At 53.8% G+C, this 57,671-nt stretch carries 51 protein-coding genes, 6 tRNA genes and 2 rRNA genes (2 of these 59 cut by a window edge); 39 read left to right on the top strand and 20 right to left on the bottom strand.

Annotated features, from left to right (window positions below; translation table 11 throughout):
• The 4 genes from HVX64_RS23100 to HVX64_RS23085 all read left to right on the top strand — a co-directional run.
• Positions 1–338: ribosomal RNA gene (locus HVX64_RS23100) — 23S ribosomal RNA — on the top strand (it extends 2,568 nt beyond the left edge of the window).
• A gap of 70 nt (positions 339–408) precedes the next feature.
• Positions 409–524: ribosomal RNA gene (gene rrf, locus HVX64_RS23095) — 5S ribosomal RNA — on the top strand.
• Positions 525–578: 54 nt separating this feature from the next.
• Positions 579–655, top strand: a tRNA-Asp gene (locus tag HVX64_RS23090).
• Between the two features lie 8 nt (positions 656–663).
• A tRNA-Trp gene (locus HVX64_RS23085) sits at positions 664–739 on the top strand.
• A gap of 104 nt (positions 740–843) precedes the next feature.
• Here HVX64_RS23085 and hdfR read toward each other — a convergent pair.
• On the bottom strand, positions 844–1,677 hold the full coding sequence (gene hdfR, locus HVX64_RS23080; RefSeq protein ID WP_042998770.1) for an HTH-type transcriptional regulator HdfR: 834 nt from the start codon (positions 1,675–1,677) through the stop codon (positions 844–846).
• A gap of 118 nt (positions 1,678–1,795) precedes the next feature.
• On the opposite strand from hdfR, the gene maoP reads away from it, so the two are divergent.
• On the top strand, positions 1,796–2,134 hold the full coding sequence (gene maoP / locus HVX64_RS23075) for a macrodomain Ori organization protein MaoP (RefSeq protein ID WP_042326051.1): 339 nt from the start codon (positions 1,796–1,798) through the stop codon (positions 2,132–2,134).
• Between the two features lie 26 nt (positions 2,135–2,160).
• Here maoP and HVX64_RS23070 read toward each other — a convergent pair whose 3' ends face one another.
• Positions 2,161–3,681, bottom strand: a complete 1,521-nt coding sequence (locus tag HVX64_RS23070) for a YifB family Mg chelatase-like AAA ATPase (RefSeq protein WP_044258253.1) — start codon at positions 3,679–3,681, stop codon at positions 2,161–2,163.
• A gap of 351 nt (positions 3,682–4,032) precedes the next feature.
• Between HVX64_RS23070 and ilvL the strand changes: the two genes are divergently transcribed.
• The 7 genes from ilvL to ilvA all read left to right on the top strand — a co-directional run bounded on the left by ilvL (position 4,033) and on the right by ilvA (position 10,584).
• Positions 4,033–4,131 carry an ilv operon leader peptide gene (gene ilvL, locus HVX64_RS23065; protein ID WP_001311244.1) on the top strand — a complete coding sequence of 33 codons (99 nt, stop codon included), beginning with the start codon at positions 4,033–4,035 and terminating at the stop codon, positions 4,129–4,131.
• A gap of 86 nt (positions 4,132–4,217) precedes the next feature.
• Positions 4,218–4,268: a peptide IlvX gene (gene ilvX, locus HVX64_RS24025; RefSeq protein ID WP_193762813.1), complete on the top strand. Its 51-nt coding sequence runs from the start codon at positions 4,218–4,220 to the stop codon at positions 4,266–4,268.
• A gap of 2 nt (positions 4,269–4,270) precedes the next feature.
• Positions 4,271–5,917, top strand: coding sequence for an acetolactate synthase 2 catalytic subunit (gene ilvG / locus HVX64_RS23060; RefSeq protein WP_044258256.1), 1,647 nt, complete (start codon positions 4,271–4,273; stop codon positions 5,915–5,917).
• On the top strand, positions 5,914–6,177 hold the full coding sequence (gene ilvM / locus HVX64_RS23055; protein WP_042326055.1) for an acetolactate synthase 2 small subunit: 264 nt from the start codon (positions 5,914–5,916) through the stop codon (positions 6,175–6,177). The genes ilvG and ilvM overlap by 4 nt, the downstream gene beginning before the upstream one ends.
• Before the next feature lie 18 nt (positions 6,178–6,195).
• Entirely contained in the window at positions 6,196–7,125 is a 930-nt protein-coding gene (ilvE, locus tag HVX64_RS23050; protein WP_042998773.1) for a branched-chain-amino-acid transaminase, read from the top strand.
• 61 nt (positions 7,126–7,186) lie between these two features.
• Positions 7,187–9,037, top strand: coding sequence for a dihydroxy-acid dehydratase (ilvD, locus tag HVX64_RS23045; protein ID WP_042998774.1), 1,851 nt, complete (start codon positions 7,187–7,189; stop codon positions 9,035–9,037).
• A gap of 2 nt (positions 9,038–9,039) precedes the next feature.
• Entirely contained in the window at positions 9,040–10,584 is a 1,545-nt protein-coding gene (gene ilvA, locus HVX64_RS23040; RefSeq protein WP_043001785.1) for a threonine ammonia-lyase, biosynthetic, read from the top strand.
• A gap of 54 nt (positions 10,585–10,638) precedes the next feature.
• Here the strand turns inward: ilvA and HVX64_RS23035 are convergent, their stop codons facing one another.
• The 7 genes from HVX64_RS23035 to ilvY all read right to left on the bottom strand — a co-directional run bounded on the left by HVX64_RS23035 (position 10,639) and on the right by ilvY (position 18,910).
• Complete coding sequence (locus HVX64_RS23035; RefSeq protein WP_044258259.1) at positions 10,639–12,360, bottom strand: hypothetical protein; 1,722 nt, start codon at positions 12,358–12,360, stop codon at positions 10,639–10,641.
• A complete protein-coding gene (locus HVX64_RS23030; protein ID WP_044258261.1) occupies positions 12,341–13,495 on the bottom strand; it encodes a glycosyltransferase family 4 protein in 1,155 nt (384 codons plus the stop codon). Before HVX64_RS23030 ends, HVX64_RS23035 begins: the two co-directional genes overlap by 20 nt.
• A gap of 95 nt (positions 13,496–13,590) precedes the next feature.
• On the bottom strand, positions 13,591–13,983 hold the full coding sequence (locus tag HVX64_RS23025) for a GtrA family protein (RefSeq protein ID WP_044258263.1): 393 nt from the start codon (positions 13,981–13,983) through the stop codon (positions 13,591–13,593).
• A complete protein-coding gene (locus HVX64_RS23020; protein ID WP_181825198.1) occupies positions 13,980–14,669 on the bottom strand; it encodes a methyltransferase domain-containing protein in 690 nt (229 codons plus the stop codon). Before HVX64_RS23020 ends, HVX64_RS23025 begins: the two co-directional genes overlap by 4 nt.
• Complete coding sequence (locus HVX64_RS23015; RefSeq protein ID WP_082010097.1) at positions 14,666–15,955, bottom strand: glycosyltransferase family 2 protein; 1,290 nt, start codon at positions 15,953–15,955, stop codon at positions 14,666–14,668. Before HVX64_RS23015 ends, HVX64_RS23020 begins: the two co-directional genes overlap by 4 nt.
• 726 nt (positions 15,956–16,681) lie before the next feature.
• On the bottom strand, positions 16,682–17,875 hold the full coding sequence (gene fabV, locus HVX64_RS23010; RefSeq protein ID WP_042998779.1) for an enoyl-ACP reductase FabV: 1,194 nt from the start codon (positions 17,873–17,875) through the stop codon (positions 16,682–16,684).
• A gap of 132 nt (positions 17,876–18,007) precedes the next feature.
• Positions 18,008–18,910: an HTH-type transcriptional activator IlvY gene (gene ilvY / locus HVX64_RS23005; RefSeq protein WP_042998780.1), complete on the bottom strand. Its 903-nt coding sequence runs from the start codon at positions 18,908–18,910 to the stop codon at positions 18,008–18,010.
• A gap of 158 nt (positions 18,911–19,068) precedes the next feature.
• Between ilvY and ilvC the strand changes: the two genes are divergently transcribed.
• Positions 19,069–20,544 carry a ketol-acid reductoisomerase gene (gene ilvC, locus HVX64_RS23000; RefSeq protein WP_044258267.1) on the top strand — a complete coding sequence of 492 codons (1,476 nt, stop codon included), beginning with the start codon at positions 19,069–19,071 and terminating at the stop codon, positions 20,542–20,544.
• A gap of 122 nt (positions 20,545–20,666) precedes the next feature.
• Here the strand turns inward: ilvC and ppiC are convergent, their stop codons facing one another.
• From ppiC to HVX64_RS22980, 4 genes are all read right to left on the bottom strand, one after another.
• Positions 20,667–20,948 (bottom strand): peptidylprolyl isomerase PpiC, encoded by a 282-nt coding sequence (ppiC, locus tag HVX64_RS22995; RefSeq protein WP_001140251.1) that lies wholly within the window; start codon positions 20,946–20,948, stop codon positions 20,667–20,669.
• 101 nt (positions 20,949–21,049) lie between these two features.
• Positions 21,050–22,195 (bottom strand): glycerate kinase, encoded by a 1,146-nt coding sequence (locus HVX64_RS22990; protein WP_044258269.1) that lies wholly within the window; start codon positions 22,193–22,195, stop codon positions 21,050–21,052.
• A gap of 7 nt (positions 22,196–22,202) precedes the next feature.
• Positions 22,203–23,471, bottom strand: coding sequence for an SLC13 family permease (locus tag HVX64_RS22985; protein WP_042998783.1), 1,269 nt, complete (start codon positions 23,469–23,471; stop codon positions 22,203–22,205).
• Between the two features lie 119 nt (positions 23,472–23,590).
• Positions 23,591–24,730, bottom strand: a complete 1,140-nt coding sequence (locus HVX64_RS22980; protein ID WP_044258273.1) for a sugar diacid recognition domain-containing protein — start codon at positions 24,728–24,730, stop codon at positions 23,591–23,593.
• Between the two features lie 381 nt (positions 24,731–25,111).
• Here HVX64_RS22980 and rep point away from each other — a divergent pair, with 381 nt between their 5' ends.
• Positions 25,112–27,136, top strand: a complete 2,025-nt coding sequence (gene rep, locus HVX64_RS22975) for a DNA helicase Rep (protein WP_044258274.1) — start codon at positions 25,112–25,114, stop codon at positions 27,134–27,136.
• Between the two features lie 44 nt (positions 27,137–27,180).
• On the opposite strand, the gene gppA is transcribed toward rep, so the two are convergent.
• The gene (gene gppA, locus HVX64_RS22970; protein WP_044258276.1) at positions 27,181–28,665 is read right to left on the bottom strand and encodes a guanosine-5'-triphosphate,3'-diphosphate diphosphatase; all 1,485 of its coding nucleotides are present in this window, start codon (positions 28,663–28,665) and stop codon (positions 27,181–27,183) included.
• A gap of 135 nt (positions 28,666–28,800) precedes the next feature.
• The gene (gene rhlB / locus HVX64_RS22965; protein ID WP_042998787.1) at positions 28,801–30,069 is read right to left on the bottom strand and encodes an ATP-dependent RNA helicase RhlB; all 1,269 of its coding nucleotides are present in this window, start codon (positions 30,067–30,069) and stop codon (positions 28,801–28,803) included.
• A gap of 239 nt (positions 30,070–30,308) precedes the next feature.
• Between rhlB and trxA the strand changes: the two genes are divergently transcribed.
• From trxA to HVX64_RS22865, 20 genes are all read left to right on the top strand, one after another.
• Positions 30,309–30,638 (top strand): thioredoxin TrxA, encoded by a 330-nt coding sequence (gene trxA, locus HVX64_RS22960; protein WP_001280776.1) that lies wholly within the window; start codon positions 30,309–30,311, stop codon positions 30,636–30,638.
• Between the two features lie 133 nt (positions 30,639–30,771).
• Positions 30,772–30,891: a rho operon leader peptide gene (locus HVX64_RS22955; protein WP_071887707.1), complete on the top strand. Its 120-nt coding sequence runs from the start codon at positions 30,772–30,774 to the stop codon at positions 30,889–30,891.
• 87 nt (positions 30,892–30,978) lie between these two features.
• Positions 30,979–32,238: a transcription termination factor Rho gene (gene rho / locus HVX64_RS22950; protein WP_002437993.1), complete on the top strand. Its 1,260-nt coding sequence runs from the start codon at positions 30,979–30,981 to the stop codon at positions 32,236–32,238.
• Between the two features lie 238 nt (positions 32,239–32,476).
• On the top strand, positions 32,477–33,580 hold the full coding sequence (gene wecA / locus HVX64_RS22945) for a UDP-N-acetylglucosamine--undecaprenyl-phosphate N-acetylglucosaminephosphotransferase (RefSeq protein WP_042998788.1): 1,104 nt from the start codon (positions 32,477–32,479) through the stop codon (positions 33,578–33,580).
• A gap of 11 nt (positions 33,581–33,591) precedes the next feature.
• Positions 33,592–34,638 carry an ECA polysaccharide chain length modulation protein gene (gene wzzE / locus HVX64_RS22940; protein WP_042998789.1) on the top strand — a complete coding sequence of 349 codons (1,047 nt, stop codon included), beginning with the start codon at positions 33,592–33,594 and terminating at the stop codon, positions 34,636–34,638.
• Between the two features lie 55 nt (positions 34,639–34,693).
• Positions 34,694–35,824: a UDP-N-acetylglucosamine 2-epimerase (non-hydrolyzing) gene (gene wecB, locus HVX64_RS22935; RefSeq protein ID WP_042998790.1), complete on the top strand. Its 1,131-nt coding sequence runs from the start codon at positions 34,694–34,696 to the stop codon at positions 35,822–35,824.
• Positions 35,821–37,083, top strand: a complete 1,263-nt coding sequence (gene wecC / locus HVX64_RS22930; RefSeq protein ID WP_044258280.1) for a UDP-N-acetyl-D-mannosamine dehydrogenase — start codon at positions 35,821–35,823, stop codon at positions 37,081–37,083. Before wecB ends, wecC begins: the two co-directional genes overlap by 4 nt.
• On the top strand, positions 37,083–38,150 hold the full coding sequence (gene rffG, locus HVX64_RS22925) for a dTDP-glucose 4,6-dehydratase (protein ID WP_044258282.1): 1,068 nt from the start codon (positions 37,083–37,085) through the stop codon (positions 38,148–38,150). Before wecC ends, rffG begins: the two co-directional genes overlap by 1 nt.
• A gap of 19 nt (positions 38,151–38,169) precedes the next feature.
• The gene (gene rfbA / locus HVX64_RS22920) at positions 38,170–39,051 is read left to right on the top strand and encodes a glucose-1-phosphate thymidylyltransferase RfbA (protein ID WP_042998793.1); all 882 of its coding nucleotides are present in this window, start codon (positions 38,170–38,172) and stop codon (positions 39,049–39,051) included.
• A complete protein-coding gene (rffC, locus tag HVX64_RS22915; protein ID WP_181825450.1) occupies positions 39,029–39,706 on the top strand; it encodes a dTDP-4-amino-4,6-dideoxy-D-galactose acyltransferase in 678 nt (225 codons plus the stop codon). Before rfbA ends, rffC begins: the two co-directional genes overlap by 23 nt.
• Before the next feature lie 4 nt (positions 39,707–39,710).
• On the top strand, positions 39,711–40,841 hold the full coding sequence (gene rffA, locus HVX64_RS22910; protein ID WP_044258283.1) for a dTDP-4-amino-4,6-dideoxygalactose transaminase: 1,131 nt from the start codon (positions 39,711–39,713) through the stop codon (positions 40,839–40,841).
• 1 nt (position 40,842) lies between these two features.
• The gene (wzxE, locus tag HVX64_RS22905) at positions 40,843–42,093 is read left to right on the top strand and encodes a lipid III flippase WzxE (RefSeq protein ID WP_044258285.1); all 1,251 of its coding nucleotides are present in this window, start codon (positions 40,843–40,845) and stop codon (positions 42,091–42,093) included.
• Positions 42,090–43,169 carry a TDP-N-acetylfucosamine:lipid II N-acetylfucosaminyltransferase gene (locus HVX64_RS22900; RefSeq protein ID WP_044258286.1) on the top strand — a complete coding sequence of 360 codons (1,080 nt, stop codon included), beginning with the start codon at positions 42,090–42,092 and terminating at the stop codon, positions 43,167–43,169. The genes wzxE and HVX64_RS22900 overlap by 4 nt, the downstream gene beginning before the upstream one ends.
• Positions 43,166–44,518: an ECA oligosaccharide polymerase gene (gene wzyE, locus HVX64_RS22895; RefSeq protein WP_044258288.1), complete on the top strand. Its 1,353-nt coding sequence runs from the start codon at positions 43,166–43,168 to the stop codon at positions 44,516–44,518. The genes HVX64_RS22900 and wzyE overlap by 4 nt, the downstream gene beginning before the upstream one ends.
• Positions 44,519–44,520: 2 nt before the next feature.
• The gene (wecG, locus tag HVX64_RS22890; protein ID WP_044258290.1) at positions 44,521–45,261 is read left to right on the top strand and encodes a lipopolysaccharide N-acetylmannosaminouronosyltransferase; all 741 of its coding nucleotides are present in this window, start codon (positions 44,521–44,523) and stop codon (positions 45,259–45,261) included.
• A gap of 203 nt (positions 45,262–45,464) precedes the next feature.
• Positions 45,465–46,850 carry an amino acid permease gene (locus HVX64_RS22885; protein WP_042998800.1) on the top strand — a complete coding sequence of 462 codons (1,386 nt, stop codon included), beginning with the start codon at positions 45,465–45,467 and terminating at the stop codon, positions 46,848–46,850.
• A gap of 102 nt (positions 46,851–46,952) precedes the next feature.
• Positions 46,953–47,029, top strand: a tRNA-Arg gene (locus HVX64_RS22880).
• A gap of 57 nt (positions 47,030–47,086) precedes the next feature.
• Positions 47,087–47,162 (top strand) — tRNA-His (locus tag HVX64_RS22875).
• Between the two features lie 19 nt (positions 47,163–47,181).
• Positions 47,182–47,268 (top strand) — tRNA-Leu (locus HVX64_RS22870).
• Between the two features lie 41 nt (positions 47,269–47,309).
• Positions 47,310–47,386, top strand: a tRNA-Pro gene (locus tag HVX64_RS22865).
• Between the two features lie 683 nt (positions 47,387–48,069).
• Here HVX64_RS22865 and hemY read toward each other — a convergent pair.
• Genes hemY through hemC form a run of 4 tightly spaced genes read right to left on the bottom strand, consistent with a single transcriptional unit; the run spans position 48,070 to position 52,159 of the window.
• Entirely contained in the window at positions 48,070–49,266 is a 1,197-nt protein-coding gene (hemY, locus tag HVX64_RS22860) for a protoheme IX biogenesis protein HemY (RefSeq protein WP_044258291.1), read from the bottom strand.
• Between the two features lie 2 nt (positions 49,267–49,268).
• A complete protein-coding gene (gene hemX, locus HVX64_RS22855; protein ID WP_044258292.1) occupies positions 49,269–50,459 on the bottom strand; it encodes a uroporphyrinogen-III C-methyltransferase in 1,191 nt (396 codons plus the stop codon).
• Positions 50,460–50,480: 21 nt separating this feature from the next.
• Positions 50,481–51,221, bottom strand: coding sequence for a uroporphyrinogen-III synthase (gene hemD, locus HVX64_RS22850; protein WP_044258294.1), 741 nt, complete (start codon positions 51,219–51,221; stop codon positions 50,481–50,483).
• Positions 51,218–52,159 carry a hydroxymethylbilane synthase gene (gene hemC / locus HVX64_RS22845; RefSeq protein WP_042998804.1) on the bottom strand — a complete coding sequence of 314 codons (942 nt, stop codon included), beginning with the start codon at positions 52,157–52,159 and terminating at the stop codon, positions 51,218–51,220. Before hemC ends, hemD begins: the two co-directional genes overlap by 4 nt.
• Before the next feature lie 390 nt (positions 52,160–52,549).
• On the opposite strand from hemC, the gene cyaA reads away from it, so the two are divergent.
• Positions 52,550–55,096 (top strand): class I adenylate cyclase, encoded by a 2,547-nt coding sequence (cyaA, locus tag HVX64_RS22840; protein WP_042998805.1) that lies wholly within the window; start codon positions 52,550–52,552, stop codon positions 55,094–55,096.
• Between the two features lie 33 nt (positions 55,097–55,129).
• On the opposite strand, the gene cyaY is transcribed toward cyaA, so the two are convergent.
• Positions 55,130–55,450: an iron donor protein CyaY gene (gene cyaY / locus HVX64_RS22835; protein WP_042998806.1), complete on the bottom strand. Its 321-nt coding sequence runs from the start codon at positions 55,448–55,450 to the stop codon at positions 55,130–55,132.
• 138 nt (positions 55,451–55,588) lie between these two features.
• Here cyaY and HVX64_RS22830 point away from each other — a divergent pair, with 138 nt between their 5' ends.
• The 4 genes in view from HVX64_RS22830 to xerC are tightly spaced (at most 36 nt apart) and all read left to right on the top strand, a layout consistent with a single transcriptional unit that may run on beyond the window.
• A complete protein-coding gene (locus HVX64_RS22830) occupies positions 55,589–55,792 on the top strand; it encodes a lipoprotein (protein WP_042326113.1) in 204 nt (67 codons plus the stop codon).
• Between the two features lie 36 nt (positions 55,793–55,828).
• The gene (gene dapF / locus HVX64_RS22825) at positions 55,829–56,653 is read left to right on the top strand and encodes a diaminopimelate epimerase (protein ID WP_044258296.1); all 825 of its coding nucleotides are present in this window, start codon (positions 55,829–55,831) and stop codon (positions 56,651–56,653) included.
• Positions 56,650–57,357, top strand: coding sequence for a DUF484 domain-containing protein (locus tag HVX64_RS22820; RefSeq protein WP_042998808.1), 708 nt, complete (start codon positions 56,650–56,652; stop codon positions 57,355–57,357). Before dapF ends, HVX64_RS22820 begins: the two co-directional genes overlap by 4 nt.
• On the top strand, positions 57,354–57,671 hold the start of the coding sequence (xerC, locus tag HVX64_RS22815; protein ID WP_181825197.1) for a tyrosine recombinase XerC. Its footprint extends 579 nt past the window's final position; 318 of the gene's 897 nt are visible here — the first part of the coding sequence; it begins with the start codon at positions 57,354–57,356; the stop codon falls past the right edge of the window. The genes HVX64_RS22820 and xerC overlap by 4 nt, the downstream gene beginning before the upstream one ends.

Raw genomic sequence — 57,671 nt, 5'->3', positions numbered from 1 at the left:
GTGGTACGCGAGCTGGGTTTAGAACGTCGTGAGACAGTTCGGTCCCTATCTGCCGTGGGCGCTGGAGAATTGAGGGGGGCTGCTCCTAGTACGAGAGGACCGGAGTGGACGCATCACTGGTGTTCGGGTTGTCATGCCAATGGCACTGCCCGGTAGCTAAATGCGGAAGAGATAAGTGCTGAAAGCATCTAAGCACGAAACTTGCCCCGAGATGAGTTCTCCCTGACCCTTTAAGGGTCCTGAAGGAACGTTGAAGACGACGACGTTGATAGGCCGGGTGTGTAAGCGCAGCGATGCGTTGAGCTAACCGGTACTAATGAACCGTGAGGCTTAACCTTACAACGCCGAAGCTGTTTCGGCGAAGAGATGACGCATTCAACTCAGCTTGATACAGATTAACAGAATTTGCCTGGCGGCTGTAGCGCGGTGGTCCCACCTGACCCCATGCCGAACTCAGAAGTGAAACGCCGTAGCGCCGATGGTAGTGTGGGGTCTCCCCATGCGAGAGTAGGGAACTGCCAGGCATCAAATTAAGCAGTAAACTGATGTAAAAATCAGTGGTTGTAGAAAAATTCGGTGGAGCGGTAGTTCAGTTGGTTAGAATACCTGCCTGTCACGCAGGGGGTCGCGGGTTCGAGTCCCGTCCGTTCCGCCACCCTAATTAGGGGCGTAGTTCAATTGGTAGAGCACCGGTCTCCAAAACCGGGTGTTGGGAGTTCGAGTCTCTCCGCCCCTGCCAGAAAATAATCCTTAGCATCTGCTAAGGATTTTTTTTGTCTGTAAAACGCGCCTCCAGATACCGATCTCTTCCTTTTCTGGCATCCTTGCCAATCTCATTTCTGCTTATTCTCCCAGTACATCTATCTTTAGAAGATCTTTGATCAGTACATGTTTATCACTATTTTGCAGCCAAATAGCGTATAACGGACGCGAAAGCGTTGCGCTGTCTGCAACAGTATGCAAACCTCCTTTCTCTTTTGCCCAACGTGTGGGTAACCATGTGCAGCCGTTCAGAGCATGAAGTTGCTGTCTGGCCAGTTCAGCAGAACTGGTGGTGAGTACCGGGACTTCATCGGCAGCAATCAATCCCACTTCGTTTTGTTGAAAGTCTGGCCCCCACTCCAGGCGCAGATAATTCAGAGCCTCTTTCATCGTTGAGGGGCTGGCGCAATATAACGCCAGGGTGAAATACCCCAGTAATTGACTGCTAAATTCATCCATTTTTGGGGCTTCTGTGGTGATAAGCAGATCAAGCTGACGTTCATGCAACTGTTTTACCAGGGACTGGCGCTGCGCAATACGGGCTTCGAATTGCAGGCCGTTCTGGGGCTCTTGTGACTGATACAAGCGTCCCAACCAGCCGTTGAGCATGCACTCCCACAGAGAGGCGCTAGCACCGATTGAAAATTCATTATGTCTGGATGTATGGGCGACCTCTTTACGTGCTGCCTGCCAAGTATTCATTAGCGTTTCCGCATAGGGCAGAAGCTTCTCGCCGGCCGCCGTTAAACGGATATTATTTCTGTGGCGGGTAAAAAGATTCACACCCAGTTGATTTTCCAACTGTCTGATGCGAAAGCTTACCGCCGACTGAGTCAGGTAGAGCGCTTCCGCAGCCCGGCCAAAGTGGCGCGTTCGGCTAACTTCCAGGAAAGTTTTTAACAATTCCGTATCCACAGTGCTCTCCGCAAAATTATTTGTCGTTATGATTTAAATGTTTTGTTTTACACTCTGTCAAGCGTAACTAATACTCCGCGCCATAAATAGATCGGCCAAAGAATTAGGAGCGTGCAGGATGGCGGAAAGCTTTACGACGACTAATCGATATTTCGACAACAAATATTATCCACGCGGATTCTCTCGTCATGGTGATTTCACCATCAAAGAGGCGCAACTGCTTGAACGTCACGGTTATGCCTTCAACGAGCTGGATCTCGGAAAACGCGAGCCGGTTACCGAAGAAGAGAAGCTCTTTGTTGCGGTATGTCGTGGTGAACGTGAGCCAGTGACCGAAGCGGAACGCGTCTGGTCCAAATATATGACGCGTATCAAGCGTCCAAAACGTTTCCATACCCTGTCCGGCGGTAAACCGCAGATGGAAGGTGCTGAGGACTACACAGAGTCTGATGACTAATAAAAAAAAGGGCGAAGGCCCTTTTTTTATGTCAGTTGTTTCTGCAGGTGAGCAAGCAGACGATCTATCGCCCGGTAACTGACCGCTTCCTGCAAGTGTCTTCGTGAAATGTGTTCGGCTTGCGCGAGATCGGCAATAGTCCTCGATACCTTTAATAACCGCTGCCAGGCGCGTATAGACAATCCAAGATGGAGGAGGGTCTCTTCAAGCCACTGCGCGTCTTCATCTGCTAATGGGCAGTGTTCACGTATCTCCCTGTTTTGCAGGTGTGCATTCAATTTGCCCTGGCGTTTATGCTGACGTTCCCGCGCACCAATGACCCGCTGTTTAACCGTAAAGCTGTTTTCTCCCTTTACACCGGGCTGGCTGAGTATGCCTGGCGGTGGGAGAGGGATCTCAAGAGAAAGATCAAAGCGGTCCAGAAAGGGGCCCGATAGCCGACTGAGATAGCGTAATGTCTGTTCAGGTGTATTGCGGTTATGGTTGCCCTGATAATGACCGGTGGGACTGGGATTCATTGCCGCTACCAATTGAAAGCGCGCAGGATAGGTGATCTTAGCGCGCGTACGCGAAAGGTGGATCTGACCAGACTCTATCGGTTCACGTAGAGCATCTAATGTGCGTCGTTCAAACTCAGGCAGCTCATCAAGAAACAGTATGCCGTTGTGTGCCAAAGAAATTTCGCCTGGTGCGGGGATAGTTCCGCCACCAACCATGGCGGTCAGGGATGCGCTGTGGTGTGGTGAGCGAAAAGGTCGTTGTTTCCATAATTTTTGCACGCTGGTCGAGTTAACCAGACTGAGGATAGCGGCGCTTTCCAGGGCTTCTTCGTTACTTAATGCCGGCAACAGGCCATTAAGACGGCTGGCAAGCATCGTTTTCCCCGTACCCGGTGGGCCAACTAATAGCAGATTGTGGCCACCTGCGGCGGTGATCTCAAGGCTGCGCTTCCCTTGCTCCTGACCAATAATATCGCTGAGATCATCAGATGACACACTGATAGTGTCGTTGTTAACAACAGGATGGCTAAGGTCATGTTTTCCTTCCAGGAAGGCACAGACAGCTTGTAGATGATCGGCAACCAGACATCCTTCACCCTCAATCAGCCCGACTTCGTCTTCGTTCTCTTTTGCCACGATAATGCCCCTTCCCACCCGTATCGCCTCGGTTGCGCTGGATATGGCGCCGGGAACGCCGCGTAATGCACCTGTAAGCGCTAATTCACCCACTAACTCATATTGGTCGAGTTTATGGGTTGTAAGCTGCTCAGAGGCAACCAGAAGCGCCACAGCAATAGGTAAATCATATCTCCCGCCCTCTTTGGGAAGATCGGCAGGGGCGAGATTGATGGTGATTTTCTTTGCGGGAAAGTCATATCCGCTATTAATGATCGCGCTGCGTACCCGGTCGCGCGCCTCTTTGACGGTCGTTTCTGGTAACCCCACCAGTGTTAAACCGGGTAAACCGTTGCTGATATGCACTTCGATAGTAATCGCCGGTGCATTGACACCCAGCGCAGCGCGTGTATGAACAATTGACAGTGACATAGTCCCTCCAGAGCCACTATTATGTCTAATTTCCTCTGTGCAAGATCACTGCTAAATAATGTTTATTCGCAGAAGATTCCGCACTTTTAATGCAATTAGTTTACGTCTTTTCTTTTTCTGGAAGGGCGCTCGCAATCCGTTTTCCTCTCCTGCGACGTTATGAAAAAGGGGTTTACTTCCGTCCAGATAGTGAATTTTTTTCAATTCCTGGTTTTTGTATATAAAACAAGGACTTTTCGTTAATCCGTTAGCTGAGTCAGAAAAATGAAAAGAAAAAAATCTTGTGCTATTGGCGAAATCTATGGTAACTCTTTAGGCATTCCTTCGAACAAGATGCCAGAAAAGACAAAAATGACAGCCCTTCTACGAGTGATTAGCCTGGTCGTGATTAGCGTGGTGGTGATTATTATCCCACCGTGCGGGGCTGCACTTGGACGAGGAAAGGCTTAAAAATCAAGCCTTAACGAACTAAGACCCCCGCACCGAAAGGTCCGGGGGTTTTTTTTGACCTTAAAAACACAACAGAGGAGCAGAAAATGAATAACAGCATAAAATTCTGTTTCTTCAGATTTATGACGGGGAACTAACTATGAATGGAGCACAGTGGGTGGTACATGCGTTGCGTGCACAGGGGGTCGACACCGTATTCGGCTATCCCGGTGGCGCAATTATGCCGGTCTACGATGCGTTGTACGACGGTGGCGTGGAACACCTGCTGTGCCGACACGAACAGGGGGCCGCGATCGCAGCCATTGGCTATGCCCGTTCCACCGGTAAAACGGGGGTCTGCATCGCTACTTCTGGTCCGGGGGCAACCAACCTGATCACCGGACTTGCAGATGCGCTGTTAGATTCGGTCCCTGTTGTCGCGATCACCGGGCAGGTTGCTGCGCCGTTCATCGGCACTGATGCGTTTCAGGAAGTGGATGTACTGGGGTTGTCGTTGGCCTGCACCAAGCACAGTTTCCTGGTGCAGTCTCTGGAAGAGCTGCCACGCATCATGGCGGAGGCGTTTGAGGTCGCTAACACGGGTCGTCCGGGTCCGGTTCTGGTTGATATCCCGAAAGATATCCAGTTAGCCACCGGGGCGCTGGAACCGTATTTCACGACCGTCGATAACGCGGCAGTTTTCCCTCAGGCTGACGTAGAGCAGGCGCGTAACATGCTGGCTCAGGCGCAAAAACCGATGCTGTATGTGGGAGGAGGCGTAGGGATGGCGCAGGCGGTTCCGGCGCTGCGTGAGTTTATTGCGGTAACGCAAATGCCGGTGACCTGCACGCTGAAAGGCCTGGGGGCTGTTGAGGCGGATTATCCCTACTATCTGGGGATGCTGGGTATGCATGGCACCAAAGCCGCGAATTTTGCCGTGCAGGAATGTGATTTGTTGATTGCCGTAGGTGCACGTTTTGATGACCGGGTGACCGGCAAACTGGATACTTTCGCGCCCCATGCCAGTGTTATCCACATGGATATCGATCCGGCTGAACTGAACAAACTGCGCCGGGCGCATGTCACCTTGCAGGGCGATTTGAATGCACTGCTGCCTGCGCTGCAACAACCGGTCGACATCGATGAATGGCGTCAGCGTAATGCGGAACTGCGTACTGACCACACCTGGCGCTACGATCATCCAGGGGAGGCCATCTACGCGCCGCTGCTGCTGAAACAGCTGTCGGAGCGTAAGCCTGCCAACTGTGTTGTAACGACGGATGTCGGTCAGCATCAGATGTGGTCTGCACAACATATGACCTACAGTCGCCCGGAGAATTTCATCACCTCCAGCGGCTTAGGCACAATGGGCTTTGGTTTACCGGCTGCCGTTGGGGCGCAGGTTGCGCGACCGGACGACACCGTTATCTGTATCTCCGGTGATGGCTCCTTCATGATGAATGTTCAGGAGCTGGGCACCGTAAAACGTAAGCAGTTACCGTTGAAGATCGTTTTACTGGATAACCAACGGTTAGGTATGGTTCGACAATGGCAGCAGCTGTTTTTCCAGGAACGATATAGCGAAACCACCTTAACCGATAACCCCGATTTCCTCACGTTAGCCAGCGCCTTCGGCATCCCTGGCCAACACATCACCCGAAAAGACCAGGTTGAAGCGGCGCTCGATACCCTGCTGAACAGCGACGGGCCATACCTGCTTCATGTCTCAATCGACGAACTTGAGAATGTCTGGCCACTGGTGCCGCCTGGCGCCAGCAACGCTGAAATGCTGGAGAAATTATCATGATGCAACATCAGGTCGCCGTAGAGGCTCGCTTTAACCCGGAAACGCTGGAACGTGTTTTACGTGTGGTACGCCACCGTGGTTTTCAGGTATGTGCCATGAATATGGAAGCCGCCCGTGACGCGCAGAATATAAATATCGAATTGACCGTTGCCAGTCCACGGTCGGTCGACTTACTGTTTAGTCAGTTAAGTAAGCTGGTGGATGTGGCACATGTTGCCATCTGCCAGAGCACAACAACATCACAACAAATCCGCGCGTAAGCGTGACAGGAAGAAGAAATGACGACGAAAAAAGCTGATTACATTTGGTTCAATGGCGAGATGGTTCGTTGGGAAGACGCGAAAGTTCACGTGATGTCCCACGCGCTGCACTACGGTACGTCTGTCTTTGAAGGCATCCGTTGCTATGACTCGCACAAAGGCCCGGTGGTGTTCCGTCATCGTGAACATATGCAACGCCTGCATGACTCAGCCAAAATTTATCGTTTCCCGGTCTCTCAGAGCGTGGATGAGTTGATGGAAGCCTGCCGTGAGGTGATCCGTAAAAACAACCTGACCAGCGCTTATATTCGCCCGCTGGTGTTTGTTGGCGATGTAGGCATGGGCGTGAACCCGCCTCCGGGATACACCACCGACGTCATTATCGCTGCGTTCCCGTGGGGCGCGTACCTGGGCGCTGAAGCGCTGGAACAAGGGATCGATGCAATGGTTTCCTCGTGGAACCGTGCCGCACCTAACACTATCCCGACCGCCGCAAAAGCGGGCGGTAACTACCTTTCGTCACTTCTGGTGGGTAGCGAAGCACGTCGTCATGGCTATCAGGAAGGTATTGCGCTGGATGTGAATGGTTACATCTCCGAAGGCGCTGGTGAAAACCTGTTTGAAGTGAAAGACGGTGTGCTGTTTACCCCGCCGTTTACCTCTTCCGCGTTGCCGGGGATCACCCGTGACGCCATCATTAAACTGGCGAAAGAACTGGGTATTGAAGTGCGCGAGCAGGTTCTGTCCCGCGAATCCCTGTATCTGGCGGATGAAGTCTTCATGTCTGGTACCGCGGCGGAAATCACCCCGGTTCGCAGTGTTGACGGCATTCAGGTGGGAGAAGGCCGCTGTGGTCCAGTCACCAAACGCATCCAGCAAGCGTTCTTCGGCCTGTTTACCGGTGAAACCGAGGACAAATGGGGCTGGTTGGATCAGGTAAATTCATAATTAAAGATAAATGGGACGGCACGCACCGTCCCGTTTTACAGACACCAGGAGTAAATAACGCATGCCTAAGTACCGTTCCGCTACCACCACTCATGGCCGCAATATGGCAGGAGCCCGCGCGCTGTGGCGCGCAACCGGAATGACGGATGCCGATTTTGGCAAACCGATCATTGCCGTCGTGAACTCATTCACCCAGTTTGTGCCAGGACACGTGCACCTGCGCGATCTCGGTAAACTGGTCGCTGAACAGATTGAAGCGTCCGGCGGCGTGGCGAAAGAGTTCAATACCATTGCCGTGGATGATGGTATCGCTATGGGTCACGGGGGCATGCTTTATTCACTGCCGTCGCGCGAGCTGATCGCAGATTCGGTGGAGTACATGGTGAATGCCCATTGTGCCGATGCAATGGTCTGTATCTCCAACTGCGACAAAATCACCCCAGGGATGCTGATGGCTTCCCTGCGTCTGAACATTCCGGTGATCTTCGTTTCCGGCGGTCCGATGGAAGCCGGGAAAACCAAGCTGTCTGATAAAATCATCAAGCTCGATCTGGTCGATGCCATGATCCAGGGCGCGGACCCGAAAGTCTCTGACGATCAGAGTAATCAGGTTGAACGTTCCGCCTGTCCGACCTGTGGCTCCTGTTCCGGGATGTTTACCGCGAACTCGATGAACTGTCTGACCGAAGCGTTGGGCCTGTCACAGCCGGGTAACGGTTCGCTGTTGGCGACTCACGCCGACCGTAAACAGTTGTTCCTCAATGCCGGTAAACGCATTGTTGAGCTGACTAAACGTTACTACGAGCAGGATGACGCCTCCGCGCTGCCGCGCAGCATAGCCAGCAAGGCAGCGTTTGAGAACGCCATGACGCTGGATATCGCGATGGGCGGTTCCACCAATACCGTTCTGCACTTACTGGCGGCGGCGCAGGAAGCGGAGATCGATTTCACAATGAGTGATATCGACAAACTTTCCCGTAAAGTGCCGCAGCTGTGCAAAGTGGCGCCGAGTACGCAGAAATACCATATGGAAGATGTTCACCGTGCGGGCGGGGTGTTGGGGATTCTGGGCGAGCTGGATCGTGCGGGCCTGTTGAACCGGGACGTGAAGAACGTGCTGGGGTTGACGTTGCCGCAAACCCTTGAGCAGTATGACATCACGGTGACGCAAGATGACGCCGTGAAGCAGATGTTCCGCGCAGGCCCTGCGGGTATTCGTACTACAGAAGCGTTCTCGCAGGATTGCCGCTGGGACTCGCTGGATGACGATCGCGCTGAAGGTTGTATCCGTTCGCTGGAACATGCCTACAGCAAAGATGGTGGTCTGGCGGTACTTTACGGTAACTTCGCGGAAAATGGCTGCATCGTCAAAACCGCCGGCGTGGATGACAGTATTCTGAAGTTCACTGGCCCGGCCAAAGTGTATGAAAGTCAGGATGAGGCGGTTGACGCGATCCTCGGCGGCAAAGTGGTGGCAGGCGATGTGGTCGTGATCCGCTACGAAGGGCCGAAAGGCGGACCGGGGATGCAGGAAATGCTTTACCCGACCACCTTCCTCAAGTCGATGGGCCTCGGCAAAGCGTGCGCACTGGTTACCGACGGTCGTTTTTCTGGCGGCACCTCTGGCCTCTCCATTGGTCACGTTTCACCGGAAGCGGCCAGCGGCGGCAATATCGCGATCATTGAAGACGGTGACATGATTGCTATCGATATTCCAAACCGTGGCATTCAACTGCAACTGAGCGATGCGGAAATTGCTGCGCGTCGTGAAGCTCAGGAAGCACGCGGCGACAAAGCGTGGACTCCGAAAAATCGTCAGCGTCAGGTGTCGTTTGCGCTGCGCGCCTATGCCAGCCTGGCGACCAGCGCCGATAAAGGCGCGGTCCGCGATAAATCGAAACTGGGAGGCTGATGATGGCCGAATCACAACCTCTGTCAGCAGCCCCGGAAGGGGCAGAATATCTGCGTGCGGTGCTCCGCGCGCCGGTATACGAAGCGGCGCAGGTGACGCCGCTACAAAAAATGGAAAAGCTCTCATCGCGCCTTGATAACGTGATCCTCGTGAAGCGCGAAGACCGGCAGCCCGTTCACAGCTTCAAGCTTCGAGGCGCTTACGCGATGATGGCAGGGCTGACCGAGGCGCAAAAAGCTCACGGGGTGATCACCGCTTCTGCAGGCAACCATGCCCAGGGCGTGGCGTTTTCCTCCGCTCGTCTGGGCGTGAAGGCGCTGATCGTGATGCCTGTTGCGACGGCCGATATCAAAGTCGATGCCGTTCGCGGGTTTGGCGGCGAAGTGCTGCTGCATGGCGCAAACTTTGATGAAGCGAAAGCGAAAGCGATTGAACTGTCGCAGCAACAGGGTTTTACCTGGGTTCCGCCATTCGATCATCCGATGGTGATTGCCGGTCAGGGGACGCTGGCGCTGGAACTGCTGCAGCAGGATGCGCATCTTGATCGTGTATTTGTACCGGTCGGCGGCGGCGGTCTGGCGGCGGGCGTGGCGGTACTGATTAAGCAATTGATGCCGCAAATCAAAGTGATTGCGGTGGAGGCGGAAGACTCCGCCTGTCTGAAAGCGGCGCTGGATGCGGGCCATCCGGTCGATCTCCCACGCGTTGGCCTGTTCGCCGAAGGTGTCGCGGTAAAACGCATTGGCGATGAAACCTTCCGTCTGTGTCAGGAATATCTCGACGACATCATCACCGTGGATAGCGACGCGATATGTGCGGCGATGAAAGACCTGTTCGAAGATGTTCGCGCAGTCGCAGAGCCTTCCGGCGCGCTGGCGCTGGCGGGAATGAAAAAGTACGTCGCTCAGCACAATATCCGCGGCGAACGTCTGGCGCATATCCTTTCCGGCGCTAACGTCAATTTCCACGGTCTGCGCTACGTTTCCGAGCGTTGCGAGCTGGGCGAACAGCGTGAGGCGCTGCTGGCAGTGACCATTCCGGAAGAAAAAGGCAGCTTCCTGAAGTTTTGCCAACTGCTGGGCGGTCGCTCAGTCACTGAATTTAACTATCGCTTTGCCGATGATAAGAACGCCTGCATTTTCGTCGGTGTCCGGTTGAGCAGGGGGATGGAAGAACGCACGGAGATCCTGAATCTGTTGCGCGACGGTGGCTACAGCGTGGTTGACCTCTCTGACGACGAAATGGCCAAGCTGCACGTACGCTACATGGTTGGCGGTCGTCCGTCGAAACCGCTACAGGAACGTTTATTCAGCTTCGAATTTCCGGAATCACCCGGCGCGCTGCTCAAGTTCTTGCATACGCTGGGGACCCACTGGAATATCTCGTTGTTCCATTACCGCAGCCACGGCACGGACTATGGCCGCGTACTGGCCGCGTTTGAACTGGGCGATCACGAACCGGATTTCGAAACGCGTTTGCAAGAACTGGGCTATGAGTGTCACGACGAAACGCATAACCCGGCATTCCGCTTTTTTCTTGCAGGCTAACCGCGGCTTAACAGGAGATGACCTGACCGGGTTATCTCCTGTTTTTTTGTAAGCTCAACGATAATACGTATGGGCAAACAGTTTTTTGTTATCATCTCCGTCTTTGAACAACCCATCATAATTCCCTTCCGGCAACAATAGCGCCTTCTCCGGACCATTAAGTAAGGTGATAGTTTTAGCGCCTGCCGACAAAGTAACCGGCGGGGCGAGTGTGATCCCTTCCACGTTTATTTGTGCTGATACGGGGGTGCCGGTTTCACTGTACAACTGATATCTTCCGGACAGCGGTACGTTAAATTCCTCCTGACGGCCAATGTGTAGTTGTCGCCCCGCCAATCTTATATTTGGCGCGACCTTGACGTAGCTGTTGTCGATGGCTTCTGCGATAGCAGAATAGATATTACTCAACCGGTAGGACCATATAATGACTTTCGGGGGGGACTGAGTCAGCACTTGCCAGGCTTCGGAATGTTTACCTTCTCGCCGTGTCTTTAAAACATACCAGGCATCGAGCCATAGCGTCGTCGGCTCCAGCCTGTTGGGCAGCATCCCTATACCATCAAAATACTTTTCGTCAGGTTTGAGCAGTGCTTCTGCTCTGGTAACCAGTTCAAGTTGTTGCACATTGTTAATTTTCAGGTAGCTGAGATTGAGACAGTAGCTTGAAACCAGGGTTACTGTTGTCACCGCCAGGATAAATAATCTCGTGGCTGGCCTGCGGTTTTGGGCGAGAAGGCTATCTAGCGGGATGAGGGACCAGAGCGATATAAACGGTAGCGCCATAATAAACACATAGGGCCAGGGCTGGTTATGAGTGAAAACTAACGTGGTAATGACGAATGAAAAAATCAGGGCGATGCGCGTTTTTTCATTCAAGGTTTTCCAGCGCTTTAATGCCATTATCATGCCGCTAAAACAGAGCAGATAGAGAAGCGTATTGTCTAAAAGGGTTTGCAAGACATATACACGAATCCCGTTATAGGCTTCGCTGCTGTATATCGCCACTTCTACCGGACCGAAGATCAAACCTTCAGCGATACGTAACGGGTCGCTGCCGCCAAATATAAAGCAATAGGCAATTGCAGGAAGTAACCAACCGGCGGTTAAGTAAAAGCCGCGAACGATAGCATCGATGAAATGTTTGCGCAGCGTAGCGTCAATCACTAATCCAAGCCCAAGCGCCAGATTGAAGAACGCTGATTTTTGGGTAACTAAAAACGCCAGTCCGCTCAGGATACCGGCGATAAAAATCTTTCTTGCGTTGAGCGTATGGCCGCGCAGAATTACCAGAATGGCGGCCAGGGCGAAAAACAGCGCCAGGGGCTCTGAACGGGTGCGGAAGATACGCTCCATAAAATTCGTAAAACAGAGTAAAACGAGAATAATAAAAAGCGCCCGTAAGCGCTGCTCGCCCAGCGCACGCGCGCAGGCATAGACCAGCAGCAGGGATCCACAAGCGAGAAGTGCCGTCTGCATCCGCGCGACGAGAATGATCGAAACCGCATCCCAGCCAATCAGGTGAGCCAGTTTATAAAACACCGCAAACCCTACGGCCTTAGGGGGGTGAATTGTGTCGAATAGTCCATTAGCAAAATACTTGGCGTAGCCAAGTTGGGCAAACTCATCCATGATCAAGAGAATATGCCAGGCAAAAACGAAAATAAGCGTAACTTTAATGGCAATACTCACACTAAGGAGGAGCGTTAACCTGCGCGGGCAGGCGCCAATAAAAAGCGTGCCGGAGGTATCCATTTTATTATCTTCTGGCTTTGCCATTGGCTTTATCTCCATCTCCATTTAGCACCAACTCCATGATTTCCTGCGCCATTTTTCGCCAGCTATAATGTTCTCTGGCATAACAAATCATGGCCTCACGTTCGTGGAGGGAGAGCACGCAGTTATCTATTGCGACAGAGCAGAACTGTGCCGAACGTTGTGGCTCGTTGAGGTCTATGTTCACACCATGTATCCAGCTTGCCGCTACGGGATCGGCTCTGTGAGCCGGGCTACCGCAGATGACGGGTAATCCACAAGCTATTGCCTCCTGGATAACAAGGGGATAGCCTTCTCCGACGGCCGGTAACAGAAGAACATCCGCACAGCGATAAAGCTCTGCCAGTGCGCGGGGGGCCTGAACGCCAAGATCGTAAACGTTGCTCAATCCCCATTCTGCGGGGCGAAGTGGGCCGTTTCCGGCCAGTAAAAACTGGCATTCCGGTCTGGTTATTGCCAGAGCGCGCAGTATCGACAACCCTTTCTTTTCAACATAACGACCCACGAATAGTATGCGCCGGGCACAAGGCGGGAGGTTGTATCTTGCCAGCGGAGTTTGACTGGATACTGAAGTCACGGGGGGATAGAAAATGGTGCTATCAACCCCGTTAAACAGCAATTTATACGGATAACGCGCAGGGGTCCCAAGCAGGTCATGGCGGACTGTATCGCTAATAAATACCCTGGCATCGGCGGCCCATAACATCGGGCGTGTTACGACCAAATTAGCCAGCCGCATAAGCAGACGCAGTACGGGTGATCTGAAAGGAATGGCGGCAATATGTTGAATCAGAATGACGGGCTTCGCGTGGAGTTTGGCCATCATCATACCAAGGATTGATGTGGCATAGAGCGCATCGTGAATCACCACCACGTCGCTACGCCGTACGGCGTCGCTAAGTGCGCAAATGGCTGTAGGGCCAGGTAACGGCATTGGCAGACCGGTGAGTTTCTCCAACGGATCGACGCAGCGTAACGCGATAATGTTGAGATTACCGGTAGGTAACGTATCGCTGGCGCTGGCTGCCCAATACGGTGTCGCTCCCAGGTGTGCGAACTGGCGGCACAAATGCCCGGCAACGCGTTCAATACCCCCGCCGTGTGCCTCGTAGAAATGGCTGATCGTCAAGATATTCACTGGCTAGACCCTCACCAGACGCATCGAATGGGGATAAACCACGAGATGGTGTGATACCGTCTTCTGTTGATAGTGCGGATTAAGGGGAACGTTAATCATATTTGTATGGCTTTACTGCGACCTGACGTGCTGATAGCCCAACGGCTAAGGAGAAAATTCAGCACGAGCATGCAGAGCGAAGCAAGCGGCGCAGCGATGGTCATCGGAAATTCCAGCCAGTGATACCAAATCCAGGTGCTGACAAAGGCAAGAGGGATATTCAACAACATGCTGATGGTATAACGGCCAAAGCCAGCAAATGAAAGCGGTTGTTTAAACGTGAATAAGCTGTGCAGGATATAACCGACGGTAGCGATGATGGCGAAAGACAACAGGATCGCTAACCAGAGCGCAACGCATAAACTATCCGCCACGATCATGATGGCATTATGTCCCAGGAAACAGCAGCCAGAAATGCAGAGATAAGTAAAAGAGGTGCGAATTTTCATCGGGGTGCTTTCCGGGCACGAAGTAAAAATACGCAGGCGTTGTCATGCCGTACTTGCGCCGGCGTGACATAATCTTCGAACATGGCGCGCAGATTCATCATGACGGCCAGACCTGAGGCTAGAACGCCGCCGATGAGGGGGAGCCGACGGATGAAAAACGCAAAACCTGTCAGGCGAATAATGGTGGTTGTAGCCAATGGGCCAACCAGAGCGTCGACTTCTTCAACCACAAACCCGCGATCGGTAAGATCGGATATGAGACCGGTGCGGGTCCAGCGGCGGTGATTTTCCGGATGAGGATGATAGAGCCAGGTTCCGTGCGTGGAGAGTAACAAGAGACCATCATCATTTAACAAACGCCGAATTTCAGAGCAATACGCATCAAGATCTCTGACGTGTTCCAGTACCTGGACTGAAAGTATGGCTCCTGCGGCACCATCAGCTAAAGGGATACGTCCCTGTGGGTCAATTTTGAGTGTACCGCTGTCATCAAGATCGGCACCACAATAGTTAATATTCAACTGACGCATCATTTCAGCATAGGGGGAATCGCCGCAGCCAAAGTCGATCATGAAGGTATTTGGCTGAATGTGACGTTCTGCTTGCTCGCGTAATCGTCTCGCCAGTGCACGTAACAACAACCAGTCAGTGTGCCAAATTCGAGGGGTGGCCCTGTTTCTTTTCATACTCCGGGTCCTTGCGGTGAGGTATCTGAATCATGCCGGTTCAGGCTGTCCAGCAGGAGCTGTAGTACGAATCCGGCCAGGACCATCAGCACTCCAGCGATGCAGGCTGTGCTGATGGCAAAAACAATGTGTACCGACTGTTCCATTGAGCCACGGGTAAATATCCAGTGAAAAGCAAGGAGGAGGTCGGCAAAAAAACCGGCTATGGCAAGCGCAGATCCGCTGAATACCAGCCACTCGAGAGGATGCGAGCGCATGAGCCAGGGGATAACCCGACTTTCCGCAATCGGGTGGTTAATGGCGATGGCGACCTTCGCTAACACGCCTAACAGGACAGCGATAAGACCAATAAGCGTCGACATTGTCGCCAGGGCAACGAAATGGATACCAAAATAGTAACCGTTGATTTCTATGGGGCCTGCGGCAAGCAGCGCAAGGCCGATAGCTCCGAGCAGTAGTAGCGTAAAGCCAGGGATCAAATAGAGCCTGTCCGGGGCATGAGCGATGAGAAGACGCAGATGTCTCCAGCCGTCACGAAATGAACGTAAATGAGGAGGACGGTTGCGTTTGTCCGGATAGAGCTTGATAGGCACTTCATGAATGATGAGTCCTGCGCGGTGCGCGTTAATGATCATTTCAGAGGCAAATTCCATACCGGTAGAACGAGTGGCCATTTTTTGAAATGCTTCGCGGGTAAAGGCCCGCATCCCACAGTGGAAATCGCGAATGGGTGAGTGGTAAAGCAGCCTGGCTATGCCGGAAAGCAGTGGATTTCCCAGATAGCGATGCAGAGGAGGCATTGCCCCTGGTTCAATTCCTCCAGCAAATCGATTACCCATAACAAAGTCTGCACCGCTTTCCAGTGCATCGACGAAAATATCTAGCTGGCTCCAGTCATAGGAGTCATCGGCATCAGCCATAATGAGATATTTACCTTTTGCCGCACTGGCAGCCGCGCTTATTGCTGCGCCATAACCTTTGACGGACTGATGAATAACTCGGGCACCCAGTGATTTTGCAATTTCAACGGATTGGTCTGTTGAGCCATTATCACCGATGATAATTTCACCTTGAATACCCAGGCGAGTAAACGCTTCTGTTACTTTCTTAATACAGATAGCAAGCGTAAGTTCTTCATTCAGGCATGGAATGATTGCTGAAACCAGGGGCGCGGGCTCTGCCGCCGGTATCTCAACAGGGGAGAAGGCAACCTGTCGAGAAATATAGTTGGCGGGAGTTAATAAATTATCTGAATAACCAAATCGATGAAAATGCGTTGAATGCATAATAGTAAGCTCCGATCCATGAGCAGGATTAAGAGTCTATCCCAATGGGCTATTACATTTGGCATTCTGAACCTGGGCAGGCGTTTGAACGACCATCAGAGCAGCCTGAAAGGCGTGTGAAGCGAGTCCTCCTCACGTATTCCGGCTATGAACCTTTTGTGCCGTGCCACCCGTGTTGCAACATGACTGTAAAAGTACACCTATTGGGATAGGCTCTATATATCTAATGGCAACTTTAATTTAATTCATATTCTGAATGATTTGGAATATGAATGGGTGCTAGTTAATATACCCTGTGTGGATAATATGCGTTAAGTTAATTCACAACTTAATTTGCGTTATATATATCTAACATCAGATTGCATCGTACAGGAGTTGTCGTTATTAAGTCTACTGGTTTATGGCATGAAAAATAGTAACAGTTTATTCGTTATTTATTAATATCTATAATGTGATGATTTATTCTGCGCGTCAGGCATTACCCATAAATATATTTTCGTGTAGCAAGTGCCGACGTCTTTCACCCAATGTTATCGCCACAACGCCGTCTCTCAAGCATCACAGACTACTTGTTCTGTTTTTGGGAACGGCTTAACAAGGGGAAGGTTTCATAGATTGCGGTAGGGAATATTCTTTACGCAGGGCGGCACTGCTCTGATTAGTTAAAGTCCTGACTTTTCAGCCAGGACTTTATCAGACGTCTGTTTTTGCTCTTACATCAGCAAATTACAGAGTCACCACATCAAATTCGACTTCGGGGTTCACATCAGCCTCGTAATCGACTTCGTCGAGGCCAAAACCGAACAGGTTGAGAAATTCCAGCTTGTAGCCTGCATAATCGGTTTCTTGCGCCAGGTTTTCGGTGGTGATCAGCGGCCACAGATCGCGGCATGCCTGCTGAATATCTTCACGCAGTTCCCAGTCATCCATGCGGATACGCTGGTGGTCATCAAGCGCAGCCTTGTCACCGTACAGGCTGGTGGTCATCAGACGGTTAATCTGCTCAATGCATCCTTCATGAATCCCTTGTTCTTTCATCAGTTTGAAGACCATAGAGATATACAGCGGCATTACTGGAATGGCTGAAGAAGCCTGTGTGACTACCGATTTCAGGACCGCAACGTTGGCTGTGCCATTGATTGAAGACAGTTGATTACGCAGCGCGCCTGCCGCACGGTCAAGGTCTTCTTTCGCTTTGCCCAGCGCGCCATGCCAATAGATTGGCCACGTCAGGTCGGTACCGATGTAAGAGTAAGCAACGGTTTTCACGCCGTCGGCCAGCACATTGGCCTGGCGCAGGGCATCTATCCACAGCTCCCAGTCTTCTCCGCCCATTACGGTCACGGTGTTCTGAACTTCTTCTTCCGTTGCGGGCTCAATGCTGGCCGTCGTGATCTGATCCTTATTGGTATCAATTGCTTTAGAGGTGTAAACCTCACCAATAGGTTTCAGCGCCGAACGGACAACTTCACCCGTTTTCGGCATTTTACGAACCGGGGAAGCGAGTGAATAAACGACTAAATCAATTTGGCCCAGGTCTTCTTTGATGAGCTTGATGACTTCATCACGACATTCGTCGGAGAACGCATCACCGTTAATGCTTTTGGAATACAGACCTTCCCGCTTTGCAGCTTCATCGAAAGCCGCGGCGTTATACCAGCCTGCTGAACCTGGTTTAGATTCGGTACCCGGTTTTTCGAAAAATACGCCGATAGTGGCGGCTCCGCTGCCAAACGCTGCGGAGATTCTTGATGCCAGTCCATAGCCGGTTGAAGCACCGATGACCAGCACGCGGGAAGGACCGTTTTCGATTTTCCCGTTTTGTTTAACGTACTCGATCTGCTTTTCCACATTGACTTTACAGCCAGTCGGATGGGTCGTTGTACAGATGAATCCACGGATTTTTGGCTTGATTATCATAATGATGGCTAATTTAGTTTGTGTTTCGCTGTCATAGGGGCAATGACACCGTCTGTGTATTATGGCGGGTCATTATACAGAAAAGATTCCGCAAAACTGAATCTACCTCTGATTTTAGACCTGACGCTGATACTACTCGGCAATTTTGCGCTCCAGCACAATTTTCCAGAACGCATCAATAAGCGGCTCATGCAGCCGTTTTTTCGGCGCGCAGACGCCCAGTTCGAACGGAGTTTTCTCGTCGCTACGCTCTAAAATCATGACGCGATTGCGCACCGGTTCGGGGCTGTTTTCCAGCACCACTTCGGGCAGTAGCGCCACGCCACAGCCGAGTGCGACCATCGACACCATCGCTTCGTGCCCCCCCACGGTGGCGTAAATCTGCGGGTTGCTGATTTTATGGCGACGAAACCACAGTTCAATGCGGCGGCGCACAGGCCCCTGATCGGCCATGATGAATGGCACCGTAGACCAGTCGGGTTTCTCCACCGAAACCTGATTGCGTACCGGGCAGGGCAGGGCCGGGGCAATGAGTACCACCGCCAGATTTTCCAGCATCGAAAACGCCACCGCGCCCGGCAGCGTTTCAGGCTTACCGGCAATCGCCAGATCCGCTTCGCCGGTCACCACCTTTTCCATGGCATCGGCGGCGTCGCCGGTGGTGAGTTTAATTTCTACTGAGGGATGCTCAGCGCGAAAGCGATCGAGGATTGGCGGCAGATGGCTGTAGGCGGCGGTCACCGAGCAGAAAATATGCAGTTCGCCCGATAGCGACGGACCTTGCTGATCGAGGGTGTGGCGCAGTTGCTGATACTGCAACAGCGTCTGCTGGGCAAACGTTCGCAGCTCTTCACCCGCTTCGGTCAGCGTGACTGTGCGATTATCGCGGACAAACAACGGCTGCCCGAGGTCTTCCTCAAGGCGCTGGATCTGCCGTGACAGCGTAGAAGGACTGACGTGCATCGCCCGCGCGCTGCGGCCAAAGTGGCGGCTTTCCGCCAGATGCAGGAACATTTTCAGATCGCGTAAATCCACCGGCGAACCTCTTAATTTTTACGTTGCAGTTATTGCAATGTGACGTTGTGAATATATCAATTTCCGCAATAAATTTCCTGTTGTACTGTGGAGTCATTCTCGCTGAACAGCGAACCGAATAATAAGCACCACAACACAACATCACGGAGTACACCACCATGGCTAACTACTTTAATACACTGAACCTGCGCCAGCAGCTGGCACAGCTGGGTAAATGTCGCTTTATGGGCCGCGATGAGTTCGCCGATGGCGCGAGCTACCTTCAGGGTAAAAAAGTGGTCATTGTCGGCTGTGGCGCGCAGGGTCTGAACCAGGGCCTGAACATGCGTGATTCCGGTCTGGATATCTCCTACGCCCTGCGTAAAGAGGCGATTGCTGAGAAGCGCGCATCCTGGCGTAAAGCGACTGAAAACGGCTTCAAAGTCGGCACGTATGAAGAGCTGATCCCGCAGGCGGATTTGGTGGTTAACCTGACGCCAGACAAACAACACTCTGACGTAGTGCGTTCCGTACAACCGCTGATGAAAGACGGCGCGGCGCTGGGTTACTCTCACGGCTTCAACATCGTTGAAGTGGGCGAGCAAATCCGTAAAGACATCACCGTAGTGATGGTGGCACCGAAGTGTCCGGGTACTGAAGTGCGTGAAGAATACAAACGTGGTTTCGGTGTGCCGACGCTGATCGCGGTTCACCCGGAAAACGATCCGAAAGGCGAAGGCATGGCGATTGCTAAAGCCTGGGCTGCAGCGACCGGCGGCCACCGTGCGGGCGTGCTGGAATCTTCCTTCGTGGCGGAAGTGAAATCCGACCTGATGGGCGAGCAGACCATTCTGTGCGGTATGCTGCAGGCTGGTTCTCTGCTGTGCTTCGATAAGCTGGTGGAAGAAGGGACTGACCAGGCATATGCCGAGAAACTGATTCAGTTCGGCTGGGAAACGATCACTGAAGCGCTGAAGCAGGGCGGTATCACGCTGATGATGGACCGTCTGTCCAATCCGGCGAAACTGCGCGCTTACGCGCTGTCCGAACAGCTGAAAGAAATTATGGCGCCGCTGTTCCAGAAACACATGGACGACATCATCTCCGGTGAGTTCTCTTCCGGCATGATGGCTGACTGGGCTAACGACGATAAGAAACTGCTGACATGGCGTGAAGAGACTGGTAAAACCGCGTTCGAAACCGCGCCGCAGTATGAAGGCAAAATCGGCGAGCAGGAGTACTTCGATAAAGGCGTACTGATGATCGCGATGGTAAAAGCGGGCGTTGAGCTGGCGTTTGAAACCATGGTGGATTCCGGCATCATCGAAGAGTCCGCGTACTACGAATCCCTGCACGAGCTGCCGCTGATCGCCAACACCATTGCGCGTAAGCGTCTGTACGAAATGAACGTGGTGATCTCTGATACTGCAGAATACGGTAACTACCTGTTCTCTTATGCCTGCGTACCGCTGCTGAAAGAGTTCATGACCACGCTGCAGACCGGCGACCTGGGTAAAGCGATTGCTGAAGGCGCAGTGGATAACGCTCAGTTACGCGATGTAAATGACGCGATTCGCAGCCATGCTATCGAGAAAGTCGGCCAGAAACTGCGTGGTTATATGACCGATATGAAGCGCATTGCCGTTGCGGGTTAAACCGACATTGTCGGGTGGCGGCTACGCCTGACCCGACCTACAAAAGTGCAAAGCCGAAGGCCGGATAAGCATCGTGCCATCCGGCAAAAAAAGCCCAGAGTCTGAACGCTCTGGGCTTTTGCTTAGTTACGGTACAGCACTTTGATGATGTGGTAGCCGAACTGGGTGTGCAGCGGGCCGGTCGGTTCCAGCACCGGGCAGGAAAAGACCACTTTATCGAACGCCGGAACCATCTGGCCCTGGCGGAATTCGCCTAAGTCACCGCCTCGTTTGCCTGACGGGCAGATGGAATGTTTCTTCGCCAGTTTGCCGAAGTCGGCGCCGTTTTTAATCTGCTCCAGAAGATCCAGTGCCAGTTTCTCTTCTTTAACAAGGATATGCAGTGCTGCTGCGGTTTTTGCCATGATCGTGCCTTGAGTCGGGGAAATGAAGGGGGCGATTTTAGCATGTGGGGAGAGGGAAAGAATATCCAGGCCAGCGGTTGGTGACTGGCCTGGATATAGGATTAGTGAATTTGCTGCTGCGACAGCTTCCAGACGCTGGCAATATTACGTGCCGAAATGCGCAGATTGTATTCCGCGTCCTCTAAGGCTTCCGGTAGCGTGGCGATGCGCGTCAACACAGAGAAAACGGCATCCAGCCCATGCTCATGAACAATCTGATGATCCTGGGTCAAACCGCCGGCAAGCGCAATAACCGGTTTTTGATAGCGTTTGGCGCAGCGGGCAACGCCAATCGGCGTTTTGCCGCAGATGCTCTGGCTGTCGAGGCGACCTTCTCCGGTGATCACCAGACTGGCATCGGCTACCAGGCGCTCCAGTTGCAGCGCGTTAATCACAATCTCCACACCGGGTTTTAAATCAGCGCCCAGTAGACCGAGTAATGCGGCTCCCATTCCGCCTGCTGCGCCAGCGCCCGGCGCATTCATTACATCCCGACCAGTAAACTCCTGTAGTCGCTTGCCATAAACCGCCAGCGCACCGTCTAACGCTGCAACCATCGCTTCCGTCGCCCCCTTTTGTGGGCCGAAAATGGCAGAGGCCCCCGTCGGACCGCACAGCGGATTGTTGACGTCGCAGGCCACGGTGATGGAGACCGTCTTTAGACGCGGGTCGGCGTGGGAAGTGTCGATTGTTGCCAGTTTACTGAGTGCACCGCCGCCTTCGGGAAGCGCGTCTCCGTTTTCATCAAGGAGGTCGATGCCCAGCGCCTGTAGCATGCCCGCGCCTCCGTCATTCGTCGCACTACCACCAATGCCAAGAATAATGTGCTCAACGCCCCGATCAAGTGCGGCAAGGATGAGCTCGCCCGTTCCATAGCTGGTGGTCAGCAGTGGGTTACGATGCTCTGGCGGTACATGGTGGAGACCTGACGCCGCAGCCATTTCGATCACCGCCGTCTTCCCGTCACCCAGCATTCCCCAGCGTGCCTGGACCGGTGTTCCCAGAGGGCCCGTGACATCGATAAAGTGGTAATGGCCCTCAGTGGCCTCCACCATCGACTCAACGGTGCCTTCGCCGCCGTCCGCCATAGGGAGTTTGACATACTGGGCATCGGGATATATTTCGCGAAACCCCTGTTCGATAGCCGTCGCCACCTGCATGGCAGACAAACTTTCTTTAAATGAATCTGGTGCAATAACAATTTTCATCGTGTGCTTACCCGGCGAGTCCGAAGACACCAAACAGCAGTGTCGAAATCAATGCGATGACGAAACCAACAAGGGTTTCATAAGGCAGAAGTTTTAAGCGTTCATGGATTTGCATACTGACGCTACCGCCAGTGGCGTGGAAAAAACTGCCGTGAGGGAGATGATCCAGAACCGTCGCCCCGGCATGAATCATGACTGCACCGGCAAGCGCAGAGACGCCAAGTCCCAGCAGCGTTTGACTGAACACGCCTGCTGCAACGGCGGTTCCGGCCGTTGTCGACGCGGTGGCCATCGACATAATTGCGCCAGAGATGGGGGCCAGGAGATAAGAAGGGAGACCGGAAGAGGTTAATCCGTCGATCAGGACCTCTTTTAACGCTGAGTTGGCAATGATGCCAGCCAGCGTGCCGGTACCGAGCAGCATAATGGCGACAGGTGCCATGCGCGTCAGCCCGGACATCATAAAGGCGTTACTTTGTTTAAATCGGCCCATCAGGATTGCGCCGACTAATCCTCCCACTGGCAGAGCAATGAGCGGATCGATAGCAATGCCCGCCACAGGACGCAGCGCTAACAGAATAATGGCAACAAGGGGGGCGCTGATGGCCGCCAGGAATCCGGGTTGTGTGCCGTGCGTGTCCTGAGAAATGATCTCTTCCGTTGTGACCATCGAGCCTTTTTGGCTCAGACGCTTCGCCAGAAAATAGGCGATTGCCAGGCCGAACAATCCGGGAATAATCCCCCCCATCATGACGGATGTGAGCGGGACATGGAATGAATCCGAAGCGGCAATGGCATTGGGATTCGGTGACATGACGTTACCCGCTTTGCCACCGCCAATCATCGCCAGCAAAATGGCGAGTTTTGATAGCCCGGCGCGTCTGGCTATCGAAAGCGCAATCGGCGCGACGGTAATCACCGCGACATCAATAAAAACGCCAACGGCCGTCAGAATCATAGTGGCAATGGCTAAGGCAAGCAGGGCACGACTTTCGCCCACTTTTTTCACTACCGTTTCCGCGATTGTGTTCGCGGCGCCGGATTCGATCAGCACACCAGCCAGTACGCCTGCAGCGAGAATGCGCAGTACGGCATTGGTGATGCCCTGCGCACCCGTGACCATCAGCGTGACGGTCTGGACCAGGTCTGCCCCGCCGACGAGACCACCGACCAGCGCACCCACCATCATGCCGTACGCGGGAGAGACTTTGCGTAATATTAAGACGATCGCCACCACGAGTGCGATGATGGCGCCTGTTGCGGATATTGAAACCATCTTCTGCTTTCTCCATAAAATTGACTGAGGCAGTATGGAGAAGCCGCCGGGAATAGCCTTGTGAGGATCCGCTAAAAAATACGCGTCTGACAGGATGTAAATTTGGAGGAAAATACAGACTACCGTTGCAGCTCCATGCCAATGTACAACCAAAGGAGTTGTTTCAAGTTGTTGATTTTTATTCCCGTTATCTCTTCAACGCGTTGCAGTCGATAGCGCAGGGTGTTTACGTGAATATGCAGACTGGTGGCAGTTTGCGAAAGATCACAATTATGTTCGAAATAGTGCTCCAATGTTTTTTGCATGACGCCTTTGCTGTCCTGAGTAACCAACTCGCACCATATTTTTGATAACTCTTCCGCTTGCCAGGTGCCGGAAAGTCCCCCCAGCAATGAGGCCAGCGCGTAGTCATCGTGAAAGATAAACTGATGCTTAAGTTTCAGCCTTTTCACCATCGCCTGGGTTGATTTCGCTGTCTGATAGGAGCGTCGCAGGCCATTTTCTCCCGCAAAATAGCCGCCGACGATGAGCCGTGAAAAGCCGCAGGACTGTGCGTAATGCTTAAATTTTTGTAACTCGTGCTGCTCCAGCGATTTATTGAGAGTCCCATTTTTCAGGGTGACAGGTTTGAGGATAATCAGCTCGTTAAAGTCGGAAAATGTCACCAGATGGTCGCGGGCGCTGTATTCAAAATAATCCATCAGCGTACGTAGCGCATCGCGATCCGGCTGCTGCAATTCCATGATAAGCACCACGCGCGGCAGCTGGAGATTAACGCCTAACCATGAGACCACGGCGCTTAACGATGACGGAGGCTGGTCGCGTAAAATAAGCTGGTTGATTAGCTCTTCGCGGTAGCGTTTATCCCACTGTTTTTGTTCAAGTAACGCCATTTGTTCAATGATGAGTTCCGACGCCATCTTGACGAGTTGCGCATAAGCCTTCACCTCACCCGGCTCTCCGGTGATACCCAGTACGCCGATAAGCTGATCGCGAAAATTTATTGGCAAATTAATACCGGGCTTCACACCTTTGAGTTTGTCAGCCGTCGCCGAATCGATTTCAACAATCCGGTTTTCAGTTAACGCCAGCACCGCACCTTCATGGCGCTGATGTAAACGGGACGCCTCACCTGAGGCAATGATCATGCCGTGCTCGTTCATGACGTTAACCGAATAGGGGATAATCCCCATCGTGCGTTGGACTATCTGGCGAGCGGTTGAGTCTTGTAGGTAGTAAGTGGCCTGGATCTTATTCATTGTATGCTCAGCATAAGAGGAGGTGCAGTACGTGGCAGCACCTGATTTATTAGCGTATTTGGTTCAGAAATGTTTCGGTTGAATAAACAAAGAAAGTGGGATGAACGGTCTTCTTTTTTGTCGGTTTATACAAGCCAAAGCAGCTTAGTCCGACTATTGTTACTGTTTTTCTTTTATACTCAATATGTTAATTAAACCTCTTGTGCAGGCGTTGTGTAATTTTTTCCGTGTGATCGGCGTTCAGGATTGTTCAGAATCTGGACAGCAGCACACGCTTACTTACCCTCACAGGCAGCGTTACGCGCGGTTACGGAAAGCTCAATCTCGACCTCGCTTTCTGCTACAATTCGTCCCCCGTTCGAAGATTGAGCACTTTTACCTATGCGTTTAAACCCCGGCCAACAACAAGCTGTCGAATTCGTCACCGGACCGTGCCTGGTGCTGGCGGGGGCGGGTTCCGGTAAGACACGCGTGATCACCAACAAGATCGCCCATCTGATCCGTGGCTGCGGCTACCAGGCGCGACACATTGCGGCGGTGACTTTTACTAATAAAGCGGCGCGCGAAATGAAAGAGCGTGTCGGACAGACGCTGGGACGCAAAGAAGCGCGCGGGTTGATGATCTCCACTTTCCATACGTTAGGGCTGGAGGTGATTAAACGCGAATACGCCGCGCTGGGGATGAAGTCGAATTTTTCGCTGTTTGATGACACGGACCAGGTTGCGCTGCTCAAAGATCTGACGGAAGGGCTGATTGAAGACGACAAAGTGATACTGCAACAGCTGATCTCGACGATCTCGAACTGGAAGAACGATCTCAAAACGCCCGCACAGGCGGCCGCCGGTGCGAAAGGCGAGCGCGATCGTATCTTTGCGCACTGCTACGGGCTGTACGACGCGCATATGAAAGCCTGCAATGTCCTCGACTTTGATGATTTGATTCTGCTACCGACGCTGCTGTTGCAACGTAATGAAGAGGTGCGTGAGCGCTGGCAGAACAAGATTCGCTATCTGCTGGTGGATGAATATCAGGACACCAACACCAGTCAGTACGAACTGGTGAAATTGCTGGTGGGAAACCGGGCGCGATTCACCGTCGTAGGGGACGACGATCAGTCGATTTACTCCTGGCGCGGGGCGCGTCCGCAAAACCTGGTGTTGTTAAGTCAGGATTTTCCGGCGTTACAGGTGATCAAACTGGAGCAGAACTACCGCTCCTCCGGGCGGATCCTGAAGGCGGCGAACATCCTCATTGCCAATAACCCGCACGTCTTTGAAAAACGGCTTTTTTCCGAGCTGGGATATGGCGCGGAACTCAAAGTTCTGAGTGCGAATAATGAGGAGCACGAAGCCGAGCGGGTGACCGGGGAACTCATCGCCCATCACTTTGTAAATAAAACGGAATACAAAGATTACGCCATTCTGTATCGCGGCAACCACCAGGCGCGAGTATTCGAAAAATTCCTCATGCAGAACCGGATCCCCTACAAAATCTCCGGTGGAACGTCGTTCTTCTCGCGTCCGGAAATTAAAGACTTGCTGGCCTATCTGCGGGTGTTGACCAATCCGGATGATGACAGCGCGTTCCTGCGTATTGTGAATACGCCAAAGCGTGAAATCGGCCCCGCCACGCTGCAAAAGCTGGGTGAATGGGCGATGACGCGGAACAAAAGCCTGTTTACCGCCAGTTTTGATCTGGGGCTTAGCCAGACGCTCACCGGGCGCGGCTATGACTCGCTCACCCGTTTTACCCACTGGCTGGGCGAGGTTCAGCGGTTGGCAGAACGTGAGCCGATTGCCGCTGTTCGCGATCTCATCCACGGAATTGATTACGAATCATGGCTTTACGAAACGTCGCCCAGCCCAAAAGCCGCTGAAATGCGCATGAAAAACGTCAACCAGCTGTTTAGCTGGATGACCGAAATGCTGGAAGGCAGCGAACTGGATGAGCCGATGACGCTCACTCAGGTTGTCACCCGCTTCACGCTACGTGACATGATGGAGCGCGGCGAGAGTGAGGAAGAGCTGGATCAGGTGCAACTGATGACGCTGCATGCCTCGAAAGGGCTGGAGTTCCCGTATGTGTTTATGGTGGGTATGGAAGAAGGCTTCCTGCCACACCAGAGCAGCATCGATGAAGACAACATTGATGAAGAGCGCCGCCTGGCTTATGTCGGCATCACCCGCGCGCAGAAAGAGCTGATTTTTACGTTGTGTAAAGAGCGACGTCAGTACGGTGAACTGGTGCGTCCGGAGCCGAGCCGCTTCCTGCTGGAGTTACCGCAGGACGATCTGATCTGGGAGCAGGAGCGTAAAGTGGTGAGCGCTGAAGAGCGAATGCAGAAAGGGCAAAGCCATCTGGCGAATCTGAAAGCGATGATGGCGGCGAAAAGAGAGAAATCGTAGGCTGGAGGCCGGATTAGGCATTTACGCCGCCCTCCGGCAGTGAATCATTCACGCACTGCTAAAGGCCAGTGGACATAGCTCTGCCACTGGCTTTCTTGTTCAATCAACTCTTTCCCTAGCGGATGCTGTTCCAGCCAGTCCGGCGGTAGCGCCAGGGTGAGAATTTCATTCGATGCCTGTAGCGTAATGGCTGGCACCAGATCGTCACGACGGCGGCTGGCGAAGATAATCGCCAGTCTGAGCAGACGACAAAGATGCTCCGCCACACGCGGCGGTACGGCATTTTGCTGATGCAACGACGAGAGATCGACCGGGTTGGTCTGATTTAACAATAGCGTGGCGAGCAGTTTTTTCTGTGCGGGCGTGAAACCCGGCAGATCCAGATTACGGACCAGATAGGCGGCATGCTGAGGCGCTTGCTTAAAATCAACGCTCAGGCCTATCTCGTGCAGCTGGCAGGCGCTGATCAGCAGTTCGCGGCTGATCGGCTCAAGATGCCACTCATTTTCTACCTGATCGAGAAAACTCACCGCCAGATTCGCAACGCGATGCGCCTGTTCGGTATCCACCATAAACCGGCGCTGAATATTACGCAGCGTGCGGCTGCGAATATCCTGATCCACCGCAAGATGCAGCATCCCGTAGACCAGCCCTTCACGTAATGCCCCACCGGCCAGGGTCATACACTGAATATTGAGTTCGGTGAAGATGGCGATAAGAATAGCCAACCCGCTGGGGAACACCAGCGCGCGTTCCAGGGTTAAGCCTTCAATTTCAAGCTCTTCCAGGCGACCACAGTGAATCGCCCGCTGTTTCAACTGCTGCAGTTTCGCCAGCGTGATGCGCTCATCCATCCCCTGCGCCATCATGATTTCCTGCAACGCCTGAACGGTGCCGGAGGCACCGACGCAGACTTTCCAGCCGTGATAGCGAAGTTCATCGGCGACCGGGCGCAGCACATCGCGCGCCGCTTTTTCCGCTTCGTCGAAATTCTCTTGTGCCAGATTGCGATCGGTAAAGTAGCGTTCGAGCCAGGTGACGCAGCCCATTGACAGGCTGAACAGGGAGGTGGTTTGCGCACCTGTTCCGGTGACCAGTTCGGTGCTGGCGCCGCCGATATCGACGACCAGACGCTGATCCGCTCCGCCAGTGGTGTGCGCCACGCCCTGATAAATCAGGCGCGCTTCTTCTTCACCACTGATGACCTGAACCGGACAACCGAGGATTTCCTGCGCTTTATCGATAAACTCGCTGGCGTTTACCGCGATACGTAACGTAGCCGTAGCGACCACGCGAATTTGCGGCTGCGGAATATCCTGAAGGCGCTCGGCAAACAGACGCAGGCATTGCCAGCCGCGTTCCATTGCTTCAGCAGAAAGGACATTGTTGCTGTTCAGACCGGCGGCCAGACGCACTTTGCGTTTAATGCGCGTGAGCGTCTGGATGCTGCCCGCTACCTCGCGTACGACCAGCATATGAAAACTATTGGAACCGAGATCGATAGCGGCGTACAACGAGGTAGAATTCATACACTTCATCCTTCAACCGGTATCTGTGCTGGCTGCGTTTTTTCACCCGAATCACTGGCTAAAGTAAGTTCATCAGGATTCGTTTTCTTGCCGCCCTGATACAGGCTGAATGATGTTGTGTATGGCATAACTTTCTTAACCTGAACGACGACGATTACGCGGAGCACCGCCAGAGCGGCGCGGGCCATTGCCAGGGCGCGTACGCGTCAGGCGCAGCGGCTTCGGCAGATTGTTCATCAACGCTTCCGGGTTGTATTTACTCACCGGAATCGAGTGACCAATGTAGGTTTCAATCGCTGGTAGGTTCAGGGCGTACTCTTCACAGGCCAGGCTGATCGAGTGACCGCTTGCACCAGCACGGCCCGTACGACCGATGCGGTGTACGTAGTCTTCGCAATCGTCCGGCAGATCGTAGTTAAATACGTGCGTCACGGCAGGAATGTGCAGGCCGCGCGCGGCAACGTCGGTTGCGACCAGAATATCCAGATCGCCACGGGTAAATTCGTCGAGAATACGCAGACGTTTTTTCTGCGCCACATCGCCAGTCAGCAAACCAACGCGATGACCATCGGCGGCCAGATGACCCCAGATATCTTCGCAGCGGTGTTTGGTGTTCGCGAAGATGATGGCGCGATCCGGCCACTCTTCTTCGATCAGCGTTTGCAGTAAGCGCATTTTCTCTTCGTTAGACGGATAGAAAAGCTCTTCTTTAATACGGTGACCCGTTTTTTGTTCCGGCTCGACTTCAACGTATTCGGCGTTGTTCATCTGTTCGAACGCCAGTTCACGCACGCGGTAAGAGAGGGTAGCAGAGAACAACATGTTCAGGCGTTGGTTGGCCGGCGGCATGCGGCGGAACAGCCAGCGAATATCTTTAATAAAGCCCAGATCGTACATGCGATCGGCTTCATCGAGGACCACCACCTGGATGGCGCCCAGGTTGATGTGATTCTGTTTCGCGTAATCGATCAGACGACCCGTGGTGCCGATGAGAATATCGACGCCGCTTTCCAGCACTTTTAGCTGTTTGTCGTAACCGTCACCGCCGTAAGCGAGACCCAGCTTCAGACCGGTCGTCTGTGCCAGCGGCTCGGCATCAGCGTGGATCTGCACGGCTAACTCACGCGTCGGCGCCATAATTAAGGCGCGTGGCTGGTTCACCTTGCGATCGTCAATCGCGGGATGAGAGAGAAGATAATGAAACGTTGACGTCAGGAACGCCATCGTTTTTCCGGTACCGGTTTGCGCCTGCCCTGCAACATCGCGACCAGCCAGCGTAAGCGGCAGTGCGAGGGCCTGAATGGGCGTGCAGTTATGAAAGCCTTTATTTTCAAGGGCTTCGATAACCTTTGGGTGCAGGGCGAAGTCGGAAAACTTCTGTTCTGTTAAATGTGTTTTGCTCATAGTGTGGTAGAATATCAGCTTACTATTGCTTTACGAAAGCGTATCCGGTGAAATAAAGTCAACCTTTAGTTGGTTAATGCTGTACACAAATCATTCATGATGCGTCGAGGCGGCAAGCGAACGCGTCCACAAGAACGTACAGAGTACGTGACCTGGACGATGAGTGAAGCCAACAAAGAGGCAGCTTAAAGGATGATGTGTATACACCAACACACCAGGCTTATTCCTGTGGAGTTTATATGAGCGATAAAATTATTCACCTGACTGACGACAGTTTTGACACGGATGTACTCAAAGCGGACGGGGCGATCCTCGTTGATTTCTGGGCAGAGTGGTGCGGACCGTGCAAAATGATCGCCCCGATTCTGGATGAAATCGCTGACGAATATCAGGGCAAATTGACGGTTGCTAAACTGAACATTGACCAAAACCCAGGCACTGCGCCGAAGTATGGTATCCGTGGCATCCCGACCCTGCTGCTGTTCAAGAACGGTGAGGTTGCAGCGACCAAAGTGGGCGCACTGTCCAAAGGTCAGCTGAAAGAGTTCCTCGACGCGAACCTGGCGTAAGCCGGACGTCTCATGTTCGGGCGACCTGAATCCTAATTGATTCGGATGACTGGACGCCCGACTTGAGTCGTGCTAAGTTAGTGTTGACTTCGTATTAAACATACCTTATTAAGTTTGAATCTTGATAACTCCAATACTTCCCGTTTTTTCTCGCACGCGAAGTGGACAGATTCCTGGCTTATCATTCAATCCGTCTTGTCGTTTCAGTTCTGCGTACTTTCCTGTGACCAGACAGCGAACAGACATGAGTTGATGGCCGTAAACAGGCATGGATGACCCTGCCATACCATTCACAACATTAAGTTCGAGATTTACCCCAAGTTTAAGAACTCACACCACTATGAATCTTACCGAATTAAAGAATACGCCGGTTTCTGAGCTGATCACTCTCGGCGAAAATATGGGGCTGGAAAACCTGGCTCGTATGCGTAAGCAGGACATTATTTTTGCCATCCTGAAGCAGCACGCAAAGAGTGGCGAAGATATCTTTGGTGACGGTGTGCTGGAGATATTGCAGGATGGATTTGGTTTCCTCCGTTCTGCAGACAGCTCCTACCTCGCCGGTCCTGATGACATCTACGTTTCCCCCAGCCAAATCCGCCGTTTCAACCTCCGCACTGGTGATACCATCTCTGGTAAGATTCGCCCGCCAAAAGAAGGCGAACGCTACTTTGCGCTGCTGAAAGTTAACGAAGTTAACTACGACAAACCGGAAAACGCCCGTAATAAAATTCTCTTCGAAAACTTAACCCCGCTGCACGCAAACTCTCGTCTGCGTATGGAACGTGGTAACGGCTCTACCGAAGACTTAACGGCGCGCGTTTTGGATCTGGCTTCACCAATCGGTCGTGGTCAGCGTGGTCTGATCGTCGCACCGCCGAAAGCCGGTAAAACCATGCTGCTGCAAAACATTGCGCAGAGCATCGCTTACAACCACCCTGACTGTGTGTTGATGGTGCTGCTGATTGACGAACGTCCGGAAGAAGTGACCGAGATGCAACGTCTGGTGAAAGGTGAAGTTGTTGCTTCTACCTTTGACGAACCGGCATCCCGTCACGTTCAGGTAGCGGAAATGGTGATCGAGAAAGCGAAACGTCTGGTTGAACACAAAAAAGACGTTATCATTCTGCTCGACTCCATCACCCGTCTGGCACGTGCATACAACACCGTGGTTCCGGCTTCCGGTAAAGTGCTGACCGGTGGTGTGGACGCTAACGCTCTGCATCGTCCGAAGCGTTTCTTCGGTGCGGCGCGTAACGTGGAAGAGGGCGGCAGCCTGACCATCATCGCAACGGCGTTGATCGATACCGGCTCTAAGATGGATGAAGTCATCTACGAAGAGTTTAAAGGCACCGGTAACATGGAACTGCACCTCTCTCGTAAGATTGCTGAAAAACGCGTCTTCCCGGCTATCGACTACAACCGTTCCGGTACCCGTAAAGAAGAGCTGCTCACCACTCAGGAAGAGCTGCAGAAAATGTGGATCCTGCGCAAGATTATTCACCCGATGGGCGAAATCGACGCAATGGAATTCCTCATTAATAAACTGGCGATGACCAAGACTAACGACGACTTCTTCGACATGATGAAGCGCTCGTAAACGAGCTCTCAGCCGAAAACGCCACGTTTTTACGTGGCGTTTTGCTTTTATGTCTGTAATCTTAACGACAAGTTAACAAATCAAGGGTTATTGTCCTCCGCTGCACGCGCGTCAGCCATCAAGTGCGACACGTGGTTAATAATTATACAAAACAGACGGTTCGGAGTGGAGTTTCCCTTCTGAATACAGGCCTTCGTGGTTATACTTCTGCTTATAATTTTCTCTGAGAGCACGCATTGTGAATTTACTGACAGTCAGTACTGATCTCATCAGTATTTTTTTATTCACGACACTGTTCCTGTTTTTTGCACGGAAGGTCGCAAAAAAGGTCGGTTTAGTGGATAAACCCAACTTCCGTAAACGCCACCAGGGATTGATACCGTTGGTTGGGGGCATCTCAGTTTATGCGGGGATTTGTTTCACATTTAGCATTGTGAATGTCTATATCCCCCACGCTGCTCTCTATCTGGCTTGTGCCGGTGTCCTGGTCTTTATCGGTGCACTGGACGATCGCTTTGATATTAGCGTAAAAATACGTGCCACCATTCAGGCTGCTATCGGCGTAATTATGATGGCGGTAGGCAAGCTTTATCTCAGCAGCCTCGGTTATATCTTTGGCCCGTGGGAGATGGTGCTCGGCCCGTTTGGTTATTTCCTCACGCTCTTCGCCGTATGGGCCGCGATCAATGCCTTCAACATGGTGGATGGTATCGATGGCTTATTAGGCGGGCTCTCCAGCGTCTCATTTGCCGCAATGGGGCTTATTCTGTGGTTTGATGGACAGACCAGTCTGGCTATCTGGTGCTTTGCCATGATCGCCGCCATCCTGCCCTATATCCTGTTGAACCTCGGTGCGCTTGGCCGTCGCTATAAAGTGTTTATGGGTGACGCCGGCAGTACGCTGATTGGTTTTACCGTTATCTGGATCCTGCTTGAAACCACCCAGGGTAAAACGCACCCGATAAGCCCGGTTACCGCGCTGTGGATCATCGCCATTCCGCTGATGGACATGGTGGCCATCATGTATCGTCGTCTGCGTAAAGGGATGAGCCCGTTCTCGCCAGACCGTCAGCATATTCATCATTTGATCATGCGTGCAGGGTTTACTTCACGTCAGGCGTTTGTCCTGATCACGCTAGCCGCCGCAATACTGGCCTCGATTGGCGTGCTGGCGGAATATTCTCATTTTGTCCCGGAATGGGTCATGCTGGTGCTCTTTTTGCTAGCATTCTTCCTCTACGGTTACTGCATTAAGCGTGCCTGGAAGGTGGCGAGGTTCATTAAGCGCATGAAGCGCAGATTACGAAGAAACCGTGATAACAATCCAAAATTAACCAAGTAAATGAGGGTGCGATGACTCAACCATTACCGGGGGCACACGTTGTGAGCGCTGAAAATGAACTGGATATTCGTGGGTTGTTTCGTACCTTATGGGCCGGGAAGGTGTGGATTGTCGGTATCGCGCTGTTATTCGCGCTGATCGCGCTGGCGTATACTTTTTTTGCTCGTCAGGAGTGGAGCGCGACCGCGATCTCCGATCGCCCCACGGTGAATATGCTGGGGGGTTACTATTCCCAACAGCAGTTTTTGCGGAATCTGGATGCGAAAGCGGACAACGCGTCAGGTGATCAACCTTCGGTCATGGACGAAGCCTATAAAGAGTTTGTGATGCAACTGGCCTCCTGGGATACGCGTCGCGACTTCTGGCTGCAAACTGACTATTACAAGCAGCGGATGGTTGGCAACAGCAAGGCCGATGCCGCCATGCTGGATGAGATGATCAACAACATTCAGTTCACTCCCGGTGATTTTGCCCGTGCCATTAACGACAGCGTCAAGCTGATTGCCGAAACCGCACCTGATGCGAACAATCTGCTGCGTCAGTATGTGGCGTTCTCCAGCCAGCGTGCGGCAAGCCATCTCAATGAAGAACTGAAAGGCGCGTGGGCCGCGCGGACCGTGCAAATGAAGGCGCAGGTCAAACGTCAGGAAGAGGTGGCGAAAGCAATTTTCTCCCGCCGCGTGAGCAGTATTGAACAGGCGCTTAAAATCGCTGAACAGCACAATATCTCCCGCAGTGCGACCGATGTGCCAGCGGATGAATTACCGGATTCGGAGCTGTTTCTGCTCGGACGTCCCATGCTCCAGGCACGCCTTGAAAATTTACAGGCGGTCGGCCCCTCTTTCGATCTGGACTACTTCCAGAATCGAGCCATGCTAAATACATTGAATGTGGGCCCCACGCTGGACCCGCGTTTTCAGACCTATCGCTATTTGCGTACACCGGAAGAACCGGTAAAACGCGATAGCCCGCGCCGTGCCTTCCTGATGGTGATGTGGGGCATCGTGGGGGGGCTTATCGGCGCAGGTGTTGCGTTAACCCGCCGCCGCACGATTTAGCACGACTGCCGCAGTGAGGGGCTGGGCCCTCACTGACTATTCGAAGAGAATCGATGTGAAAGTACTGACTGTATTTGGCACGCGACCGGAAGCCATAAAAATGGCACCTCTGGTGCATGCGCTGGCAAAGGATCCTGATTTCGACGCAAAAGTCTGCGTCACCGCGCAGCACCGGGAGATGCTCGATCAGGTATTGAATCTCTTTTCTATTGTTCCTGATTACGATCTCAATATTATGCAACCGGGTCAGGGATTGACAGAGATAACCTGTCGGATACTGGAAGGGCTGAAGCCTATCCTCGCTGACTTCAAGCCAGATGTGGTACTGGTACACGGAGATACCACCACCACGATTGCGACCAGTCTGGCCGCGTTTTATCAACGTATACCGGTCGGCCATGTCGAGGCCGGGTTACGCACTGGCGATCTCTATTCCCCGTGGCCGGAAGAGGCAAACCGTACGCTGACCGGGCATCTGGCGATGTATCACTTTGCGCCGACGGAGAACTCGCGGCAAAACCTGTTGCGCGAGAATATTGCCGACAGCCGCATCTTTGTAACCGGCAATACGGTGATCGATGCGCTGATCTGGGTGCGCGACCGCGTTCTGGCTAGTGATACGTTGCGTTCAGAACTTGCCGAGCAGTATCCGTTCCTCAGTTCGGATAAAAAACTGATCCTCGTGACCGGTCATCGTCGCGAAAGTTTTGGCCGTGGATTTGAGCAGATTTGCCATGCGCTGGCGGAGATTGCGGCCGCCAATCAGGATGTGCAGATTGTCTATCCAGTGCACCTGAACCCGAACGTCAGCGAGCCGGTCAACCGCATTCTCGGTCATGTTGAAAACGTGACGCTGATTGAACCGCAGGACTATCTGCCCTTTGTCTGGCTGATGAATCACGCCTGGCTGATTCTGACGGACTCCGGCGGGATTCAGGAAGAGGCGCCGTCACTGGGCAAACCGGTGCTGGTGATGCGTGAAACAACCGAACGACCCGAGGCCATTACCGCCGGGACCGTGCGTCTGGTGGGGACAGACCCACAGCGCATTGTTGAAGAAGTCACGCGTTTGCTGCATGACGAAAACGAATATCAGGCTATGAGCCGCGCCCATAACCCTTACGGTGACGGGCAGGCCTGCGGCCGCATTTTACACGCATTAAAAAACAATCGGGTATCGCTATGAGTTTTTCTACCATTTCTGTTATTGGGCTGGGATATATCGGTTTGCCGACGGCGGCTGCCTTTGCTTCGCGCCAAAAGCAGGTGATTGGGGTGGACGTTAACCCGCATGCGGTGGAGACCATCAACCGCGGTGAAATCCATATTGTTGAGCCGGACCTCGATAACGTCGTGAAAACGGCGGTGGAAGGCGGTTTTCTGCGCGCCACCACGACCCCTGTCGATGCCGATGCGTATCTGATTGCAGTACCGACGCCGTTTAAAGGTGAGCATGAGCCGGATATGACCTATGTCGAAGCGGCGGCGAAATCCGTTGCGCCAGTGCTGAAAAAGGGCGCGCTGGTAATCCTCGAGTCGACCTCTCCGGTTGGCGCGACCGAACAGATGGCGGCGTGGCTGGCCGAAATGCGTCCGGATCTCACTTTCCCGCAGCAGGCGGGCGAGCAGGCGGATGTGAATATCGCCTATTGTCCTGAGCGCGTTCTGCCGGGTCAGGTGATGGTTGAACTGATCAAGAATGACCGGGTCATCGGCGGTATGACGCCGGTGTGCTCGGCGCGTGCCAGCGAGCTGTACAAAATATTTCTTGAAGGCGAGTGCGTGGTGACCAATTCCCGTACGGCCGAAATGTGCAAGCTGACGGAAAACAGCTTCCGCGACGTCAATATCGCCTTTGCGAACGAACTGTCGCTGATTTGCGCCGAGCAGAGGATTAACGTCTGGGAACTGATTCGCCTGGCAAACCGTCATCCACGTGTCAACATTCTCCAGCCTGGACCGGGTGTGGGCGGGCACTGTATTGCTGTCGACCCGTGGTTCATTGTGGCGCAGAATCCGTTGCAGTCGCGTCTGATCCGTACCGCGCGTGAAGTAAACGACGGTAAACCACACTGGGTCGTCGATCAGGTCAAAGCCGCCGTTGCGGACTGCCTGGCGGCGACGAACAAGCGCGCCAGCGAAGTGAAAATCGCCTGCTTTGGCCTCGCATTCAAACCCAATATCGACGATTTGCGTGAAAGCCCGGCAATGGGGATCGCAAAAAGTATCGCCCAGTGGCACAGCGGTGAAACGCTGGTGGTGGAACCGAATATTCACCAGTTGCCGAAAAAGCTGGACGGTCTTTGTACTCTTGCCGCCCTGAACGACGCGCTGGCGACGGCCGACGTGCTGGTGATGCTGGTCGATCATAGCCAGTTTAAAGCCATTCAGGGCGATGCTGTGCAGCAGCAGTACGTCGTGGATACCAAAGGAGTGTGGCGTTAATGAAACGGATTCTGGTGACGGGTGGCGCAGGTTTCATCGGCTCAGCGGTGGTACGGCATATCATTAATGAGACGGCAGATGCGGTGGTGGTGGTGGATAAACTCACCTACGCCGGCAATCTGATGTCGCTGGCTCCGGTTGCGCAGAACGATCGCTTTGCTTTCGAGAAAGTGGATATTTGCGATCGTGCCTCGCTGGATCGGGTGTTTCAACAGTATCAGCCAGACTGCGTGATGCACCTGGCCGCCGAAAGCCATGTCGATCGTTCCATCGATGGACCGGCGGCGTTTATCGAAACCAACATTGTTGGCACCTACACGCTGCTGGAAGCGGCGCGGGCGTACTGGAGTGAACGGGCTGACGAGAAGAAATCGGCGTTTCGCTTCCACCACATCTCGACGGACGAGGTGTATGGCGATCTGCACTCGACGGATGATTTCTTTACTGAGACGACGCCCTACGCCCCTAGCAGCCCCTATTCCGCGTCGAAAGCCAGCAGCGATCACCTGGTGCGCGCCTGGTTGCGCACTTACGGTCTTCCAACCCTTATCACCAACTGCTCTAACAACTATGGCCCTTACCACTTCCCGGAAAAACTGATCCCGCTGATGATTCTTAATGCGCTGGCGGGCAAACCGCTGCCGGTGTATGGCAACGGACAGCAGGTCCGCGACTGGCTGTATGTGGACGATCACGCGAGAGCGCTGTACTGCGTGGCGACCACCGGAGAAGTCGGTGAAACGTATAACATCGGCGGTCATAACGAGCGTAAGAATCTGGACGTGGTTGAGACGATTTGCGAGCTGCTGGAAACGCTGGCGCCGAACAAACCGCAGGGTATCGCACATTACCGCGACCTGATTACCTTTGTGGACGATCGTCCTGGTCACGACTTACGTTACGCCATTGATGCGTCAAAAATCGCCCGTGAGCTTGGCTGGACGCCGCAGGAAACCTTTGAAAGCGGCATGCGTAAAACCGTGCAGTGGTATCTGGCGAATGAGGCCTGGTGGAAGCCCGTACAAGACGGCAGTTATCAGGGGCAACGTTTAGGTCTGAAGGGCTAATTTCCCGGAGGAGGAAGGCATGAAAGGTATCATTCTGGCGGGCGGCTCTGGCACCCGTTTGCATCCTATCACGCGTGGCGTGTCGAAACAGCTGCTCCCCATTTACGATAAGCCGATGATTTATTATCCGTTATCGGTGCTCATGCTGGCCGGCATTCGTGAGATCCTGATTATCACCACGCCGGAAGACAAAGGATATTTTCAGCGTCTGTTAGGCGACGGTTCTGAATTTGGCATTCATTTGCAGTATGCCGAACAACCGAGTCCGGATGGCCTGGCGCAAGCGTTTATCATCGGTGAGACGTTCCTGAACGGCGAACCTTCCTGCCTGGTGTTAGGCGACAATATTTTCTTCGGTCAGGGGTTCAGTCCTAAATTGCGCCATGTCGCCGCGCGTACCGAAGGGGCGACCGTGTTTGGCTATCAGGTGATGGATCCAGAACGGTTTGGCGTGGTGGAGTTTGATGACAATTTCCGCGCCATCTCGTTAGAAGAGAAACCGAAGCAGCCAAAATCTAACTGGGCGGTGACCGGGCTCTATTTCTACGACAGCAAGGTGGTGGAGTACGCAAAGCGCGTGAAACCATCTGAACGCGGCGAACTGGAGATCACCTCTATCAATCAGATGTACCTTGACGCAGGCAATCTGACCGTTGAGCTGCTGGGCCGCGGTTTTGCCTGGCTCGATACGGGAACGCATGACAGCCTGATTGAGGCGAGCACCTTTGTGCAGACGGTTGAAAAGCGTCAGGGATTCAAAATTGCCTGTCTGGAAGAGATTGCCTGGCGCAATGGCTGGCTGGATGATGACGGCGTGAAACGTGCCGCCAGCGCTCTGGCGAAAACAGGTTATGGCCAATATTTACTGGAGCTGCTTCGTGCACGTCCACGCCAGTATTGAGCCGCTGGGCTGGGAAAACCGCTTCTTTGGCATCAACAGCGCCATTGTCCGGCTGGATCCGGCGGCGCCGTTATTGACCGCAGAAGCCTTACAGCCCTGGTCGCGGGTGCAGGCCAAAATCCCGGCGGCCAATACCCGCGAGCTGGATGCTCTGCAACAACTGGGTTTCGCGCTGGTGGAAGGGGAAGTCGATTTTGTTCTTCCTGTCGGGAAAAACAACGGTCAAACTGGCGCAGAAATTGCACAACTGACGGACATTCCGGCCTTGCGCCAGCTCGCTGCGGCGGCCTTTGCGCAAAGCCGCTTTCGCACGCCGTGGTATGCGCCTGACGCCAGCGCTCGCTTTTATGCGCAGTGGATTGAAAACGCGGTGCACGGCACGTTTGATCATCAGTGTCTGGTTCTTCGCACCTCAAATGGGGATATTCGCGGCTATGTCTCGCTGCGTGAACTGGATGACCGCGAGGCGCGAATCGGCTTGCTCGCCGGGCGTGGCGTTGGGGCAGAGCTGATGCAGGCGGCGCTGGGATGGGCGCAGGCGCGCGGCAAAACAACATTGCTGGTGGCGACCCAGATGGGCAACACCGCCGCGCTTAAACGTTATATACAAAGCGGTGCGAATGTAGAAAGCACCGCGTACTGGTTATACAGGTGACAACATGATTCCGTTTAACGCACCGCCGGTGGTGGGTACCGAACTTGAGTATATGCAGTCTGCAATGGGCAGCGGCAAACTGTGTGGCGATGGGGGCTTTACTCGTCGTTGTCAGCAGTGGCTTGAGCAGCGTTTTGGCAGTGCGAAGGTACTGCTGACGCCTTCCTGTACCGCCTCACTGGAGATGGCGGCACTGCTGCTGGATATCCAGCCGGGTGATGAAGTGATCATGCCGAGTTACACCTTCGTGTCGACCGCGAATGCCTTTGTGCTGCGCGGCGCTAAAATCATCTTTGTGGATATCCGTCCGGATACCATGAACATTGACGAAACGCGCATTGAAGCGGCGATCACCGAAAAAACGCGGGCGATTGTGCCGGTGCATTATGCGGGTGTGGCCTGTGAGATGGACACCATCATGGCGCTGGCGGATAAGTACAACCTGTTTGTGGTAGAAGACGCCGCGCAGGGGGTGATGTCGACTTACAAAGGCCGGGCGCTGGGAACGATCGGCCACATCGGCTGCTTTAGTTTCCATGAAACCAAAAACTACACCGCCGGTGGCGAAGGCGGCGCAACGCTGATTAACGATCGCAGCCTTATTGAGCGAGCCGAAATCATTCGTGAAAAAGGGACTAACCGCAGCCAGTTCTTCCGTGGTCAGGTCGACAAATATACCTGGCGTGATATTGGTTCCAGCTATTTGATGTCCGATCTACAGGCCGCTTATCTCTGGGCACAGTTGGAAGCGGCGGACCGCATTAATCAGCAGCGTCTGGCGCTGTGGCAGACCTACTATGATGCCCTCGCACCGCTGGCGCGTGCGGGCAGAATTGAATTGCCATCCATTCCGGATGACTGCAAACAGAACGCCCATATGTTTTATATCAAGCTGCGCGACATTGACGATCGTAGCGCGCTGATTAACTTCCTGAAAGAAGCCGAGATTATGGCGGTGTTCCACTACATTCCGCTGCATGACTGCCCGGCTGGCGACAAGTTTGGTGAATTCTCCGGCGAGGACCGCTACACCACCAAAGAGAGCGAACGTCTGCTGCGCCTTCCGTTGTTCTATAACCTGTCGGCAGTGAATCAGCGAACGGTGATTACGACATTGCTGAACTATTTCGCCTGATATGTCGCTTGCGAAAGCGTCCTTGTGGACGGCGGCCAGCACGCTGGTCAAAATTGGCGCGGGGTTACTGGTCGTTAAGCTGCTGGCGGTGTCATTCGGCCCGGCGGGTGTCGGGCAAGCGGGAAATTTCCGTCAGATGGTCACCGTGCTTGGCGTCCTGGCGGGGGCCGGCATTTTCAACGGCGTCACCAAATACGTTGCGCAGTCTCACGATAACCCCGAACAATTGCGGCAGGTGGTCGGGACATCCTCGGCGATGGTGCTGGGTTTTTCGACGCTGCTGGCGCTGGTGTTTCTGCTTGCGGCGGCACCGATTAGCCAGGGACTGTTTGGTCATACGCAGTATCAGGGGTTAGTACGCTTAGTGGCGCTGGTGCAGATGGGGATTGCCTGGGCCAACCTGCTGCTGGCGTTAATGAAAGGATTTCGTGATGCGGCCGGGAATGCGCTGTCACTGATTGTCGGCAGCCTGGTGGGCGTTGTCGCCTATTATGGCTGTTACCGGCTGGGTGGCTATGAAGGCGCGCTCCTCGGCCTGGCGCTGGTGCCCGCACTGGTGGTGATCCCGGCGGCAGCCATGCTGCTGAAACGCGGAATGATCCCTCTGTGCTATCTCAAGCCATCCTGGGATAACGGGCTGGCGGGCCAGCTCAGCAAGTTTACCCTGATGGCGCTGATCACCTCCGTCACGCTGCCAGTGGCGTATGTGATGATGCGAAACCTGCTGGCGGCGCACTACAGTTGGGATGACGTCGGAATCTGGCAAGGGGTGAGCAGTATCTCGGATGCTTACCTACAATTTATTACCGCGTCGTTTAGCGTTTACCTGTTGCCGACGCTGTCGCGCCTTACCGAAAAGCGGGACATCACACGGGAAGTGGTGAAGTCGCTGAAGTTTGTTCTGCCTGCGGTGGCCGCTGCGAGCTTCTCCGTCTGGCTGCTGCGTGACTTTGCTATCTGGCTGCTGTTCTCTGAGAAATTCACCGCCATGCGCGATCTGTTTGCCTGGCAGTTGGTTGGAGATGTGCTGAAAGTTGGGGCATATGTCTTCGGTTACCTGGTGATCGCCAAAGCGTCACTGCGGTTTTATATTCTGGCGGAAATCAGCCAGTTCTTTTTATTGACGGCATTTGCGCACTGGCTGATCCCGGCACATGGCGCGCTGGGTGCGGCACAGGCCTATATGGCAACGTATGTCGTCTATTTTTCTTTATGTTGTTGTGTATTTTTACTCTGGCGTAGGCGGGCATGACTGTACTGATTCACGTACTGGGATCGGATATCCCTCACCATAATCAAACCGTGCTGCGGTTTTTCAACGATACGCTGGCATCGACCAGTGAGCATGCCCGTGTCTTTATGGTCGCCGGTCAGGATGCCGGGTTGACGGAAAGTTGCCCGGCGCTCTCCATCCGTTTCTACAGCGGTAAAAAATCGCTGGCGCAAGCGGTGATAGCGCAAGCTAAAGCGAACAGACAGCAGCGTTTCTTCTTCCACGGTCAGTTTAATATGGCGCTGTGGCTGGCGTTACTGAGCGGTGGAATTAAGCCCAGTCAGTTTTACTGGCACATCTGGGGCGCGGATCTGTATGAAGTCTCCAGCGGACTGAAATTCAAACTGTTTTATCCGCTTCGCCGTCTGGCGCAAAGCCGTATTGGGGGCGTTTTTGCCACCCGTGGCGATCTGAACTATTTCGCCCAACAGCATCCGCGCGTGCCGGGAGAACTGCTCTATTTCCCGACGCGAATGGATCCCGCGCTCAACAATATGGTGAACGATCGCCAACGCAGCGGAAAAATGACCATTCTGGTGGGCAACTCAGGCGATCGCAGCAACGAACATATCGCCGCGCTGCGGGCGGTGCATCAGCAGTTTGGCGACAACGTAAATGTGGTTGTCCCGATGGGCTATCCGGCGAATAACGAGGCGTATATCGCGGACGTTCGTCAGGCGGGGCTAAGACTGTTCAGTGCAGATAACCTGCAGATCCTCAGCGACAAGCTGGCGTTCGACGACTATCTGGCGCTGCTTCGTCAGTGCGATCTCGGGTACTTTATTTTTGCCCGTCAGCAGGGAATTGGCACCTTGTGTTTGCTGATTCAGGCAGGCGTGCCCTGCGTGCTGAACCGCGAAAATCCCTTCTGGCAGGACATGGTGGAACAGCATCTTCCGGTGCTGTTTACGACCGATGAACTTAACGAACAGGTGGTGCGCGAGGCGCAGCGCCAGCTGGCGTCAGTGGATAAAAATACCATTACCTTCTTTAGCCCGAACTATTTGCAGCCCTGGCATCACGCGTTGCAGGTTGCCGCAGCGGAGGCGCTATGAGTCTGATGCAGTTCAGCGGCCTGTTTGTCGTCTGGCTCCTCTCCACGTTGTTTATCGCCACGCTAACCTGGTTTGAGTTTCGCCGCGTGCGCTTCAACTTCAACGTGTTCTTCTCGCTGCTGTTTTTGCTGACCTTCTTTTTTGGCTTTCCGCTGACCAGCGTGCTGGCGTTCCGCTTTGACGTTGCCGTCGCACCGCCGGAAATCCTGCTACAGGCGCTGCTTTCCGCCGCCTGTTTCTACGCGATCTACTATGTGACCTATAAGACCCGCTTGCGCAAACGGATTGCGGACGCGCCGTACAAACCGCTGTTCACGATGAATCGGGTGGAAACCCATCTCACCTGGATGATTCTGATGGGGATTGCGCTGATCAGCGTGGGCATCTTCTTCATGCATAATGGTTTCTTACTGTTCCGCCTGCAGTCGTATAGCCAGATTTTTTCCAGTGAAGTTTCCGGCGTGGCGTTAAAACGCTTCTTTTACTTTTTCATCCCGGCCATGCTGGTGGTCTATTTCCTGCGTCAGGACAGTAAAGCGTGGCTGTTCTTCCTGGTCAGCACCGTCGCATTTGGCCTGCTGACGTATGTGATTGTCGGCGGCACTCGCGCCAATATCATCATTGCCTTCGCCATCTTCCTGTTCATCGGTATTATTCGCGGCTGGATCTCTCTGTGGATGCTGGCGGCAGCAGGCGTGCTGGGGATTGTCGGGATGTTCTGGCTGGCATTGAAGCGCTACGGGCTGAACGTCAGCGGTGACGAGGCGTTCTATACGTTTCTCTATCTCACCCGTGACACGTTTTCTCCGTGGGAGAACCTGGCGCTGCTGCTGCAAAATTACGACAAAATCGACTTTCAGGGGCTGGCGCCAATTGCCCGTGATTTCTACGTCTTTATTCCTTCCTGGCTTTGGCCAGGGCGGCCGAGTGTGGTGCTGAATACGGCGAACTACTTTACGTGGGAAGTGCTGAACAACCATTCCGGTCTGGCGATTTCGCCAACGCTGATTGGTTCGCTGGTGGTGATGGGCGGCGCGCTGTTTATCCCGCTGGGCGCGGTTGTGGTAGGGCTTATCATCAAATGGTTCGACTGGCTGTACGAGCTGGGTAATCGTGAGGCCAACCGCTACAAGGCCGCGATTTTGCATAGTTTTTGCTTTGGCGCGATTTTCAATATGATCGTGCTGGCGCGAGAGGGACTGGACTCGTTTGTCTCGCGTGTTGTTTTTTTCCTGGTGGTTTTTGGTGCCTGTTTGCTGGTGGCAAAACTTCTGTTCTGGCTGTTTGACCAGGCCGGACTGATCCATAAACGTTGGCGAGCCCTGCCAGACAAACAGGTTGAAGGATAGCAATGACTGATAATACAACAGCACCAATTTACGATCTGCGCGGACTCCAGCTGATTGGCTGGCGTGATATGCACCATGCGCTGGATTATCTCTATGCTGGCGGCCAGCTTAAACAAGGTACGCTGGTGGCGATTAACGCAGAAAAGGTCCTGACGGCGGAAGATAACCCAGAAGTCCGTACCCTGATTGAGGCGGCAGAGTATAAATATGCCGACGGGATCAGCGTCGTGCGCTCGGTACGCAAAAAATTTCCGCATGCCCAGGTTTCTCGCGTGGCGGGTGCCGATCTCTGGGAAGCGTTGATGGCCCGCGCGGGTGAGGAAGGCACGCCGGTATTCCTTGTGGGCGGAAAGCCGGAAGTGCTGGTGCAAACGCAAGCGAAACTGCGCGCCCAGTGGAATGTGAACATTGTCGGCAGCCAGGACGGTTATTTTACGCCGGAGCAGCGTCCTGCGCTATTTGAGCAAATCCACGCCAGTGGGGCGAAAATCGTCACCGTGGCGATGGGATCGCCGAAACAGGAAATCTTTATGCGCGATTGCCGGCAGGTGCATCCGCATGCGCTCTATATGGGCGTCGGCGGTACCTATGATGTTTTCACCGGTCATGTAAAACGTGCGCCGAAGGTGTGGCAAAATCTGGGGCTGGAGTGGCTGTATCGCTTGCTGTCGCAGCCGAGCCGCATTACCCGTCAACTCCGTTTACTGCGTTACCTGCGCTGGCACTACAGCGGTAATATCTAAAAACCCCTTCTTCATGCAGGTAGCGCATTCTGCTCCATGCGCTACCATGTTGCCTCATTTTTGCACTGTTTTTACAAAAAAATGCAATTTTTTAATGCTTCGTTTGCCATTTCGCCAAATTTGCGAAAACATGCGCCCCCAGCGATGTACCCATAACAATAACCGGCAATGCCGGAAAGCATGTAAACACGACAAGAGGATTTATGGCAGAGAATAAACCGGAGCTGCAGCGTGGGCTGGAGGCTCGTCATATCGAATTGATTGCCCTCGGGGGCACCATTGGCGTCGGCCTGTTTATGGGGGCGGCAAGCACCCTGAAATGGGCAGGACCATCGGTACTGCTGGCATATATTGTCGCCGGCCTGTTCGTCTTTTTCATTATGCGTTCAATGGGCGAGATGCTGTTCCTGGAGCCGGTTGCCGGTTCTTTCGCCGTTTACGCTCACCGCTACATGAGCCCGTTCTTCGGTTATCTCACCGCATGGTCATACTGGTTTATGTGGATGGCGGTCGGTATTTCGGAGATCACCGCGATCGGCGTCTATGTCCAGTTCTGGTTTCCGGAAATGGCGCAATGGATACCGGCGCTAATTGCCGTTGGACTGGTGGCGCTGGCAAACCTGGCGGCCGTTCGTCTGTATGGCGAAATTGAGTTCTGGTTTGCGATGATCAAAGTCACCACCATCATCGTGATGATTGTGGTGGGTCTGGGCGTGATTTTCTTCGGCCTTGGCAACGGCGGGCAGCCGATTGGCTTTGGTAACCTGACCGGGCACGGCGGTTTCTTTGCCGGTGGCTGGAAAGGCTTCCTCACCGCGTTGTGTATTGTGGTCGCCTCTTATCAGGGCGTGGAGCTGATCGGGATTACGGCGGGCGAAGCCAAAAACCCGCAGGTCACGCTGCGTAGCGCGGTAGGTAAAGTGCTGTGGCGTATTCTGATCTTCTACGTGGGAGCGATTTTCGTGATCGTCACTATCTTCCCGTGGAACGAAATTGGCAGCAACGGCAGTCCGTTCGTCCTGACCTTTGCCAAAATTGGTATCACTACTGCGGCGGCGATTATCAACTTTGTCGTGCTGACCGCCGCGCTGTCTGGCTGTAACAGCGGAATGTACAGTTGTGGGCGTATGCTTTACGCGCTGGCGAAGAATCGTCAACTGCCGGCGGCGATGGGGAAAGTTTCCCGTCACGGCGTTCCGGTGGCGGGCGTGGCGTTGTCGATTGCGATTCTGCTGGTCGGTTCGTGCCTGAACTACATCATTCCTAATCCGCAGCGCGTCTTCGTCTATGTTTATAGTGCAAGCGTGCTGCCGGGGATGGTGCCGTGGTTTGTGATCCTGATTAGCCAGTTGCGTTTTCGTCGGGCGCATAAAGCGGCGATGGCCAGCCATCCGTTCCGTTCAATTCTGTTCCCGTGGGCAAACTATTTGACGATGGCTTTCCTGGTTTGCGTACTGATCGGCATGTACTTTAATGAAGATACCCGTATGTCGCTGTTTGTCGGCATCATCTTCCTGCTCTCCGTGACGGCTGTTTACAAGGTTTTTGGCCTCAACCGTCAGGGTATCGCCCAGAAAACGGGGGAATAAGCGACAAAACGCGCAAAGCGTAACCAAACGCGCATTTTATTTAAAAAGGCACTAGACAGCGGGGTGTGAAGTCCGTATTATCCACCCCCGCAACGGCGCTAAGCGCCCGTAGCTCAGCTGGATAGAGCGCTGCCCTCCGGAGGCAGAGGTCTCAGGTTCGAATCCTGTCGGGCGCACCATTTACCCGGTGCTGGAGCTGCGGTGGTTTTGATACCGCGTAACAAAGATTTGCAGTGGTGGCTATAGCTCAGTTGGTAGAGCCCTGGATTGTGATTCCAGTTGTCGTGGGTTCGAATCCCATTAGCCACCCCATTATTAAAAGTTGTGAAATGCGAAGGTGGCGGAATTGGTAGACGCGCTAGCTTCAGGTGTTAGTGTCCTTACGGACGTGGGGGTTCAAGTCCCCCCCCTCGCACCACGACTTAACGAATTGAACTAAAAATTCAAAAAGCAGTACATCGGCGAGTAGCGCAGCTTGGTAGCGCAACTGGTTTGGGACCAGTGGGTCGGAGGTTCGAATCCTCTCTCGCCGACCAATTTTGAACCCCGCTTCGGCGGGGTTTTTCTTTTTCTACGCCACACTTTCTTCTTTTCCCCTGTTGCTTCCCTGAGACAACCCTGTTTGCCATTGTCGCCATTTGGTGACGATTAACATTCTGATATTTCTCCACTTTTGTATATCGGGCGAGATCTGTCTCTGCTGAGCGACAATGAGGTGTATTTCCGGCTGGCAGAAAAAGGCAAAATCGCCGACAACCCGCGTCAGTACAGGGATAGCGAATTATCTTAATCCCTATTTTTAGCGGTTCAATCCTGGCATGCAATGTGCAATAATAGTCGGGTAGATGCTCATTCCATCTCTTATGCTCGCCATAGTGCCTCATAAACTCAGGAATGATGCAGAGCCGTTTACGGTGCTTATCGTCCACAGACAGATGTCGCTTCGGCCTCATCAAACACCATGGACATAACGTTGAGTGAAGCACCCATTTATGTTGTCATACAGACCTGTTTAACGCCTGCTCCAAAAGAGCGGGCGTTTTTTTATGCATATACGTCATCCTCCAGGCTGCCCCTTTGTTGGCTGCGCCTGCTCACCCCGGTCACTGACTCATGTAAGCTCCCGGGGATCCTCAGACTTGCCGCCTCGATGCATCCCGAATGATTTTGTGTATGCGATTAATGCCCGGAGCGCGAAGCGTCACCGGGCGTCAGGGCGTTATTGCGGGGGATTATTCTGCAACGTCAGCATCAGGCCGTCACGGCGCATGGTGGCCGCTTCTTCCGGTTGATGCAGGCGGTCGAGCGCGTCGGCAAGCCAGGCATAATCGTACGCGTCCGGGCGCTGCTTCAGCGCGGCGCGGAAGGCAACGGTCGCTTCCTGCCATTCGCCGTGCTTCATCAGCGACTGACCCAGCGTACTCCACAGCAGCGGGCGATCGCCGACGGTCTTGATTTGCTGACGCAGGACTTTCTCCAGCTGTTCTGGATTATTGGTTTTCAGACGCGGAATTGGCAGCACGAGGCGATCGTCATACTGACGCTTCAGACCGTCGATAATGATTTGCTGCGCCATGTCGTGATCGTCGCATTCAATCAGATGCTCGGCCATGGCCACCTGCAGGGCGACCTGATGACGGGTTTTACGGCTCTGGTTTTTCCACCATTCGCGTAGACCATCGCTGCCCTGATCGGCGCGCGCCTGATCCATCAGACCAATCCACGCCTGCTGTTCCAGCATCGCACGATGCTCTTCATCACCGACGTTCGCTTTCGCCATTGACGGGATGATATCCAGCAGCGAGCTCCAGGCACCGGTGCGAATGTAGGCCTGTTCCGCCAGACGCAATACTTCCGGATGGCGCGGCGTCACCTCCAGCAGTTTATCCACGCCGTGGCGCGCGGCATGGTTCTCATTGCGCGCCAGTTGCAGACGGACACGCGCAATCTCAACCGGAATCGTGTCGTTGCCCGCGAGTTCTGCCGCACGTTCCAGATGTTGGTTTGCGCGCGCTTCGTCACCACGCTGTTGCGCTGCTTCAGCGGCGAGCAGGTAATTCACTACCGGCTGTTCAGCATGATCGGCATTTTTCGCCATCAGCTTCTCAACCTGCTGATAGTCTCCTTCCGCCAGTTTCAACAGTGCCTGTTCGGTCTGCTTGCGGGCGCGACGACGTTTGCGACCCACAAACCAGCCGCGTGTATGTGCGCCGGTTCGGAAGAGGCGGCGCAGCAGCCATTCGATGGCAAACAGTACCACCATCGCAAGGATCAGGATAATGACCAGCCCGGTCACGCTGGTTTCAATATTGTAGGTGTCGGTCTGGATCAGGACATAACCCTGGTGACCGGCAATCATCGGGCCGATCACGATACCCGCGATCAACAGCACAAAGAGCAATAATACTTTTAGCATCATTATTCTCCTTGCGGCGCGGCTGCCGGGATTTCGGCCTGCGGTGCTTCAGACGCAGGGGCGGGGACCGCTTCAGATGGCGCGGCGCCCGGTTGTGCCAGCAGGTTACGCACGCGGGTTTGCATCAATTTTTCGAGGATCGCCTGGCTTTGCAGCGTTTCCGGTACGTCCATCGTGATGCTCTGCTGACTCAACTTGTCCACTTCTTCAAGGAAGGCTTTTGTCGTGGCGTCGTCGGTATCGTAGTAGGCACGCACCCAGGTGGAGACGTTATCCAGCGCCTGACGGTAAGTCTCTTCCTGATGGCGCGGCACAGCCTGGGCGGCAACCAGCAGACGAGAGCGGATGTTTTCCCGCAGATAGACATCCTGATTCGGCGCTAACAGCGGGACCGCAGTATCATCGCGGCGGCGGATGGTGATAAAGCTGTCCATAAAGTTCTGCCAGCTTTTTTGCAGATTGACGCGCCATTCGCTGATTGAACTGGAAAGCTCAGGGCTGTCGGCGTCCATCGGTGAACCGTCGCTGTCGTTATCCGCCAGACGCAGGTTATCGATCTGATTAGAAAGCTGATTAATTTTCAGGATGATACCGTCGTAATCCACCTGAGCGACGGAGGAAATACTGGCGATATCATCGGTGATAGCCCGGCGTGCGGTAATCAGGCTGGGATCGTTCATGTCCGCGAGGCTGGCATCTGCGCTCTTCAGTAGCGCGGCCGCCGTCGTCACATCCTGATCGCTCCACAGCTTACGTCCGGCCAGCTTGACCAGGAAATCGGCCTGCGCAAGCAGCCAGGTTTTGGCATCACTACCGGAAATCGTGGCGACTTTCTGTTGGACTTCATCCAGCTGTTTCGCCAGTTCAGTTTGCTGACGGTTGGCCTGCTCAAGCTGCGCCGCCTGCTGTTTAATGACGCCTTCCAGCTCCGCCTTCTGGCTTTCCTGCGCTTTTTGCAGCGCGGTCAGTTGATTAGCCAGTGCATCGCTGGTGGCGGTCTGTGTGGTCGCCTGTTGTTTTCCCCAGCCATAGAGTCCAACACCGGCTGCCAGCGCGATGGCGATTGCCACCGCACTCAGGATGAGCGCAGTGCCGTTTTTACTCTTTTTTTCAGCAGTAGCTGGCTGTGGCTGAGTTTCCACGGCCTCCCTGGTCTCTTCAACCACGGCGGAGGATTTTTCTTGTTCCGTCATTATGGCTTCCCATTATGAGAGTTATTGTAATGCGCGCAGTAGCGCATCGTTGTCGGCGTTATCAGCGACCTTAATATCTTGCCAGCCCAGTTCCCGGGCGAGGTGCGCCAGACGCTCGCTGACGACAATAAGCCGACAGCGTAGTAACCAGTTTTCGCGATACCACTGCGGGATTAGTGCGTTAAGCTGTTGCAGCATTTCCCCGCTGGTGACCACTATCGTTGTCACGCCGCGCGACTGCCAGCGCATCGCTTCTTGTGCCCCATCGTAAGGTTTAGCACTACGTTGATAACATTCATAAAACGTGACATCTGCACCGCGTGCCGCCAGGGTTTCGCCTAATAGCTCCCGACCGCCGTTGCCGCGTAATATCAGCGCACGTTTGCCCGCAATATTTTGTAATTCAGGTAATTGTAGCAAGACTTCGCTGATTTCCCGATCCAGTGGATAGCGAATGTCATATCCGCTGACGGTATGCAGCGCCAGGGCGGTCGTGCGACCAATAGCAAAATAGTGCGCGGCGGCCGGCCACTTCAGCCCTTCACGTTCCAGTTGCGCATGGGCAAAAGAGACCGCGTGCTGTGACAGCACAAAGAGCAGATCGTTATCAGTGATCGTCGAAAACACCCCGGCCAGTCGCGATAAATCCTGACCCGGGGTAAATTCGATGAGCGGAAAACTCCAGGCCTCCTGCCCCAGTGTGCGCAGACGGCTCACTAACGCTTCCCCTGCGGGAGACGGGCGGGTGACCAGGATACTCATGCGGGGGATTCTCCGTTATAAACCTCGGTCAGAATCGCGCGCGCGCCGTTATCCAGCAGCTCTTCGGCCAGCGAAATGCCCATCTGCTCCGCCTGATCGGGCGAGCCACGGCGCTCTCCGCGTACCATTTGTGAACCGTCTGGCGCACCGACCAGCGCGCGTAGCCAAATCTCACCATCAATGATTTCAGCATAGCTGCCAATTGGCACCTGACAGCCCCCTTCCAGGCGGGTGTTCATGGCGCGCTCGGCTTTGACGCGAAGGGCGGTCATTTCATCATTCAGCGGGGCCAGCAGCGCCTGAGTCCGGCTATCGTCGAGGCGGCATTCGATGCCAACTGCGCCTTGCCCCACGGCAGGCAGCGACACTTCTGGTGGTAGCGCCGTGCGGATACGCGATTCCAGCCCTAAGCGTTTTAAACCGGCAACGGCCAGGATAATGGCATCATAGTCGCCGTTATCCAGCTTGCTCAGGCGGGTTCCAACGTTGCCGCGCAGTGAACGAATGACGAGATCCGGACGGCGTTCTGCCAGCTGACACTGGCGACGCAAACTGGAGGTGCCCACGATGCTGCCGGCAGGCAGTTCATCAAGGGTGTTATATGTGTTCGAGACAAAGGCGTCGCGCGGATCGTCGCGCTCACAGATAGTAACCAGTCCCAGACCTTCCGGAAATTCAACCGGAACATCTTTCATTGAGTGCACCGCGATGTCGGCACGTTTTTCGAGCAGCGCAACTTCCAGCTCTTTTACGAACAGACCTTTGCCGCCTACTTTCGCCAGTGGGGTATCAAGAATGACATCACCACGCGTCACCATAGGCACCAGCTCCACGACCAGGCCGGGATGGCTCGCCATCAGAGCGTCTTTGACATAATGTGCCTGCCAGAGCGCGAGGGGGCTTTGGCGTGTGGCAATTCTTAAAACATTGTCTAACATGCTTGTTACCGTCATTATCGTCCGTGGTTCATCCTAACATCCTTACAAGTGGGATGTCAGTGTTACGGTCAAAGGTAAGTCAAGGATAAGACGCTGTGTTGCGGCTGGCAGTATTTAATGACGAGAAACCGTCCGGGCGTACTTCAGAATTTACGCGAAGCGATTGGTGCTACACTTGTATGTAGCGCATCTTTCTTTACGGTCAATGAGCAAGGTGTTAAATTGATCACGTTTTAGGCCATTTTTTCGACTGAACGCACAAAAAAAAGGTCGTAAAAGGTAACGGTTATTTTTGTCATTTGGTTTATCCCGAATGGTGAAGGTTGTTGGTAAGCGGATCGCGCTGCGACAATCGACGGCATGACGGGTAGCAACATCAGGCGATACGTCTTGTACCTCTATATTGAGACTCTGAAACAGAGACTGGATGCCATTAATCAACTGCGTGTGGATCGCGCGCTTGCTGCCATGGGACCTGCTTTCCAGCAGGTGTACAGTCTTCTGCCGACATTATTGCACTATCACCATCCGCTGATGCCGGGATACCTCGATGGTAACGTTCCCAGAGGCATTTGCTTTTACACGCCTGATGAAACCCAACGCCACTATCTGAACGAACTGGAACTGTATCGCGGTCTGGCGCCGCAGGATCCACCAAAAGGTGAATTGCCGATTACCGGCGTTTACTCCATGGGCAGCACCTCCTCTGTCGGACAAAGCTGTTCGTCGGATCTTGATATCTGGGTGTGTCACCAGTCCTGGCTGGACAGCGAAGAACGACAACTGCTGCAGCGTAAATGTAGCCTGCTGGAAAGCTGGGCCGCTTCGCTGGGTGTGGAAGTCAGCTTCTTCCTGATTGATGAAAACCGTTTCCGCCATAACGAAAGCGGCAGTCTGGGTGGTGAAGACTGTGGTTCGACGCAGCATATCCTGCTGCTTGATGAATTCTATCGCACCGCGGTGCGTCTCGCCGGTAAGCGTATTCTGTGGAATATGGTGCCGGGCGATGAAGAAGAGCATTACGACGACTACGTTATGACGCTCTACGCTCAGGGTGTGCTCACGCCAAATGAATGGCTGGACCTGGGCGGATTAAGCTCGCTCTCCGCTGAAGAGTACTTCGGCGCCAGCCTCTGGCAACTGTATAAAAGTATCGATTCACCGTACAAGGCGGTGCTGAAAACGCTGTTGCTGGAAGCCTACTCCTGGGAATACCCCAATCCACGCCTGTTGGCGAAAGACATTAAACAGCGCCTGCATGACGGCGAGATCGTCTCGTTTGGTCTTGACCCGTACTGCATGATGCTGGAACGCGTGACGGAATACCTCACGGCGATTGAAGATCCGACGCGCCTGGATTTAGTGCGCCGATGTTTTTACTTAAAAGTTTGCGAAAAACTGAGCCGCGAACGCGCCTGCGTCGGCTGGCGTCGTGAAGTGCTCAGTCAGTTAGTAAGCGAGTGGGGATGGGACGAAAATCGTCTGGCCATGCTCGACAACCGGGCGAACTGGAAGATTGATCAGGTACGTGAAGCGCACAACGAACTGCTCGATGCCATGATGCAGAGCTACCGTAATCTGATCCGCTTTGCGCGTCGTAATAATCTCAGTGTCAGCGCCAGCCCGCAGGATATTGGCGTTCTGACCCGTAAGCTGTACGCCGCGTTTGAAGCGTTACCCGGTAAAGTTACGCTGGTGAACCCACAGATTTCGCCGGACCTCTCTGAACCGAACTTAACCTTTATCCACGTTCCGCCAGGTCGCGCCAACCGTTCAGGTTGGTATCTCTACAACCGTGCGCCAAACATGGATTCCATCATCAGCCATCAGCCGCTGGAATATAACCGCTATCTGAATAAGCTGGTGGCCTGGGCGTGGTTTAACGGTCTGCTGACGTCGCGCACGCATCTGTTTATTAAGGGCAACGGCATTGTCGATCTGCCGAAATTGCAGGAGATGGTGGCCGATGTGTCGCACCATTTCCCGCTGCGTTTGCCTGCGCCGACGCCGAAAGCGCTCTACAGCCCGTGTGAAATTCGCCATCTGGCGATCATCGTTAACCTCGAATATGACCCGACGGCGGCATTCCGCAATCAGGTGGTCCATTTTGACTTCCGTAAGCTGGATGTTTTCAGCTTTGGCGAAGAGCAAAATTGCCTGGTGGGCAGCGTAGATCTGCTGTACCGCAACTCGTGGAATGAAGTGCGTACGCTGCATTTCAACGGCGAACAGGCGATGATAGAAGCACTGAAAACGATTCTGGGCAAAATGCACCAGGACGCCGCGCCGCCGGACAGCGTGGAAGTGTTCTGCTACAGCCAGCATCTGCGTGGTTTGATTCGTACCCGCGTGCAGCAACTGGTTTCAGAGTGCATCGAGCTGCGTCTCTCCAGTACCCGTCAGGAGACAGGGCGCTTTAAGGCACTGCGCGTTTCCGGTCAGACATGGGGCCTGTTCTTTGAACGCCTGAATGTGTCGGTACAGAAGCTGGAAAACGCCATTGAGTTCTACGGCGCAATTTCGCATAACAAATTGCACGGCCTGTCAGTTCAGGTGGAAACCAATCAGGTGAAACTGCCGTCGGTCGTGGATGGCTTCGCCAGCGAAGGGATCATTCAGTTCTTCTTTGAAGAGACTGGTGATGAGAAGGGCTTTAACATCTACATTCTGGACGAGAGTAACCGGGCGGAAGTGTATCATCACTGCGAAGGCAGCAAAGAAGAGCTGGTGCGCGACGTCAGCCGTTTCTACTCCTCGTCGCACGACCGCTTTACCTACGGCTCCAGTTTCATCAACTTCAACCTGCCGCAGTTCTATCAGATTGTGAATACGGACGGGCGCGCACAGGTGATCCCGTTCCGCGCACAATCACTCGGCAACGTTCCGCCAGCCAATCAGGATAACGACACGCCGCAGTTGCAGCAGTATTTCTCGTGATAGTTTTGCCGGATGTTATCCGGCAAATAAGACTTAACGGAAGCTGACTTCTTCGCCCGCCTGATGCGTTGCCGCCTGTTCCAGCAGATCCCAGAAGGTTTCTCCGCTCCGGTCGCAAACCCATTCGTCCCCTTTCAGGTCAAAATGGTAGCCGCCCTGTTTGGTCGCCAGCCACACCTGGTGCAGCGGTTCCTGACGGTTAATAATGATTTTGCTGCCGTTTTCAAAGCTAATGGTCAGTACGCCGCCATTGATTTCGCAGTCGATATCGCTGTCGCCGTCCCAGTCGTCCAGACGTTCTTCGATGGTCATCCACAAGGTATCGGCCAGGCGATGAAATTCACTGTCGTTCATTGTCGTTTCCCGTTTTTTCGTGATGGCGGCAGTATAACCTGAAACAAATCGCGTTGCAGATTACAGGCAAACTCTTGCTTTTACGCCTTCTCCTGCGATGATAGAAAACAGAAAGTATGAACTTACAGGCAATCCATAATGAAAAACGTGTTTCAGGCACTCGCTGTTCTTCTCACTCTGTTCAGCCTGACGGGTTGTGGCCTTAAAGGGCCGCTCTATTTCCCTCCGGCTGATAAAAATGCACCGCCGCCGACTAAACCGGTTGATACACAAACGCAATCCACCACGCCCGATCAAAACGATCGTGCCACGGGAGATGGGCCTTCCCAGGTGAACTACTGACGGTGTGTTTCTGTACCCGCGTGAACGGAGTGAATAATGCAATTCTCTAAAATGCATGGCCTTGGCAACGATTTTATGGTCGTCGACGCGGTAACGCAGAATGTCTTTTTTTCGCCAGAATTGATCCGTCGTTTATCTGACAGGCATCTGGGGGTGGGGTTTGATCAACTGCTGGTGGTTGAACCTCCGTACGATCCTGAGCTGGATTTTCATTACCGCATTTTTAATGCCGACGGCAGTGAAGTGTCGCAGTGTGGTAACGGCGCGCGCTGTTTTGCCCGTTTTGTGCGCCTCAAGGGGTTAACCAACAAACGTGATATTCGCGTCAGTACGGCGAATGGGCGGATGGTGTTGAGCGTGACGGACGATGAGTTGGTGCGCGTCAACATGGGTGAACCCAATTTTGAGCCATCGCAGGTGCCTTTTCGCGCTAACAAAGCGGAAAAGACCTATATTATGCGAGCGGCGGAACAGACAATATTGTGCGGTGTCGTTTCAATGGGTAATCCGCACTGTGTGATTCAGGTCGACGATGTTGATACGGCGGCGGTGGAAACGCTGGGACCGATTCTGGAAAGTCACGAACGTTTTCCTGAACGGGCCAATATCGGTTTTATGCAGATCATGAAACGCGAGCATATTCGCCTACGCGTTTATGAGCGCGGCGCGGGAGAGACACAGGCCTGTGGGAGCGGCGCGTGCGCGGCCGTCGCCGTCGGCATTCAGCAAGGTTTGCTGGCGGAAGAGGTCCGCGTGGAATTACCGGGCGGTCGCCTTGATATCGCCTGGAAAGGTCCGGGTCATCCGTTATACATGACTGGCCCGGCGGCACATGTCTATGACGGGTTTATCCATCTATGAAGCAGCCAGGGGAAGAACTACAGGAAACGCTTACGGAACTCGATGACCGGGCGGTCGTCGACTATCTGCAGAAAAACCCTGAGTTTTTTATCCGCAATGCGCATGCCGTGGAAGCGATGCGGGTGCCGCACCCGGTGCGGGGCACCGTCTCGCTCGTTGAGTGGCACATGGCCCGCGCGCGTAATCACATTAACGTCCTTGAAGAAAATATGTCGCTGTTGATGGCGCAGGCGAATGCCAACGAAAGCCTGTTTTATCGCCTGTTGCATTTGCAGGGACGTCTGGTTGCCGCGACCAGCCTGGACGATATGCTGATGCGCTTTCATCGCTGGGCGCGTGAACTGGGCCTTGCCGGTGCCACGGTGCGCCTGTTTCCCGATCGCTGGCGTCTCGGCGCGCCGTCAAGCTATACCCATCTGGCGTTAAGCCGCCAGGCCTTCGAACCGCTGCGTATTCAGCGGCTAGGGCAGGAGCAGCACTATCTGGGCACCTTAAACGGTCCGGAATTGCTGGTGGTGTTGCCGGAGGCGAAGGCGATTGGTTCGGTGGCGATGTCGATGCTGGGACGTGACGGCGATTTGGGCGTCATTTTGTTCAGCAGCCGCGACACGCATCACTATCAGGCAGGCCAGGGAACGCAACTCCTGCATGAAATCGCGCTAATGATGCCGGATCTGCTGGAGCGCTGGATTGAGCGCGTATGACGGACTTTGCCACCGATGTCACCCGATTTCTGCGCTATCTGGGCGTAGAACGCCAGCTTAGCCCCATCACCCTGAAAAACTATCAGCGTCAGCTTGATGCCATCATCGCTTTAGCCGGCGAAACCGGACTACAAAGCTGGCAACAATGTGACGCTGCAATGGTGCGCAGTTTCGCGGTGCGCAGCCGCCGTAAAGGACTTGGCCCTGCGAGCCTCGCGCTACGCCTCTCTGCTCTGCGCAGCTTCTTCGACTGGATGATCCGCGAAGGCAAGCTGAATGCCAATCCGGCTAAGGGCGTACCGGCGCCCAAAACG

It is taken from the genome of Citrobacter sp. RHB20-C16, assembly GCF_013890155.1.
Classification (GTDB): Bacteria; Pseudomonadota; Gammaproteobacteria; order Enterobacterales; family Enterobacteriaceae; genus Citrobacter_A; species Citrobacter_A amalonaticus.
The sequence above is the reverse complement of the archived record's forward strand: the minus strand, read 5'-3'. Positions and strand labels throughout refer to the sequence as shown.

Bases quoted from the DNA above. Each gene is read 5' to 3' on its own strand.
- maoP (WP_042326051.1), top strand. From the start codon at position 1,796: ATGGCGGAAAGCTTTACGACGACTAATCGATATTTCGACAACAAATAT.
- HVX64_RS23070 (WP_044258253.1), bottom strand. From the start codon at position 3,681: ATGTCACTGTCAATTGTTCATACACGCGCTGCGCTGGGTGTCAATGCA.
- ilvL (WP_001311244.1), top strand. From the start codon at position 4,033: ATGACAGCCCTTCTACGAGTGATTAGCCTGGTCGTGATTAGCGTGGTG.
- ilvG (WP_044258256.1), top strand. From the start codon at position 4,271: ATGAATGGAGCACAGTGGGTGGTACATGCGTTGCGTGCACAGGGGGTC.
- ilvM (WP_042326055.1), top strand. From the start codon at position 5,914: ATGATGCAACATCAGGTCGCCGTAGAGGCTCGCTTTAACCCGGAAACG.
- ilvE (WP_042998773.1), top strand. From the start codon at position 6,196: ATGACGACGAAAAAAGCTGATTACATTTGGTTCAATGGCGAGATGGTT.
- ilvD (WP_042998774.1), top strand. From the start codon at position 7,187: ATGCCTAAGTACCGTTCCGCTACCACCACTCATGGCCGCAATATGGCA.
- ilvA (WP_043001785.1), top strand. From the start codon at position 9,040: ATGGCCGAATCACAACCTCTGTCAGCAGCCCCGGAAGGGGCAGAATAT.
- HVX64_RS23035 (WP_044258259.1), bottom strand. From the start codon at position 12,360: ATGGCAAAGCCAGAAGATAATAAAATGGATACCTCCGGCACGCTTTTT.
- HVX64_RS23025 (WP_044258263.1), bottom strand. From the start codon at position 13,983: ATGAAAATTCGCACCTCTTTTACTTATCTCTGCATTTCTGGCTGCTGT.
- HVX64_RS23020 (WP_181825198.1), bottom strand. From the start codon at position 14,669: ATGAAAAGAAACAGGGCCACCCCTCGAATTTGGCACACTGACTGGTTG.
- HVX64_RS23015 (WP_082010097.1), bottom strand. From the start codon at position 15,955: ATGCATTCAACGCATTTTCATCGATTTGGTTATTCAGATAATTTATTA.
- fabV (WP_042998779.1), bottom strand. From the start codon at position 17,875: ATGATAATCAAGCCAAAAATCCGTGGATTCATCTGTACAACGACCCAT.
- ilvC (WP_044258267.1), top strand. From the start codon at position 19,069: ATGGCTAACTACTTTAATACACTGAACCTGCGCCAGCAGCTGGCACAG.
- ppiC (WP_001140251.1), bottom strand. From the start codon at position 20,948: ATGGCAAAAACCGCAGCAGCACTGCATATCCTTGTTAAAGAAGAGAAA.
- HVX64_RS22990 (WP_044258269.1), bottom strand. From the start codon at position 22,195: ATGAAAATTGTTATTGCACCAGATTCATTTAAAGAAAGTTTGTCTGCC.
- HVX64_RS22985 (WP_042998783.1), bottom strand. From the start codon at position 23,471: ATGGTTTCAATATCCGCAACAGGCGCCATCATCGCACTCGTGGTGGCG.
- HVX64_RS22980 (WP_044258273.1), bottom strand. From the start codon at position 24,730: ATGAATAAGATCCAGGCCACTTACTACCTACAAGACTCAACCGCTCGC.
- rep (WP_044258274.1), top strand. From the start codon at position 25,112: ATGCGTTTAAACCCCGGCCAACAACAAGCTGTCGAATTCGTCACCGGA.
- gppA (WP_044258276.1), bottom strand. From the start codon at position 28,665: ATGAATTCTACCTCGTTGTACGCCGCTATCGATCTCGGTTCCAATAGT.
- rhlB (WP_042998787.1), bottom strand. From the start codon at position 30,069: ATGAGCAAAACACATTTAACAGAACAGAAGTTTTCCGACTTCGCCCTG.
- trxA (WP_001280776.1), top strand. From the start codon at position 30,309: ATGAGCGATAAAATTATTCACCTGACTGACGACAGTTTTGACACGGAT.
- rho (WP_002437993.1), top strand. From the start codon at position 30,979: ATGAATCTTACCGAATTAAAGAATACGCCGGTTTCTGAGCTGATCACT.
- wzzE (WP_042998789.1), top strand. From the start codon at position 33,592: ATGACTCAACCATTACCGGGGGCACACGTTGTGAGCGCTGAAAATGAA.
- wecC (WP_044258280.1), top strand. From the start codon at position 35,821: ATGAGTTTTTCTACCATTTCTGTTATTGGGCTGGGATATATCGGTTTG.
- rffG (WP_044258282.1), top strand. From the start codon at position 37,083: ATGAAACGGATTCTGGTGACGGGTGGCGCAGGTTTCATCGGCTCAGCG.
- rfbA (WP_042998793.1), top strand. From the start codon at position 38,170: ATGAAAGGTATCATTCTGGCGGGCGGCTCTGGCACCCGTTTGCATCCT.
- rffA (WP_044258283.1), top strand. From the start codon at position 39,711: ATGATTCCGTTTAACGCACCGCCGGTGGTGGGTACCGAACTTGAGTAT.
- wzxE (WP_044258285.1), top strand. From the start codon at position 40,843: ATGTCGCTTGCGAAAGCGTCCTTGTGGACGGCGGCCAGCACGCTGGTC.
- HVX64_RS22900 (WP_044258286.1), top strand. From the start codon at position 42,090: ATGACTGTACTGATTCACGTACTGGGATCGGATATCCCTCACCATAAT.
- wzyE (WP_044258288.1), top strand. From the start codon at position 43,166: ATGAGTCTGATGCAGTTCAGCGGCCTGTTTGTCGTCTGGCTCCTCTCC.
- wecG (WP_044258290.1), top strand. From the start codon at position 44,521: ATGACTGATAATACAACAGCACCAATTTACGATCTGCGCGGACTCCAG.
- HVX64_RS22885 (WP_042998800.1), top strand. From the start codon at position 45,465: ATGGCAGAGAATAAACCGGAGCTGCAGCGTGGGCTGGAGGCTCGTCAT.
- hemY (WP_044258291.1), bottom strand. From the start codon at position 49,266: ATGCTAAAAGTATTATTGCTCTTTGTGCTGTTGATCGCGGGTATCGTG.
- hemX (WP_044258292.1), bottom strand. From the start codon at position 50,459: ATGACGGAACAAGAAAAATCCTCCGCCGTGGTTGAAGAGACCAGGGAG.
- hemD (WP_044258294.1), bottom strand. From the start codon at position 51,221: ATGAGTATCCTGGTCACCCGCCCGTCTCCCGCAGGGGAAGCGTTAGTG.
- hemC (WP_042998804.1), bottom strand. From the start codon at position 52,159: ATGTTAGACAATGTTTTAAGAATTGCCACACGCCAAAGCCCCCTCGCG.
- cyaY (WP_042998806.1), bottom strand. From the start codon at position 55,450: ATGAACGACAGTGAATTTCATCGCCTGGCCGATACCTTGTGGATGACC.
- HVX64_RS22830 (WP_042326113.1), top strand. From the start codon at position 55,589: ATGAAAAACGTGTTTCAGGCACTCGCTGTTCTTCTCACTCTGTTCAGC.
- dapF (WP_044258296.1), top strand. From the start codon at position 55,829: ATGCAATTCTCTAAAATGCATGGCCTTGGCAACGATTTTATGGTCGTC.
- HVX64_RS22820 (WP_042998808.1), top strand. From the start codon at position 56,650: ATGAAGCAGCCAGGGGAAGAACTACAGGAAACGCTTACGGAACTCGAT.